Annotated in this window: 49 protein-coding genes and 1 pseudogene (2 of these 50 cut by a window edge); 24 read left to right on the top strand and 26 right to left on the bottom strand. The window is 72.3% G+C overall.

Translation table 11 applies throughout. The annotated features are described in order from the left end of the window. From ACFP1Z_RS19485 to ACFP1Z_RS19455, 7 genes are all read left to right on the top strand, one after another. Nucleotides 1-98 carry the 3' portion of an ABC transporter substrate-binding protein gene (locus tag ACFP1Z_RS19485; protein ID WP_390317741.1) on the top strand. 868 nt of this gene lie to the left of the window's left edge, so only the last 98 of its 966 coding nucleotides appear in the window; its start codon lies beyond the left edge, outside the window; it ends in the stop codon at nt 96-98. Nucleotides 99-101: 3 nt separating this feature from the next. Further along, the gene (locus ACFP1Z_RS19480; RefSeq protein WP_390317739.1) at nt 102-908 is read left to right on the top strand and encodes a 2,3-dihydro-2,3-dihydroxybenzoate dehydrogenase; all 807 of its coding nucleotides are present in this window, start codon (nt 102-104) and stop codon (nt 906-908) included. Between the two features lie 71 nt (nt 909-979). Next, nucleotides 980-2,176 carry an isochorismate synthase DhbC gene (gene dhbC, locus ACFP1Z_RS19475; RefSeq protein WP_390317737.1) on the top strand — a complete coding sequence of 399 codons (1,197 nt, stop codon included), beginning with the start codon at nt 980-982 and terminating at the stop codon, nt 2,174-2,176. Beyond that, on the top strand, nt 2,173-3,822 hold the full coding sequence (locus tag ACFP1Z_RS19470; protein ID WP_390317736.1) for a (2,3-dihydroxybenzoyl)adenylate synthase: 1,650 nt from the start codon (nt 2,173-2,175) through the stop codon (nt 3,820-3,822). The genes dhbC and ACFP1Z_RS19470 overlap by 4 nt, the downstream gene beginning before the upstream one ends. Nucleotides 3,823-3,838: 16 nt before the next feature. After that, entirely contained in the window at nt 3,839-4,471 is a 633-nt protein-coding gene (locus ACFP1Z_RS19465) for an isochorismatase family protein (protein ID WP_390317734.1), read from the top strand. 4 nt (nt 4,472-4,475) lie between these two features. Continuing rightward, on the top strand, nt 4,476-4,706 hold the full coding sequence (locus ACFP1Z_RS19460) for a phosphopantetheine-binding protein (RefSeq protein WP_390317732.1): 231 nt from the start codon (nt 4,476-4,478) through the stop codon (nt 4,704-4,706). A 26-nt stretch (nt 4,707-4,732) separates the two neighbouring features. Beyond that, a complete protein-coding gene (locus tag ACFP1Z_RS19455; RefSeq protein WP_390317730.1) occupies nt 4,733-8,650 on the top strand; it encodes an amino acid adenylation domain-containing protein in 3,918 nt (1,305 codons plus the stop codon). Nucleotides 8,651-8,677: 27 nt separating this feature from the next. On the opposite strand, the gene ACFP1Z_RS19450 is transcribed toward ACFP1Z_RS19455, so the two are convergent. The 15 genes and pseudogenes from ACFP1Z_RS19450 to ACFP1Z_RS19380 all read right to left on the bottom strand — a co-directional run bounded on the left by ACFP1Z_RS19450 (nt 8,678) and on the right by ACFP1Z_RS19380 (nt 27,113). Then, nucleotides 8,678-10,216 (bottom strand): FAD-binding oxidoreductase, encoded by a 1,539-nt coding sequence (locus ACFP1Z_RS19450; protein WP_390317729.1) that lies wholly within the window; start codon nt 10,214-10,216, stop codon nt 8,678-8,680. A 125-nt stretch (nt 10,217-10,341) separates the two neighbouring features. Next, entirely contained in the window at nt 10,342-11,181 is an 840-nt protein-coding gene (locus ACFP1Z_RS19445; RefSeq protein ID WP_390317728.1) for a class I SAM-dependent methyltransferase, read from the bottom strand. A 159-nt stretch (nt 11,182-11,340) separates the two neighbouring features. After that, on the bottom strand, nt 11,341-13,470 hold the full coding sequence (locus ACFP1Z_RS19440; protein WP_390317726.1) for a family 16 glycosylhydrolase: 2,130 nt from the start codon (nt 13,468-13,470) through the stop codon (nt 11,341-11,343). A 118-nt stretch (nt 13,471-13,588) separates the two neighbouring features. Then, a complete protein-coding gene (locus ACFP1Z_RS19435; protein WP_390317725.1) occupies nt 13,589-17,347 on the bottom strand; it encodes an nSTAND1 domain-containing NTPase in 3,759 nt (1,252 codons plus the stop codon). 157 nt (nt 17,348-17,504) lie between these two features. Then, a pseudogene (lepB, locus tag ACFP1Z_RS19430) lies at nt 17,505-18,245 on the bottom strand (signal peptidase I); the annotation flags it as partial. Nucleotides 18,246-18,324: 79 nt separating this feature from the next. After that, nucleotides 18,325-19,152: a methyltransferase domain-containing protein gene (locus ACFP1Z_RS19425; protein WP_390317724.1), complete on the bottom strand. Its 828-nt coding sequence runs from the start codon at nt 19,150-19,152 to the stop codon at nt 18,325-18,327. After that, a complete protein-coding gene (gene pcaDC, locus ACFP1Z_RS19420; protein WP_390317723.1) occupies nt 19,149-20,288 on the bottom strand; it encodes a bifunctional 3-oxoadipate enol-lactonase/4-carboxymuconolactone decarboxylase PcaDC in 1,140 nt (379 codons plus the stop codon). The genes ACFP1Z_RS19425 and pcaDC overlap by 4 nt, the downstream gene beginning before the upstream one ends. Nucleotides 20,289-20,345: 57 nt before the next feature. Next, nucleotides 20,346-20,912 (bottom strand): protocatechuate 3,4-dioxygenase subunit alpha, encoded by a 567-nt coding sequence (gene pcaG, locus ACFP1Z_RS19415; RefSeq protein WP_390317722.1) that lies wholly within the window; start codon nt 20,910-20,912, stop codon nt 20,346-20,348. Then, a complete protein-coding gene (gene pcaH, locus ACFP1Z_RS19410) occupies nt 20,909-21,631 on the bottom strand; it encodes a protocatechuate 3,4-dioxygenase subunit beta (RefSeq protein WP_390317882.1) in 723 nt (240 codons plus the stop codon). The genes pcaG and pcaH overlap by 4 nt, the downstream gene beginning before the upstream one ends. 154 nt (nt 21,632-21,785) lie before the next feature. Continuing rightward, the gene (locus tag ACFP1Z_RS19405) at nt 21,786-22,469 is read right to left on the bottom strand and encodes a CoA transferase subunit B (RefSeq protein WP_390317721.1); all 684 of its coding nucleotides are present in this window, start codon (nt 22,467-22,469) and stop codon (nt 21,786-21,788) included. Then, nucleotides 22,466-23,224 carry a CoA transferase subunit A gene (locus tag ACFP1Z_RS19400; protein WP_390317881.1) on the bottom strand — a complete coding sequence of 253 codons (759 nt, stop codon included), beginning with the start codon at nt 23,222-23,224 and terminating at the stop codon, nt 22,466-22,468. The genes ACFP1Z_RS19405 and ACFP1Z_RS19400 overlap by 4 nt, the downstream gene beginning before the upstream one ends. A gap of 61 nt (nt 23,225-23,285) precedes the next feature. Beyond that, nucleotides 23,286-23,741 carry a MaoC family dehydratase gene (locus tag ACFP1Z_RS19395; RefSeq protein WP_390317720.1) on the bottom strand — a complete coding sequence of 152 codons (456 nt, stop codon included), beginning with the start codon at nt 23,739-23,741 and terminating at the stop codon, nt 23,286-23,288. Between the two features lie 52 nt (nt 23,742-23,793). Further along, the gene (locus ACFP1Z_RS19390; protein WP_390317719.1) at nt 23,794-25,290 is read right to left on the bottom strand and encodes an acyl-CoA synthetase; all 1,497 of its coding nucleotides are present in this window, start codon (nt 25,288-25,290) and stop codon (nt 23,794-23,796) included. Nucleotides 25,291-25,323: 33 nt separating this feature from the next. After that, the gene (locus ACFP1Z_RS19385; protein ID WP_390317718.1) at nt 25,324-26,196 is read right to left on the bottom strand and encodes an amidohydrolase family protein; all 873 of its coding nucleotides are present in this window, start codon (nt 26,194-26,196) and stop codon (nt 25,324-25,326) included. Then, nucleotides 26,193-27,113 carry an SDR family NAD(P)-dependent oxidoreductase gene (locus ACFP1Z_RS19380; protein ID WP_390317717.1) on the bottom strand — a complete coding sequence of 307 codons (921 nt, stop codon included), beginning with the start codon at nt 27,111-27,113 and terminating at the stop codon, nt 26,193-26,195. The genes ACFP1Z_RS19385 and ACFP1Z_RS19380 overlap by 4 nt, the downstream gene beginning before the upstream one ends. A gap of 127 nt (nt 27,114-27,240) precedes the next feature. Between ACFP1Z_RS19380 and ACFP1Z_RS19375 the strand changes: the two genes are divergently transcribed. The 5 genes from ACFP1Z_RS19375 to ACFP1Z_RS19355 all read left to right on the top strand — a co-directional run bounded on the left by ACFP1Z_RS19375 (nt 27,241) and on the right by ACFP1Z_RS19355 (nt 31,836). Next, nucleotides 27,241-28,065, top strand: coding sequence for a PaaX family transcriptional regulator (locus tag ACFP1Z_RS19375; protein WP_390317716.1), 825 nt, complete (start codon nt 27,241-27,243; stop codon nt 28,063-28,065). A gap of 108 nt (nt 28,066-28,173) precedes the next feature. Beyond that, the gene (locus tag ACFP1Z_RS19370; RefSeq protein WP_390317715.1) at nt 28,174-28,821 is read left to right on the top strand and encodes a hypothetical protein; all 648 of its coding nucleotides are present in this window, start codon (nt 28,174-28,176) and stop codon (nt 28,819-28,821) included. Nucleotides 28,822-28,948: 127 nt separating this feature from the next. Then, nucleotides 28,949-29,491, top strand: coding sequence for a hypothetical protein (locus tag ACFP1Z_RS19365; RefSeq protein WP_390317714.1), 543 nt, complete (start codon nt 28,949-28,951; stop codon nt 29,489-29,491). Nucleotides 29,492-29,633: 142 nt separating this feature from the next. Beyond that, a complete protein-coding gene (locus tag ACFP1Z_RS19360) occupies nt 29,634-30,308 on the top strand; it encodes a response regulator transcription factor (protein ID WP_390317713.1) in 675 nt (224 codons plus the stop codon). Nucleotides 30,309-30,411: 103 nt separating this feature from the next. After that, complete coding sequence (locus ACFP1Z_RS19355) at nt 30,412-31,836, top strand: sensor histidine kinase (RefSeq protein ID WP_417801284.1); 1,425 nt, start codon at nt 30,412-30,414, stop codon at nt 31,834-31,836. Nucleotides 31,837-31,892: 56 nt separating this feature from the next. Here ACFP1Z_RS19355 and murJ read toward each other — a convergent pair whose 3' ends face one another. From murJ to ACFP1Z_RS19340, 3 genes are all read right to left on the bottom strand, one after another. Further along, nucleotides 31,893-33,425 (bottom strand): murein biosynthesis integral membrane protein MurJ, encoded by a 1,533-nt coding sequence (gene murJ, locus ACFP1Z_RS19350; protein ID WP_390317712.1) that lies wholly within the window; start codon nt 33,423-33,425, stop codon nt 31,893-31,895. An 83-nt stretch (nt 33,426-33,508) separates the two neighbouring features. Further along, nucleotides 33,509-34,702 (bottom strand): L,D-transpeptidase, encoded by a 1,194-nt coding sequence (locus ACFP1Z_RS19345; protein ID WP_390317710.1) that lies wholly within the window; start codon nt 34,700-34,702, stop codon nt 33,509-33,511. 54 nt (nt 34,703-34,756) lie between these two features. Further along, entirely contained in the window at nt 34,757-35,947 is a 1,191-nt protein-coding gene (locus ACFP1Z_RS19340; protein WP_390317709.1) for a lipid II:glycine glycyltransferase FemX, read from the bottom strand. Nucleotides 35,948-36,153: 206 nt separating this feature from the next. Between ACFP1Z_RS19340 and ACFP1Z_RS19335 the strand changes: the two genes are divergently transcribed. The 3 genes from ACFP1Z_RS19335 to ACFP1Z_RS19325 all read left to right on the top strand — a co-directional run bounded on the left by ACFP1Z_RS19335 (nt 36,154) and on the right by ACFP1Z_RS19325 (nt 40,335). Then, complete coding sequence (locus ACFP1Z_RS19335) at nt 36,154-38,415, top strand: transglycosylase domain-containing protein (RefSeq protein ID WP_390317707.1); 2,262 nt, start codon at nt 36,154-36,156, stop codon at nt 38,413-38,415. 134 nt (nt 38,416-38,549) lie between these two features. Then, nucleotides 38,550-39,023, top strand: coding sequence for a DUF6542 domain-containing protein (locus ACFP1Z_RS19330; protein WP_390317706.1), 474 nt, complete (start codon nt 38,550-38,552; stop codon nt 39,021-39,023). Between the two features lie 25 nt (nt 39,024-39,048). Then, nucleotides 39,049-40,335, top strand: a complete 1,287-nt coding sequence (locus tag ACFP1Z_RS19325) for an LCP family protein (protein WP_390317704.1) — start codon at nt 39,049-39,051, stop codon at nt 40,333-40,335. Between the two features lie 29 nt (nt 40,336-40,364). On the opposite strand, the gene ACFP1Z_RS19320 is transcribed toward ACFP1Z_RS19325, so the two are convergent. The 4 genes from ACFP1Z_RS19320 to ACFP1Z_RS19305 all read right to left on the bottom strand — a co-directional run bounded on the left by ACFP1Z_RS19320 (nt 40,365) and on the right by ACFP1Z_RS19305 (nt 45,592). Then, a complete protein-coding gene (locus ACFP1Z_RS19320) occupies nt 40,365-40,598 on the bottom strand; it encodes a hypothetical protein (protein WP_390317703.1) in 234 nt (77 codons plus the stop codon). Beyond that, a complete protein-coding gene (locus ACFP1Z_RS19315) occupies nt 40,552-41,739 on the bottom strand; it encodes a radical SAM protein (protein WP_390317702.1) in 1,188 nt (395 codons plus the stop codon). Before ACFP1Z_RS19315 ends, ACFP1Z_RS19320 begins: the two co-directional genes overlap by 47 nt. A 116-nt stretch (nt 41,740-41,855) precedes the next feature. Then, nucleotides 41,856-44,804, bottom strand: coding sequence for a hypothetical protein (locus ACFP1Z_RS19310; protein ID WP_390317701.1), 2,949 nt, complete (start codon nt 44,802-44,804; stop codon nt 41,856-41,858). A 209-nt stretch (nt 44,805-45,013) separates the two neighbouring features. Then, nucleotides 45,014-45,592, bottom strand: a complete 579-nt coding sequence (locus ACFP1Z_RS19305) for a TIGR03086 family metal-binding protein (RefSeq protein ID WP_390317700.1) — start codon at nt 45,590-45,592, stop codon at nt 45,014-45,016. 103 nt (nt 45,593-45,695) lie between these two features. Between ACFP1Z_RS19305 and ACFP1Z_RS19300 the strand changes: the two genes are divergently transcribed. Beyond that, entirely contained in the window at nt 45,696-46,676 is a 981-nt protein-coding gene (locus ACFP1Z_RS19300) for a helix-turn-helix transcriptional regulator (protein WP_390317699.1), read from the top strand. Between the two features lie 72 nt (nt 46,677-46,748). On the opposite strand, the gene ACFP1Z_RS19295 is transcribed toward ACFP1Z_RS19300, so the two are convergent. Then, nucleotides 46,749-47,591, bottom strand: coding sequence for a polyphosphate polymerase domain-containing protein (locus ACFP1Z_RS19295; RefSeq protein WP_390317698.1), 843 nt, complete (start codon nt 47,589-47,591; stop codon nt 46,749-46,751). An 8-nt stretch (nt 47,592-47,599) separates the two neighbouring features. Further along, nucleotides 47,600-48,268, bottom strand: a complete 669-nt coding sequence (locus ACFP1Z_RS19290; RefSeq protein ID WP_390317697.1) for a DUF4956 domain-containing protein — start codon at nt 48,266-48,268, stop codon at nt 47,600-47,602. 218 nt (nt 48,269-48,486) lie between these two features. On the opposite strand from ACFP1Z_RS19290, the gene ACFP1Z_RS19285 reads away from it, so the two are divergent. The 3 genes from ACFP1Z_RS19285 (at nt 48,487) to ACFP1Z_RS19275 (ending at nt 51,853) form a co-directional block, all read left to right on the top strand. Beyond that, nucleotides 48,487-49,689: a L,D-transpeptidase gene (locus tag ACFP1Z_RS19285; RefSeq protein ID WP_390317696.1), complete on the top strand. Its 1,203-nt coding sequence runs from the start codon at nt 48,487-48,489 to the stop codon at nt 49,687-49,689. A gap of 233 nt (nt 49,690-49,922) precedes the next feature. Then, the gene (locus ACFP1Z_RS19280; protein ID WP_390317695.1) at nt 49,923-51,089 is read left to right on the top strand and encodes a hypothetical protein; all 1,167 of its coding nucleotides are present in this window, start codon (nt 49,923-49,925) and stop codon (nt 51,087-51,089) included. Nucleotides 51,090-51,202: 113 nt separating this feature from the next. Continuing rightward, nucleotides 51,203-51,853 (top strand): phosphoribosylanthranilate isomerase, encoded by a 651-nt coding sequence (locus tag ACFP1Z_RS19275; protein WP_390317694.1) that lies wholly within the window; start codon nt 51,203-51,205, stop codon nt 51,851-51,853. Here ACFP1Z_RS19275 and ACFP1Z_RS19270 read toward each other — a convergent pair. Both ACFP1Z_RS19270 and ACFP1Z_RS19265 read right to left on the bottom strand, forming a co-directional pair. Then, on the bottom strand, nt 51,850-52,374 hold the full coding sequence (locus ACFP1Z_RS19270) for a DUF4232 domain-containing protein (RefSeq protein WP_390317693.1): 525 nt from the start codon (nt 52,372-52,374) through the stop codon (nt 51,850-51,852). The genes ACFP1Z_RS19275 and ACFP1Z_RS19270 overlap by 4 nt on opposite strands. A gap of 167 nt (nt 52,375-52,541) precedes the next feature. Next, nucleotides 52,542-53,816: an FAD-dependent oxidoreductase gene (locus ACFP1Z_RS19265; protein ID WP_390317692.1), complete on the bottom strand. Its 1,275-nt coding sequence runs from the start codon at nt 53,814-53,816 to the stop codon at nt 52,542-52,544. 131 nt (nt 53,817-53,947) lie between these two features. On the opposite strand from ACFP1Z_RS19265, the gene ACFP1Z_RS19260 reads away from it, so the two are divergent. The 5 genes from ACFP1Z_RS19260 to ACFP1Z_RS19240 form a co-directional block, all read left to right on the top strand. Beyond that, a complete protein-coding gene (locus ACFP1Z_RS19260) occupies nt 53,948-54,760 on the top strand; it encodes an ABC transporter ATP-binding protein (RefSeq protein ID WP_390317691.1) in 813 nt (270 codons plus the stop codon). Beyond that, a complete protein-coding gene (locus tag ACFP1Z_RS19255) occupies nt 54,757-55,680 on the top strand; it encodes an ABC transporter permease (protein WP_390317690.1) in 924 nt (307 codons plus the stop codon). Before ACFP1Z_RS19260 ends, ACFP1Z_RS19255 begins: the two co-directional genes overlap by 4 nt. A gap of 23 nt (nt 55,681-55,703) precedes the next feature. Continuing rightward, on the top strand, nt 55,704-56,678 hold the full coding sequence (locus ACFP1Z_RS19250; protein WP_390317689.1) for an ABC transporter substrate-binding protein: 975 nt from the start codon (nt 55,704-55,706) through the stop codon (nt 56,676-56,678). Between the two features lie 92 nt (nt 56,679-56,770). After that, nucleotides 56,771-57,601: an ABC transporter ATP-binding protein gene (locus ACFP1Z_RS19245; RefSeq protein WP_390317877.1), complete on the top strand. Its 831-nt coding sequence runs from the start codon at nt 56,771-56,773 to the stop codon at nt 57,599-57,601. Continuing rightward, on the top strand, nt 57,598-57,671 hold the 5' portion of the coding sequence (locus ACFP1Z_RS19240) for an ABC transporter permease (RefSeq protein ID WP_390317688.1). 706 nt of this gene lie beyond the right edge of the window; the window shows 74 of its 780 coding nt (coding positions 1-74); it begins with the start codon at nt 57,598-57,600; its stop codon lies off the right edge, out of view. The genes ACFP1Z_RS19245 and ACFP1Z_RS19240 overlap by 4 nt, the downstream gene beginning before the upstream one ends.

Below are 57,671 nucleotides of genomic sequence, written 5' to 3'. Positions count from 1 at the left end.
ACGTCGTGGTCGTCGAGGGCTCGGCCTGGAACAGCGCGGGCGGCCCGATCGCGGCCCGCACCGTCCTGGACGACGTCACCAGGGCGCTGGCCGGCTGACCCATGAGCACCGCACCAGTACCGCACAGCACCACCGAGCAGGACCTCGCCGGGCGCACCGCCCTGGTGACGGGCGCCGCCCGGGGCATCGGCCGGGCCGTGGCCCTGCTGCTCGCCCGGCGCGGCGCGCACGTCGTCGCCACCGATCTCAGGCCCGACGGGATCAAGGAGCTGGCGCGCGACCGCGCCGACGGCCGGATCTCCGCGAGCACGGTCGACGTCACCGACGCCGCCGCCGTCGACGCCCTCGTCGACGACGTCGAGCGCTCCCTCGGCCCGCTCGCCATCCTCGTCAACGTCGCCGGTGTCCTGCGGCCCGCTCCGGTCGTCGAACTCACCGACGCCGACTGGGCCGAGACCCTCGCGGTCAACACCACCGGCGTCTTCCACACCTCGCGCGCCGCGGCCCGCCGCATGGCCGCGCGCGGCTCCGGCTGCATCGTCACCGTCGGCTCCAACGCCGCCGGGGTACCGCGCACCCGCATGGCCGCGTACGCCGCGTCCAAGGCGGCGGCCACCATGTTCACCAAGTGCCTGGGCCTGGAACTCGCCCGCTCCGGCGTGCGCTGCAACGTCGTCTCGCCCGGCTCGACGGACACCGCGATGCAGCACCAGCTGTGGACCGACCCGTCCGCGCGGCGGCGGGTCCTCGACGGCGACCCGGCCGCCTACCGCGTCGGCATCCCGCTGGGCCGGATCGCCGAGGCCGACGACATCGCCGAGGCCGTGGGCTTCCTGGTCAGCGACCGGGCCCGGCACATCACGATGCACGACCTGTACGTCGACGGCGGCGCCACCCTGCGCGCCTGACCCGACGCCTCCCTTTTTTCCTTCCCCTCTTTTTTGACGGTGCGTCCGCACCGTGACGAACGGAGTTCCCGGTGACCACGGTTCACCATGCCCCGGCGCCGATACCCGGCCTCTCCCCCGGCGACGCCACCGCTCTCCTCGACGCCTACCGCCCGGGCGAGGACCGGTTCTTCGCCTCGCCCACCCGCACCCTCCTCGCGCACGGCGTCCGCGCCGAAGTCCCCGACGACGAGCGGCCGTTGCCGCAGCGGGTCGCCGCCACGCTGGAAGCGCACCGCCGTGCGGGCGGGCCGGCCCCGCTCGTCGTGGGCGCCGTCCCCTTCGCCCCCACGGCCCCCGCCCCGCCGCTCGTCGTGCCCGGGACGGTACGCCGGGCCCCCGCCCTGCGCGAGGACCCGCTCATCGCGCTCCCCGCACCGCCGCCGTCCGCCACGGACTGGACGGTACGCGCCGTGCCCGCGCCCGAGGAGTACGCCGCCGCCGTCGCCGAGGCCGTACGCCGCATGCGGGCGGGCGAGTTGAGCAAGGCCGTCCTCGCCCGCACCCTGGAACTCACGGCCCCCGGGCCGCTCGACATCCCCGCGATGCTCCAGCGGCTGGCGCGCCGTGACCCCGCCGGCTACACCTTCGCGATGCCCTCCGGGCCCGGCACTACCCTGCTGGGCGCGAGCCCCGAACTCCTCGTCAGCAGGCGGGGCGGGCGCCTGGTCGCCAACCCGCTCGCCGGATCCGCGCCCCGCAGCACCGACCTCGCCGAGGACGTGCGCCGGGCCGCCGCGCTCCTCGACTCCGCCAAGGACCTGCACGAGCACGCCGTCGTCGTCGACGCGGTCCGCGAGGCCCTCGCCCCGTACTGCGCCGAACTGGACGTGCCCGCCCGTCCCACGCTCGTCCGCACGGCCGCGATGTGGCACCTGTCCACCACCGTGACCGGCCGGCCGACCGATCCGGCCGTCTCCGCCCTGGAGCTGGCCTGCGCCCTGCACCCGACTCCGGCGGTGTGCGGCACCCCGGTGCGCACCGCGCGCGAGGTCATCGGCAAACTGGAGCCCTTCGAACGCGGCCTGTACACCGGCATGGTCGGCTGGGGCGACGCGGACGGCGACGGCGAATGGGTCGTCACCATCCGCTGCGCCGAGGCCGAGACGGACCGGCTGCGGCTGTACGCGGGCGCGGGCGTGGTCGCCGGCTCCTCGCCGGAGGCCGAGACCGCCGAGACCGGCGCCAAGTTCGCCACGTTCCTGCACGCCGTGGGGGCCGACCGGTGAAGCACCCCGACGCTCCCCTGTGGCCCGCGGAGTTCGCCGAACGGTACCGGGCCGCAGGCCACTGGCGGGGCGAGACCTTCGGCGGGATGCTCGCCGAGCGTGCCGCGCGCCACCCGGACCGGGTGGCGGTCCGCGATCCGGCGCGGGGTGCCCGCTGGACGTACCAGGAACTGGACGAGCGGGCCTGGCGGCTCGCCGCCGGATTCGCCGCGCGCGGCATCCGCGCGGGCGACCGGGTGGTGGTCCAACTCCCCAATGTCGCCGAGTTCTTCGAGGTGATCTTCGCGCTGTTCCGCGTCGGGGCGCTGCCGGTCTTCGCGCTGCCCGCGCACCGGGAGGCGGAGATCCGCTACTTCTGCGCGTTCACCGAGGCCGTCGCCTACGTGATCCCGGACACCGACGCGGGGTTCGACTTCCGCGCGCTGGCCTCCCGTGTCAAGGCCGACGTGCCCACGCTCCGGGACGTGTTCGTCGTGGGCGATCCGGGCGAGCACACCCCCCTGGACCGGGTGCCCCGCTATCCCGGCGAGTTCGACCCCATGACCGGTCCCGGGCCGTCCGACCTGGCGTTCCTGCAACTGTCCGGCGGCAGCACGGGGGTGCCGAAGCTGATCCCCCGCACGCACGACGACTACATCTGCTCGCTGCGCGGCTCGGTCGGCCCCTGCGGTCTGACCGAACGTTCGGTGTACCTCGTGGTGCTGCCCGCGGCCCACAACTTCCCGCTGTCCTCGCCCGGTTCGCTGGGCACGCTGTACGCGGGCGGGACCGTGGTGCTGTGCCCGAGGCCCGACCCGGCGACCGCGTTCGAGGTGATCGAGCGCGAGCGGGTCACGATCACCGGGCTCGTGCCGCCGCTCGCGCTGATGTGGACGGAGGCGGCGCAGAGCACCCCGTACGACCTGTCCAGCCTCCAGGTGTTCCAGGTCGGTGGCGCCAAGTTCGGCGAGGAGGCGGCCCGCCGGGTGCGGCCCGTGTTCGGCTGCACGCTCCAGCAGGTCTTCGGCATGGCCGAGGGGCTGGTCAACTACACGCGTCCGCAGGACGACGAGGAGACGATCGTCACCACCCAGGGCCGCCCCATCTCGCCCGACGACGAGATCCGCGTCGTCGACGACGCCGGCCGCGAGGTGCCGCCGGGCGAGCCGGGCCATCTCCTCACACGCGGCCCGTACACGATCCGCGGCTACTGGCGGGCCCCCGAGCACAACCGGCGCTCCTTCACCGAGGACGGCTTCTACCGCACCGGCGACATCGTCCGCCGGCTGCCCAGCGGCCATCTCGTCGTCGAGGGCCGGGCCAAGGACCAGATCAACCGGGGCGGTGAGAAGATCTCCCCCGAGGAGGTCGAGAACGTCCTCCTCGCGCATCCGTCCGTCCACGACGTGTCCGTGGTCGCCGTCCCCGACCCCTACCTGGGCGAGCGCGCCTGCGCGTACGTCGTCCTGCGCTCCGACGCGGCCCCCCTGCGGCCCGCGGCGCTCAAGAAGTTCGTCCGCGAACGGGGGCTGGCCGCCTACAAGGTCCCCGACCGCGTCGAGTTCGTCGACGCCTTCCCGCAGACCGGCGTCGGGAAGGTCTCCAGGAAGGACCTGCGCTCCGCCGCGCGGGCCGTCGAAGCCTCCCCCGCCACCGAGCACCACTGAAAGGCGCTGACCCACCATGGCCCTCCCCGCCATCACCCCCTACCCCATGCCGGCCGCCGACGCGCTGCCCGCCCACCGCGTCGAGTGGAGCGTCGACCCCGGCCGCGCCGTGCTGCTCGTGCACGACCTGCAGAACTACTTCCTGTCCGCCTTCACCGAAGGCGCCTCCCCTCTCACCGAACTCCTCGCCAACGTCGGCGCCCTGACCGGGGCGGCCCGCCGTCTGGGCATCCCCGTCGTCTACTCCGCGCAGCCCGGCGGCCAGAGCCCGGCCGAGCGCGGACTGCAACAGGACTTCTGGGGCCCCGGCCTGCCCGACGACGCGCGCGCGAAGGCGATCGCCGACGCGGTCGCGCCCGAGGCCGGCGACACCGTGCTGACCAAGTGGAAGTACAGCGCCTTCGTCCGCACGGATCTCGCGGAGCGGATGCGCGCTTCGGGCCGCGACCAGTTGATCGTCGTCGGCGTGTACGCCCACATCGGGGTGCTGATGACCGCGTGCGACGCGTGGATGCGCGACATCCAGGCCTTCGTCGTCGCCGACGCGGTCGCCGACTTCTCCCGCGACGACCACGACATGGCGCTGCGCTGGGCGGCCGGCAAGTGCGCGGTCGTGACCACCACCGGCCAGCTGCTGAAGGGGATCTGAGGCGATGTCACTCACTGTGCAGCGGATCCGCGAGGACGTCGCCGACGTCCTCGGCGAGGACCCCGCCGACGTCCCCGACGACGAGAACCTGATGGACCACGGCCTGGACTCGGTACGCGTCATGGCGCTCGTGGAGCGGTGGCGCCGGGAGCACGGCGCCGCCGTCTCCTTCGTCGACCTCGCCGAGGACCCCGTCATCGAGGTGTGGGCCGGGCTGCTGGGGGCCGCGTCGTGACGGCCCTCGCCCAGAGACCCCCCGCCGTGGCCGGGCTCCCGCTGACCTCCGCCCAGTCGGGCATGTGGTACGCGCAGGCCCTGGACCCCGGCAGTCCCGCGCTGAACACCGCGGAGTGCGTGGAGATCCACGGCACGCTGGTACCCGACCTCTTCGTACGGGCTCTGCGGAGGGTGGCGGACGAGGCGGACGCGCTGCGCGTGCGGATCGCGGAGACGGACGGGGGACCGCGTCAGGTGCCCCTGCGGTTCGGGGACTTGGAGCCCGTGGCGGCGTCCGGCTCCGTGCCCTTCCCCTGTCGTGTTCTCGATCTGCGCGGTGCCGCCTCCGGGGCGGGCGGTCCGGACGGGGCGGCGCGGCGGTGGATGCGTGACGATCTCGCCGTGCCCACCGACCTCGCTTCCGGCCCGCTGTTCGCGCACGCCCTCCTCCGCGTCGCGGACGACCGCTGGCTGTGGTACCAGCGCGTCCACCACATCGCCATGGACGGCTTCGGCCACTCCCTGCTGCTGCGCCGTACCGCCGAGGTCTACTCCGCGCTCGCCGCCGGCGCCGATCCCGGTCCCGGCCCCTTCGGCCCGTTCGCCGGTCTCGTGGCCGAGGACGCGGCCTACCGCGCCTCGGAAGAGCACGAGCGGGACCGCGCCCACTGGAACACCGCGTTCGCCGACCGGCCGGAGGCCCCCTCCCTCGCCTCCGGCACCGCGCTGCCCTCGCGTACCGTCCTGCGCCGCACCACCGAAGTCGGCGCCGAACTGACCGCACGCGTGGAGAAGTTGGCGGACTCGGTCCGGGCCACCTGGCCGGACGTGCTGATCGCCGCGCAGGCCCTGTACCTGTCGCGGGCCACCGACAGTGAGGAGGTCGTGCTCGGCCTGCCCCTGATGGGCCGCATGGGCTCGGCCGCCCTGCGCGTGCCCGGCATGGTCATGAACGTGCTGCCGCTGCGGCTGACCGTCACCCCGCGGGCCACGTTCGCCGAGCTGACCCGCCAGGTCGTCCTCGGCGTCCGTACCGCGCGGCGCCACCAGCGCTACCGCTACGAGGACATCCGCCGCGACCTCGGCCTCCTCGGCGGCGGCCGCCCGCTGGTGGGCCCGCTGGTCAACGTCATGCCGTTCGACCACGAGCTGTCCTTCGCCGGAGCCCGCGCCGAGGTGCGCAACCTGGGCGCCGGCCCCGTCGAGGACCTCACCGTCAACGTGCACCGCCACGCGGACGGCACCGGCCTGCGCATCGGCTACGACGGCAACCCCGCCCTGTACGGCGAGGACGAACTCGCCCTCCACCAGCGCCGCTTCGTCGACCTCCTCACCCGGCTCGCGGACGCCGACCCGCACACCCCGCTGTCCGGCCACGGCATCGCCACGGACGGGGAACGCGCGCTGGTGCTCGGCGAGTTCAACGCCACCGAGCACGCGGTGCCGCCCGCCACGCTCATCGGCCCGATCGAGGCCCAGGCCGTCCGTACCCCGGACGCGACGGCCGTCGTCTGCGGCGAGGAGTCCCTCACCTACGCCGGACTTTCCGCGCGCGCCAACCGGCTCGCCCGCCACCTGGCGACGCTGGGCGTACGGCCCGGGGCCCTGGCCGCCGTCGCCGTTCCCCGCTCCCTGGACCTGATGGTCGCGCTGCTCGCGGTCCTCAAGGCGGGCGGCGCCTATCTGCCGCTCGACCCCGACTATCCGGCAGAACGGCTCGGGTACATGCTGCGGGACGCCGCACCCGTCTGCGTGATCACCGATACGCGGGGCCGGGTCCCGGCCGGTGACACGCCCGCCGTCGTCCTGGACGAGACCGGCCTCGACGGCTATCTGACCGTCGACCCGGCCCGCCCGCTGACCCCGAAGCACCCGGCCTACGTCATCTACACCTCCGGCTCCACCGGCCGCCCCAAGGGTGTGGTCGTGCCGCACTCGGCGATCGACAACCGGCTGCGCTGGATGCAGGCCCAGTACCCGCTGCGGGCGGGCGACCGTGTGCTGCAGAAGACGCCTTCCGGCTTCGACGTGTCGGTCTGGGAGTTCTTCTGGGCGCTGCGCGTGGGCGCCACGGTCGTCGTCGCCGAGCCCGGCAGCCACAAGGACCCGGCCCGTCTGGCCCGTATCGTCCGCGAACAGGCCGTCACCGTCTGCCACTTCGTGCCCTCGATGCTTCAGGTCTTCCTCGCCGAGCCCGGCGCGGCCCGCTGCACCGGGCTGCGCCACGTCTTCTGTTCCGGCGAGGCGCTGCCCCGCGAGACCGTCACCGAGTTCGGCCGTACGCTGCCCGGTGTGCCGCTGCACAACCTGTACGGGCCGACCGAGGCCGCCGTCGACGTCACCCACCACACGTGCGACACCTCGGCCGGCGGGCCCGTGCCGATCGGCAGACCGGTGTGGAACACCCGCCTGTACGTCCTCGACGCGGCCCTGCAGCCGTGCCCGCCCGGTATCCCCGGCGAGCTCCATCTCGCGGGCGCGCAGCTCGCCACCGAGTACCTCGGCCGGCCCGGCCTCACCGCCTCACGGTTCGTCACCGACCCCTTCGGCCCGGCGGGTTCGCGCATGTACCGCACCGGCGATCTGGCGCGCTGGACGCCGGACGGGCAGGTGGAGTACCTCGGCCGCACCGACCACCAGGTCAAGCTGCGCGGCGTACGGATCGAACTCGGTGAGGTCGAGGCCGAGTTGGCGGCCTGTGACGGCGTCACCGGCTCGTGCGCGCTCGTCCGCGAGGACCGCCCCGGGGACCAGCGGCTCGTCGGCTACGTGACCGGCGACGGCGTGGACCCGCGCACGCTGCGGGCCCGGCTCGCCGAGCGGCTGCCCGACTCCATGGTGCCGTCCGCGATCCTCGTCCTCGACGCCTTCCCGCTGAGCCCCAACGGCAAGCTGGACCGTACGGCCCTGCCCGCGCCCGCCCCGGCCTCCGGCGGCGGCCGCGCCCCGCGCACCCCCGCCGAGGAGACCCTCGCGCGGCTCTTCGCCGAAGTACTCGGCGAGGACCACGTCGGCGTCGACGACGCCTTCTTCGACCTCGGCGGCACCTCGCTGCTCGCCGCCCGCCTCGTGGCCCGCGTCCGCGCGGCGACGGGTGCCGACGTGACGATCGGCACGCTGTTCCGGGCCCCGACCCCGGCGGCGCTCGCCGCCCGGCTGCACACCGGGAGGGCCGACGACGCGCTGGGCGTCCTGCTGCCGCTGCGCGCGGGCACGGAGCGCAGCCCGCTGTTCGTCTTCCATCCGGCGGGCGGCATCAGCTGGTGCTATTCGGGGCTGCTCTCGCGCCTCGACGCCCGGCAGCCGGTGTACGGGCTGCAGGCCCGCGGGCTGGCCGGTGACGGCGAGCGGCTCCCGGCCGGCATGGAGGAGATGGCCGCCGACTACGTCGAGCACATCCGGCGCGTCCGGCCGCACGGCCCCTACCGGCTGCTGGGCTGGTCCGTGGGCGGCGTCATCGCCCACACCGTGGCCGTGCGTCTTCAGGAGGCCGGGGAGCGGGTCGAGTTGCTCGCGCTCCTCGACGCCTACCCGTCCGACCAGTGGCAGCAGCAGGCGGGCCCGACCGAGGAGCAGGCGCTGACCGCGCTGCTGCGCATGGCGGGTTACGAGCGCACCGACGAGCTCGGCCGCGAGGACGTGCTGGCCACGCTGCGCCGCGAGGGCAGCGCGCTCGCCGGGCTGGGCGACCGTTCCCTGTCGGCGGTCGTCGACATCGTGATCAACAACGCCCGTCTGATGCGCGCCCACCGGCACCGTGTCTTCCACGGCGACGTGCTGTTCTTCACCGCGGCGGCGCCCCGTCCCGAGGACTGGCTCACCGTCGACGCGTGGCGCCCGTACGTCGACGGCGCCCTCGTCAACCACGATCTCGACTGTCTGCATCCGCATCTGACCCAGCCGGCGCAGCTCGACGGGATCGCGGCCCGGATCGTCGAGCGCCTGGAGGAGCTCGACGCGTGAGCGGCGCCCCCGCCGCACGTCATGTCGTCATGTCGGCGGGGGCTCGACCGCGAGCGCGTGCGTGAAGACGTTCCTGGGGTCCCATCGGGCCTTGACGGTCTGGAGGCGGGCGTAGTTGTCCTTGTAGTAGAGGGTGCTCCAGGGCGTGGCGGAGGTGTTCCAGCGGGGGTCGGCGAGGTCGGTGTCGGGGTAGTTGACGAACGAGCCGTCGCTGTTGCCCGTACCGGGTACGGGCACGCCGCCGGTGTCGGCGTACACGTCGCGGTAGAAGGAGCGGATCCAGGCCAGGTGCGTGTCGTCCTCGGCGGGGTCCTCCCAGGCCGCCACGTAGACGGCCTTGAGGACGGAGTCGCGCTGTGCGGTGGCGGTGGCCTCCGGGGCGACGGTGTTGACCTTGCCCCCGTAGGTGTAGAGGCCGAGCGCTCCACCGGGGTTGGGGTAGTCGGTACGGGTGAGCTGGTGGTAGGCGGCGGCGATCTGCTGGTCGGTGAGCCGCCGGCGCAGGTATCCCGCCTTCAGCTTGACCCGGTACGGGCTCGCGTCGACTCCCGGTCCGCGCAAGGCGGAGGTGAGCCAGGGCAGTTGCTGCTTCTGGAGGGTGAACGGGGTGCCGATGCCCTGGTTCAGGGCGGTGATGTAGGCGTCCAGCAGCCGCTCGGCCGCGGGTCCGGTGTCCGCGACCTGGCCGTCCATCACATGCCGGCCGGCGGGCAGTCGCAGAAGGTGCAGCTCGCTGTAGAGGGAGGTGAACGGGGAGTCGGGGGAGCTGTGCTGCTCGCTCCACTGTCCGTGGTTGCCGACGAGGCGGCCGAAGGCCGTCTCGTCCATGCCCTGCCAGTCCCACTCGGCGTGGAAGGAGAGGACGGACGCGGGCGGCGCGGGCAGCAGCCCGGCGGGGTCGTCGCCGTCGGCGTCGGGGGAACGGAACCAATAGCGGGTGACCGTCCCGAAGTTGCCGCCTCCGCCACCGGTGTGCGCCCACCACAGGTCGCGGTAGGGGTCCGAGGGCTCCCGGGTGGCCACGACGCTGCGCGCGGTGCCGTGGCGGTCCACGACGACGGCCTCCACCGCGTACAGGTGGTCGGTGCTCAGCCCGGCCGAGCGGCACAGCGGGCCGTAGGCGCCGCCGAGGATGTGGCCGCCGACGCCCACGTCGGGACACCAGCCGGCGGGAACGGTGACACCCCATCCGAGGAACAGGTCCCGGTACATCTCGCCCAGGGTGGCCCCGGCTTCGACGGCGAAGGCGTTGAGCAAGGGGTCGAAGGACACCTTCCTCATGCCCGACAGGTCGATGACCACCCGCACCGCCGGGTCGTCGACGAAGCCCTCGTAGCAGTGTCCGCCGCTGCGCACGGCCACGCGCATGTCGTGCCGCACGGCATGCTGGACCGCCTGGACGACGTGCTCGGTCGCTCCGGCCACCCACACCTCGTCGGGGCTGCCCCGGAACCTTCTGAGGCCCCGGCCGACCAGGGACGGATAGCGCACGTCCTGCTGTGTCACCCTGACCGGCCCCGGGAACGCGCAGGCGGGGCCGGGCGGTTGCGAGGCACGTCGTCGCATGGGCCACCACCTGGCGTTGGGCGAAGTAACTGGTCCATGCCCGTGGCCGCGTGCCGGTACCGGGACGCACCGGGTCGCGTTGGAGCGCGGAGGCGCGCGTGGACCCCGGCGTGCCCGGCCGGGGTTCACGGTGTCGGCCGGTCCGCCGTGACCGTGTAGTAGTCGAGGAGGCCCTCGTGGTACGCGCGCAGGAAGTTGCGGGGCCAGGTGCCGGGCTCCCAGCGGGCGGACAGCCAGCGGTCCCAGCCGGGCCATACGGACGCGCCGATCGCGGTGACGCGGATCCCGGTGAGTCCGGAGCGTTCGAGGCTCCCGGTCAGCTCCGGAACGCTGTGCGCGACGTCCAGGCCGCGCGCGAAACTGTCGAGCAGGTCGGCCAGTTGCCCGGTGCGGGCCGGATCGGCGTCGGGGACGAAGAAGCTGGTGACGACGGCACGGCCGCCGGGCCGCAGGACGCGGGCGGTCTCGCGCGCGAACGCGTCGAGGTCACGGAAGTGCTGGGCCGCCTCGACGCTGTACACCCGGTCGAACCCGGCGTCGTCGAACGGCATCTTCTCGGCCGCGCCGTGGACGAACCGCAGCCGCTCCGGGGAGTCCGCGAGCAGGCGGGACTGGGCCCGGCGGGCCCGTTCGAGCTGCTGCGGGTGGATGTCCATCCCGGTGACCCGGCCGAAACCGTACTCCTCCAGTGCTGCCGCGCAGCCCATGCCCAGCCCGCAGCCGACCTCCAGGGCGCTCAGCCCGACGGCGGGGGCCAGGGAGCCGAGGACGTGCCGGTACATCGCCCGCTGGCTGCGGATCCGGTCCTCCTCGGTCAGCGGCCGGTCGAGGTCGATGCCCTGCCAGTGGCCGAAGTTGATGAATCCGCCGGCGAACCCGGGCGTCGAGCTGAGGTCGTCCGGCCCGTACGTCTCCCGGACCGCCGGAGCCATCGGCAGTGGTGCCGGTCCCGTTTCCTGCGTCACGTGCGCACCTCCATGCTGTGCAGTGGTCGTCGATCAACGGCCGCACTGGGAGCCGTACCCTCGATCTCCAGTGCGGAACCGGGCCGACGAGGCACGGCTGTCCCTGGTTTCCCCCCTGGTTCCCCCTGGGGTGACACCAGGGGGAACCAGGGAACCGGGTCAGTTCATGAAGGCGGTGTTGGGCCCCCAGCAGGTGCTTTCCCAGGCGGTGACGGGTTTCTGCAGGGCGCCGGTGCCGTAGGGGTCGGCGAGGAGGGTGGAGACGGACTGGTGGGCGTTGCCCGCGCACGTCGCGCCGGTGGAGCCGTGGTCGATGAAGAGCGCGAGGTCACTCTTGCCGTCGGCGTTGTAGTCCCCGGCGGTCACGAACTTCGTGCCGGAACCCCAGTTCGTACCGTCCCACCGCGACACCACACCGCCAAAGCCACCGTCACCACTGGCATTCGCACTCAACGTGAACACCCGCACATGACCAGCACCGTAGTCGTACAACAACGCCAGATCACTCTTACCGTCACCATCGAAATCACCAGCCGTCATCGACTGCGTACCGCCACCCCAACACGTGCTCTCCCACACCGTCTTGGGGTCGCCGCCGTTGTTGAAGCCGCCGTCGCCGTTGGTGTCGGCGAGGAGGGTCGAGACGGACTGGTGGGCGTTGCCCGCGCACGTCGCGCCGGTGGAGCCGTGGTCGATGAAGAGCGCCAGATCGCTCTTGCCGTCACCGTTGAAGTCGCCGGCGGTCACGAACTTCGTACCGGAACCCCAGTCCACGCCGTCCCACCGCGACACCACACCACCAAAACCACCATCACCACTGGCATTCGCACTCAACGTGAACACCCGCACATGACCAGCACCGTAGTCGTACAACAACGCCAGATCACTCTTACCGTCACCATCGAAATCACCAGCCGTCATCGACTGGGTACCACCACCCCAACACGTGCTCTCCCACACCGTCTTGGGGGTTCGCGGGGCGCCTGCGGGGCCGGACGGCCATACGCGGACGGCCACGTGGTCGAGGCCCTGGCAGGTGGATCCTGTGGAGCCGTAGTTGTAGAAGGCGGCGGTGTCGCCCTTGCCGTCGCCGTCGAAGTCGCCGGAGACGACGAACTTCGGGGTGCCGGCCTCGCAGGGGCTGTTCCACTGGGGGGCGGGTCTGTCGAGGCGGCCGGACTGGTCGGGCCGGCCGGCCAGGCTGAACAGCGCGTTGCGCCGGCTGCCGTTCTGCGGGCAGTCGGCGGGCGTGGCCGGTCCGTAGTCGTAGAACAGGGAGATGTCGTCGACGCCGTCGCCGTTGTGGTCGCGGGCCCCGCTCCGGGGGAGGACGGTGTCGACGAAGTGGGTTCCGCTCGCGTAGTAGCCGTCGACGGCGGCGTCGATCTGTGCCGGGGTCAGGGCGGCGGAGTTGTTGTAGTAGACCCAGTTGGCCTTCATGTCCCAGCTGCGGGCCGGGCCGGTGGCGGTCAGCTCCGTGAACCACTCGTTGAAGTTGAGGGTCATGTTCTCGCGCGGGTAGTACTTCGAGGCCGCGCTGCCGGACAGGCGGTGGTACTCCTGCCCGTCGACGGAGAAGGTGACGGTGCCGTCCTTGGCGGTCATGGCCAGGGTGTGCCAGCCCCGCAGGGAGTTGACGGCGTCGTTCTTGTTGTAGGTCAGCTTGTCCTCGGGGGTGACGCTGTACCAGGCGGTCGTGTAGAGCGAGGGGCCCGGTGCGCCCCAGCCGCCGTTGGGCAGGTACTCGAAGTCGAGCTCGCTGTAGAGCTTGTTCTCCGGGGAGATGGCGTAGAAGGCCTGGACGGGGTGGTCACCGCCGGTGCCGGCCCCGGTGCCGGGGGCGTCGCTGAAGTAGACGCGTGCGGCGTAGGTGCCGGTCGCGAACTTGCGCTGGGTGGTGGTGATCTGGGCGTGAGTCGTGCCCGCCGCGGTGCCGTCGGTGGTGGCCCGCAGTCGCATCGCCCGGCCGCCCTTGGCGGAGTCGTCGGCCGGGAAGCTCACGGCGTTCGGGGACCAGGAGGCGTTCTTCACTCCGGGCCCGCCGGTTTCCGAGCGTATGTGCCAGCCGTGGTCGGCGAGGGCGGCGTCGTCCGGGCCGCTGTAGTGGAAGTCGTCGAAAAAGGTGCCGACGGGCGCCGATGTGGCCGGGGTCGGGCCGCCCCTCGGGGCGGATGGCGACGCGTCGGCCGTGGTGGGGACGGCCACGGCCGCCGCGCAGGTCAGTGCGGCCGTGGCGAGGAACCCGAGGCGCCTGCGGCCGGAGCGGCCTCGGGGTCGAGCGTGGTGCATGCGGTTTCTCCGTCGAGGAAAAGCGTGGGGCGTGTGGGGCCGCCGGTTTTCTTTACGCACGCCATACTCGCACCCCGTCCGGCAGGGCCTGACCTGCGCCTGCCGTGAGCGCCGCGCGTCAGCACGGCGGGCGGAAGGGGATTCCCGGGAAGTAGTGGTTCCATTCGGCGCGGGTGAGGGCGGGGTGGGCCGTGGCACAGACGCGGGCGGCGACGCGGGCGGGGTCGGACTCCCACAGCAGGACGGTCCGGTCGCGGCTGGTGGTGGCGAGGGTGTGGCCGTCGGGGCTGAAGGCCACGCGGTGGAGCCGGTCGGTGTGGCCGGTGAGGACGGCGAGTTGAGTGGGGTGCCGTGGGGTGGTGGTGTTCCACAGGCGGGCGGTGCGGTCGTCACCGGCCGAGGCGAGGGTGCGGCCGTCCGGGCTGAACGCGAGGTAGTAGACGGCGCTGGTGTGGCCGGTGAGGACGGCCAGCCGGTGGGGGTGGTCCGTAATGTCCCACAGGCGCACGGTGTGGTCGTCACCGGCGCTGGCCAGTGCCCGTCCGTCGGGGCTGAACGCCACCGCCCGTACGACGTCGGTGTGTTCGGCGAGTACGGCCGACTGACGGGGGCGGTCGGGGGCGCCGAGGTCCCACAGGCGCACGGAGTGGTCGTCACCGGCGGTGGCCAAGGTGCGGCCGTCGGGGCTGAAGGCGGCGGAGCGCACGGGGGCGGTGTGTTCGGTGAGGGTGGCCAGTGCGGTGGGGTGTTGGGGGTCGGTGAGGTTCCACAGGCGTACGGTGCGGTCCTGGCCGGTGGTGGCCAGGATGCGGCCGTCGGGGCTGAAGGCCACGCCTTCCGGGTTGCGGGTGTGGGCGGTGATCCGCGCCAGGGCGGAGGGGTGCGTGCGGTCCGTGAGGTCCCACAGGAGTACGGTCCGGTCCTCGCTCGTGGTGGCGAGCAGACGGCCGTCAGGGCTGAAGGCGGCGTTGTAGACGTTGTCGGTGTGGCCGGTGAGGACGGCCAGTTGGCTGGGGGCTGGGCGGTGGGTGAGGTCCCACAGGCGGGTGGTGCGGTCCTGGCCGGTGGTGACGAGGGTGCGGCCGTCGGGGCTGAAGGCCGCGCCGAAGACGTAGTCGGTGTGGCCGGTGAGCGCGGGCACGGGCAGGTCCCACAGGCGGGTGGTGTGGTCCTGGCCCGCGGTGGCGAGCGTACGGCCGTCGGGGCTGAAGGTGACGCCGTTGACGGCGTCGATGTGGCCCGGGAGCACGGCGAGTCGGTCGGGGCGGTGCGGGTCGGTGACGTCCCACAGGCGGGCGGTCCGGTCCCTGCTGCCGGTGGCGAGCGTACGGCCGTCGGGGCTGAACGCCGCCGCTCTGACTCCTTCGCTGTGGCCGGTGAGGGTGCTCGACTCCTCGGGGTGGCGCGGGTCGGTGACGTTCCACAGGCGCGTCGTGCCGTCGTCACCGCCGGTCGCCAGTGTGTGCCCGTCGGGGCTGAACGCCGCCGGCCACACTTTCCCGTGATGAGCGGTCAGGACGGCGGATTCGGCGGGCTGTCCGCGTTCGGTGACGTCCCACAGCCGTACGGTGCCGTCCTCGCTCGCCGTGACCAGCGTGTGCCCGTCCGGGCTGAACGCCGCCGACCACACCTTGTCCCGGTGGGCCGTCAACACCGCCGATCGGTCGGGGCGTTCGGGGTCACCGGCATCCCACAGTTCGACCCTGCCGTCCTCGCCCGCCGTGGCCAGCGTGCGCCCGTCCGGGCTGAACCCCAGGCCGCAGACGCTGCCGTCGCGGGCGGGCAACGCCGCCGACTGCCGTGGGCGGTGCGGGTCGGTGACGTCCCACAGCCGGACCGTACGGTCGTTGCTCGCCGTGGCCAGAGTGCGGCCGTCGGGTCCGAAGGCCACGCCGCAGACGGTGTCCGCGTGGGCGGCGAGGGTGGCCGACTCCCGTGGCCGGTGCGGGTCGGTGAGGTCCCACAGCCGGACCGTACGGTCGTCGGCGGCGCCGGCCGCGAGGTGGCCCCGGGGGCTGAACGCGAGGGCGGCGTCGCGGTCGGTACGGCCGGGCAGCCGGGTGGCGTACGGGGTGGAGAAGGCGCTCAGGAGGGCTCCTCGGGCCTCGACGGTGGGGACGAGGCGGTAGGCGGCCAGACCGAGCTGGACGGACAGGGCGGGGTCGCGCACGCGCAGGGCCTCCGCCTGGGCGGCCACTTTCTGGGACAGGGCGGTGTCGCGCTCGTGCGTGGCCGTGCGGTCGGCGCGGACCGCGAGGACGGTGGTGCCGAGGGCGACGACGGCCAACGCGGCGAGCAGGGCGACGAGTTGGCGCAGCCGGCGGGTGCGGCGGCGGGCGGCGGCCGCTTCGTGTTCCTCGGCCGCCGTGGAGGCGTCGAGGAAGGCGCGCTCGCTGCGGGACAGGGCGGTGGGGTGGGAGGCCGCCCAGTCGCGGGCCAGGGACAGGCGGGTCCCCCGGTGGAGCGCGCTCGGGTCGCGGCCGAGGCGCTCCCAGGCGTGTGCGGCGTCGGTGAGCTGGCGGTGGACGCGCAGTCCGGCCCGGTCGTCGTCGATCCATCGCCGCAGCCGGGGCCAGGCGCGGATGACGGCCTCGTGGGCCACTTCGACGGTGCCGTCCGCCAGGACGAGGAGGCGGGCGGCGGCGAGCCGGTGCAGCAGGTCGTCGAGGGTGCCGGGGTCGGTGAGGCCGGTGAGCTCGTCCAGGGGGACCCGGCGCCGGGTGTCCTCCGTGCCCTCGCCCAGGGCGGTCAGCCGGGTGAACAGGGCGTGCATGACGTCCCGTTGGGGTGCCGACGCGCCGGTGTAGACGTCCTCGGCGGTCCGGGCGACGGCCTCGTGGACGCCGCCCGCGGCCTCGTACGCCTCCAGGGTGAGCATGCGTCCCTTGCGGCGCCGCCAGGTCTCCAGCAGGGCGTGGGACAGCAGGGGCAGCCCGCCCGGTTCGCCCGACGCCTCGTCGACGAGACGGGCCGTCAACGCGCGTTCCACGACGAGCCCTTGGGCGGCGGCGGATTTGACGATCACTTCGCGGAGTGCGTCCGGGGTCATCGGGCCGACGGGCAGGCTCGCCCTCCTGACGGCCCGGGCCAGTCCCGGGTGTTCCAGGCAGCGGGCGTAGAAGTCCGCCCGTACTCCCACGACGACGCGGATGCGGCTGCCCGGGTTCTCGGCGGTCAGCACGCGGTCGATGAACGCGGCGCGTGCGTCGGGGTCCTGCCCCAGGGTGAAGACTTCCTCGAACTGGTCGACGATCAACCAGGTGTCCCCCGGCTTTCCTTGGCCCTTCCCCTCCGGCTTCTCCCCGGCGGGTGTGAACAGTTCCGCGTGCTCGTGGAGGAGTTGCGTGCCGGGGGTGAGGACCCGCACGGCGGCGGGGCGCGGTGCGTCGAGGGTCCGCAGCCGGGGGATCAGACCGGCGCGCAGGAGCGAGGACTTGCCGCTGCCGGACGGGCCGAGGACGACGGTCACCCGGTGCGCGCACGCCAGGCGCAGCAGCTCGTCGGTGAGTTCGGTACGGCCGAAGAAGCGGTCGCCGTCTCCGGTGTCGTAGCGGGCCAGCCCCCGGTACGGCGGGTCGGCCGGTTCGTCGTCCTCGGGGACCGGCCGGGCGGCGGCCGCGCGGGCGGCCTCGCGCCACCGCCGCTCCCATTCGGTGTCGTCGCCGTGACACGCCCTGACGTAGGCCAACGCCACGGGCAGGGACGGCAGTCTCTCGCCCGCGGCGGCCTGGGAGAGGGCCGTCGTGGAGTAGCCCGCCGTCCGTGACATGGCGCGGTACGTGGGGGCGCCCGCTTCCTGGCGCAGCTTGCGCAGCCCGAACGCGAAGTGTTCGACCGGACCGGCGGCCGGGTCCACCGGTCGTTCTGGACGTCCCACCGTGCTCCTCCCCCGGATGGACACCGCTGCCCAGCCCATCACGGCGTGCTCCGGAAACAACAGTGGTTCCTCGGCCACGCCCGCGAGCGGGTGCTCCAGGTCCGGTGGAGGTACGCACGGGACGGTGCGGGACCGCCGAAGTGACCGCGTCGGGTCAGAGGCCGTCCTTCCCGAAGGTGTCGGGCACGGACAGTACTGTCCATCGCTGGACCGGCCAGGCGACGGTGATCGCGCGCCCCACCACGTTCTCCACGGGCACGAAACCACCGCCCGGCTCGCGGACGTGTGCGCGGGAGTCACGGGAATCGTCACGGTGGTCGCCCATCACCCAGAGGTGGTTCTTCGGCACCTTGACCGTGCCGACGGGCTCGTCGTCGCACGGGGTGGCTCCGGGATGGAGGTACGGCTCGTCCAGGGCTGTGCCGTTGACCTTGACCGGCTCGCCGCTCCTGCATTCCACGGTGTCGCCTCCCACCGCGATCACGCGCTTGATCAGATGTTCCTCGTCCGCCGGCGGTGTCAGGCCGATGAAGGCCAGGGCCTTCTGGATCCCGCTGGGCTGCGGGGACGGCCCGGGGTGCCAGCCCCCGGGATCGCGGAAGACAACGACCTCCCCCCGCTGCGGTGTCGAGCCGAACCAGGGAGTGAGTTTGTCCACCAGGACCCGGTCGCCCTCGTGCAGCGTGTTCTCCATCGAGCCCGAAGGGATCGAGAACGGCTGCACGAGGAACGTCTTGATCAGCAGGGCCAGCGCCAGGGTGACGCCGACCAGGATCGGTATCTCCCTCCACTTGGAGCGCTTCTTTCTCACCCCTCGGCCGCGCTTCCGGCGTCGGGTGTCCGCCGGCGCTGCCGTGGCGTCGCCGCTCCCGCCGACGGGCGGCTTCTCGGTATGCATCACTGGACTCCTCGTCCGGCCGTGGCGGAGGCTGCTTCAGCGCCCGCTTCCAGACACTGAACGAACGAGGGTTCCCAACTCACCGCGCCGTACGGCCCCACGCCTGGACGAGCAGGGATTCCCGGACGGTGGTGTCCGGTCGGTCCAGGTGCCGGCGGAGGGTTTCGGTCAGGGAGTGGAGGGTGTCGGGGTGCGTGCCCTGTGCCGTGATGCGGTCGTGGAAGAGTCCCGCGAAGTGGAGCAGCAGCCTCTGGTAGAGGTCGCCCGGGCGCCAGTAGTAGACGTGGGCGGTGACGCCGATGTCGGTGGCGCCGACGCTCCGGAGCAGGGTGGGCAGCCGGGCGCCGATGTGCACGTCGCCGCCGAACACGGGAACGATCAGGGACTTGAGCTCGTCCCAGGCGGGGTGCGGGGGGTCGCACTGCCAGGTGGACCAGTCGAATTCCTGGGCGGCGATCCAGCCGCCGGGGCGTGCCGCCCCGGCCATCGCGCGGAGGATCTGCCGCGGGTCGGTGTTGTTGATCAGCAGGAGCCGGCAGTGGACGAAGTCGAAGGCCGCCTGGGGGATTTCGGGCGAGGGCAGGATGCCGTGGACCAGGGAGACATTGCTCAGGTGCCGGGAGGCGGCTGATTCCCGGGCCCATGCGATCATTTGCGGGTCGGCGTCGAGGCCGGTCACGTGTCCGCGCGGGCCGGTCGCGGCGCTGAGCAGGTCCGTGATGCCCAGGGGGCCGCAGCCGACGTCCAGTGCTCGCGCGCCGTCGGCGAGGGGGATGCGGTCGAGGAGGGCGCGGGCTGCGGGGCGGAGCAAGTCGCCCTGTGCGAGCAGGCGTTGTCTCTCGCGCTCGGAGGCGCCGAGGCGGTAGTCGGGGGCGGGCGGTTCGGTGCGTCCGCTGTCGTGTGTCACGTGGTCTCCTTCGCGCACTGTTCCAGTACTCGTCGGGCGATGGTGAACGCCGTGTTCGCCGCCGGTACGCCGCAGTAGATCGCGGTCTGGAGGAGTACCTCGCGGATGTCCTCGGCGGTGAGTCCGTTGCGCAGCGCGGCCCGGACGTGCAGGGCGAGTTCCTCGTGGTGGCCGCCGGCGACGAGGGCGGTGAGGGTGATACAGCTGCGGGTGCGGCGGTCGAGTCCGGGGCGGGTCCAGATCTCGCCCCAGGCGTAGCGGGTGATCAGCTCCTGGAACGGCGCGGTGAAGGGTGTCGTGGCGGCGGTCGCCCGGTCGACGTGGTCGTCGCCGAGGACGGCGCGCCGTACGGCGGTCCCGTCCGTTGCCGTCGCGGCGAGGTGGTGGCGCAGGGCGTCCAGGACGGGCCGTGGGCGTTCGACGTTGGCCAGGTGGGCGGCGCGCGGGATGCCGAGGAGGGTGGCGTCGGGGATGCCGTCGGCGAGTTCGCGGGTACGGGCCGGGGGGACGGCCCGGTCCTCGCGGCCCGCGAGGACGAGGGTGGGGGCGGAGACGCGGGGCAGGTCCGCCCGCAGGTCGAGGCCGGCCAGGAGGTGGCAGCAGGCGGCGTAGCCGGCCGGGTCGACGGTCCGGTGGTCCGTCACCAGGGCCCGGGCGGCGGGGAGTTGTGCGGTGTCCCGGGTGAACCAGCGTGCGGGTGCGGAGTCGGCGGCCGCGGCGATGCCGTGTTCCTGGACGAGCCGTCGGCGCTCGTGCCACGCCCGCGGGGTGCCGAAGCGGGCCGCGGAGCAGATCAGGGCGAGGGAGGTGACGCGTTCGGGGTGGTGTGCGGCCAGGTGCGTGCCGACCGCGCCGCCGAGGGAGATTCCGGCGCACGCGAAGCGTTCGGCGCCGAGGGCGTCGGCGAGGTCGAGGACGAGGCGGGCGAGGTCGCGCACGGTGGCGTCGGGGCGGAGGAGGGAGGCGGGCGATCCGCCGTGTCCGGGCAGGTCCCAGCGTACGGTGCGGTGGTGGCGGGCCAGTTCGGGGAGCTGCGGGTCCCAGACGGCCGACGAGGTGCCGAGGGACGGGCCGAGCAGGAGGACGGGGGCGTCGTCCGGGCCGTCGACGCGGTGGTGGAGCAGGGGGCGGTTCACGGCTGTCCCCGGTCGTGGGACGGTCGACGGGTGCGCGGGGTCATCCAAGGCGCTGGGTCAGTCGAAGGCAAGGAAGACCGTCTCCTTCGCTCCTTGCAGGTGGATGTCGAAGCGGTGGACGCCCGGGCCTTCCGGCCGGGTCCGGAGCGTCTCCCGGCGCTCGGGCGGCAGGGCGGCCAGTAAGGGGTCGTCGCCCTCATTCTCCTGACCCCACGTCATATAGGCGCGGGTGTAGAGGTGGTGGAGGAGTCCCCGGGCGAAGACGCACACCGAGAGGTAGGGCACGCCGCCGGGCGGCAGGGTGCGCAGGGTGTAGTGGCCGTCGGCGTCGGTGGCGGCGCGGCCGAAGCCGGTGAAGGTCACGCCGTCGCGTCCCGCGTGGCCGCCCGTGGCGGGGTCGCGGCGCAGTGAGCCGGGTGCGCCGGTGCGGCTGCCGTCCGGGGCGGGCTGCCAGAACTCCAGCAGCGCGTCGGGGACGGGTTCGCCGGCGCCGTCGTGGACGTACCCGTGGACGGTGAGCGCGTCCGGGTGCCCGGCGGGGGCGATCGCGTGCCCGTCGGGGGTGGGCAGGGCCTGCCCGAAGTACGGGCCGACGGTCTGGGAGGGGGTGGGGAGGCGCTTCATCGGCGGCCTCCGTCGGTACGGGTCGCGGCGGGCCCGTCGAGGACGATGTCCCAGCGGTAGCCGAGCGCGTGGTCGGGCGTGGACAGGTCGGGGTCGTGGGCGGCGATCAGGCGGGAGCGGGCGGAGAAGTCGGTGACGGACTGCAGGATGGGGTCGTAGGGCAGGAGCGGGTCGCCGGGGAAGTACATCTGGGTGACGAGGCGTTGGGTGAACGCGGTGCCGAAGAGCGAGAAGTGGAGGTGTGCGGGCCGCCAGGCGCCGGTGTGGTTGTGCCAGGGGTAGGCGCCGGGCTTGATGGTGGTGAAGCGGTAGCGTCCTTGACGGCCGGTCAGGCAGCGTCCGGTGCCGGTGAAGTTGGGGTCGAGCGGGGCGGGGTGGCGGTCGCGGTGGTGGGCGTACCGTCCGGCGGCGTTGGCCTGCCAGATCTCGACGAGCTGTCCGGTGACGGGGCGCCCGTCGCGGTCGAGGAGGCGGCCGGTGACGGTGATGCGTTCCCCGAGGGGTTCGCCGGGGTGGCCCTGGGTGAGGTCGGCGTCGGAGTCGGTGACGTCGGCGGGGCCGAAGACCGGGCCGGAGAGTTCGGCGGCTTCGGGGTCGTGGACGGCGACGAGGGGGTGGCGGGGGTGGCGGAGGCGGCTGCTGCGGTAGGGGGCGTAGTCGCGTGGGGGGTGGTGGCGGGTGAGGCCGGAGGCGGCGTAGTCGCGGGCGAGCCGGTCCATTTCGTGGGAGATGTGGTGCTGGGTGGGTGTGGTCGAGGGCAAGGGGTTCGCCTTTCGGGTGCGGCGTGGATGCGGCATGGATACGGACGGGATCTGCTGTCGGGGCGCGAAGGGCCGGCGTCGGGGGCGGTTACGCCCCGAGTCGCGTCCCGAGTCACGTCCCGAGTGGTGTCCCGAGGGGAGTCCCGGGTTGCGTTCCGAGGGGAGAAGCCCTCCGCACCGGGGCCCCCGTCCGTCGGGCGATCTCCTCGAACTCCACCCCCGGCGCCGTCTCGGTCACCACCAGCCCCTCCTCCGTCACGTCGAGCACCCCCAGATCCGTGATGATCCGGTGCACGCATGCCCGTCCCGTGAGCGGCAGGGAGCATTCCCGGACGATCTTCGGTGTGCCGTCCTTCGCGGTGTGTTCCGTGAGGGCGATGACGCGGCGGGCGCCGTGCACGAGGTCCATGGCGCCGCCCATGCCCTTGACCGTCCTGCCGGGGACGGTCCAGTTGGCCAGGTCGCCCCGGGCCGAGACCTGCATGGCGCCCAGGACCGCGGTGTCGAGGTGGCCGCCGCGGATCATGCCGAAGGAGAGTGCCGAGTCGCAGCAGGCCGCGCCCGGGAGGGCGGTGACGGTCTCCTTCCCGGCGTTGACGAGGTCCGGGTCGACCTCGTGCTCGTACGGGTAGGGGCCGACGCCGAGCAGTCCGTTCTCCGAGTGCAGGACGACTCCGGCGTCCGGGGGCAGGAAGTCGGCGACGAGGGTGGGCAGTCCGATGCCGAGGTTCACGTACGTACCGGGTCGCAGTTCGCGGGCGGCGCGGGCCGCCATGTGGTGTCGGGTCCAGCTCATGCGGTGCGTACCGTCCTGCGTTCGATGGGTTTGCCGGCCGCCTGCCGTGGTGTGAGGGCGACGACGCGCTGGACGAAGACGCCGGGCAGGTGGATGTGGTCGGGGTCCAACTCGCCGGGTTCCACGAGGCGTTCGACTTCGGCGATGGTGACGTGTCCGGCCATGGCGGCGAGGGGGTTGAAGTTGCGGGCGGTCCGGTGGAAGACGAGGTTGCCGTGGCGGTCGCCGAGGGCGGCGTGGACGAGGGCGAAGTCGGTGGTGATGCCGTGTTCCAGGACGTGGGGGCGGCCGTCGAACTCTCGGATCTCCTTGGGTGGTGCGGCCTTGGCGACGCGGCCGTCGGGGGTGTGGCGGCGGGGCAGTCCGCCGTCGGCGACCTGGGTGCCGATGCCGGCCGGGGTGTAGAAGGCGGGGATGCCGCAGCCGCCGGCGCGCAGGCGTTCGGCGAGGCTTCCCTGCGGGGTGAGTTCCACTTCCACTTCGCCGCTCAGGTAACGGCGCGCGAATTCCTTGTTGTTGCCGAGGTAGGAGGCCGTCACGCGGCGGATCCGGCCGGCGGCGAGGAGGGTGCCCAGGCCGCCGCCGTCCACGCCGCAGTTGTTGGAGACGACGCTCAGTGCGGTGGCGCCCTGCTCGTGCAGTGCCCGGATGAGGGTGTCGGGTACGCCGGTGAGGCCGAAGCCGCCGACGGCGAGCGAGGCGCCGTCCGCGATGTCGGCGACGGCCTGAGCGGCGGAGGCCACCGCTTTGTCCATGGTGTTCATGTGGCCACTCCCCTGCGGTGCGACGGGCATTCTCGCGTCCAGGGTCGGCCGGTCATGCGGAGTAGCGGTAGACGGCCTGGGCGACGGCGGCGGGTTTCGGCTGGCCGTCGATCTCCACGGTGAGGTCGACGGTGAGCTGTGCGCCGCCCTGGACCTCGGTGGCGTCGGCGACGACGGCGTGGGCGCGGATCCTCGATCCGACGGGGACGGGTGCGGGGAAACGGACCTTGTTGAGGCCGTAGTTGACGGCCATGCCGATGCCCTGGATGTCCAGCAGCCGGTTCCACAGGGGGATGAGCAGGGAGAGGGTGAGGTAGCCGTGGGCGATGGTGGTGCCGAAGGGGCCGTTCTTCGCGCGGTCGGGGTCGACGTGGATCCACTGGTGGTCGTCGGTGGCGTCGGCGAAGGTGTCGACGCGTTCCTGGGTGATCTCCAGCCAGTCACTGCGGCCGAGGTCGGTGCCGGTGAGGTCGAGGAGTCGGGCGATGCCGTGGACGGTACGGGGCACGGTGGGTGCGGCCTCTCTGTGAAAGTGACGAAGTGACACGCGAGCACAGGGGTCAGGGCTGCCGCCGATAGGCCTCCCGGAGCGGTCCCTTGAGCAGCTTGCCCGCGCCGTTGCGCGGGAGGCTGTCGGTGAAGACGACCGATTTGGGGATCTTGTAGCGGGCGAGGCGGCCGTCCAGGTGCGCGGTGAGTTCGCCGGCGCTCGCGCTGTGCCCGGGGCGCAGGACGACGACGGCGCGGCCGACCTCGCCCCAGGTCGTGTCGGGGACGCCGAAGACGGCGCACTCGGCGACGGCCGGGTGGTCGAGCAGGGCTGTCTCGACCTCGGCGGGGCAGACGTTCTCGCCGCCGGAGATGAAGATGTCCTTGAGCCGGTCGACGAGGTGGTACCAGCCGTCGGCGTCCACGGTGGCGAGGTCCCCGGAGCGGAACCAGCGGCCGTCGCGGAAGGCGTCGGCACTGTCCTGGGGGCGGCCCCAGTAGCCGGGGGTGACGTTGGGTCCGGCGACCAGGACCTCGCCCGCCTCCCCCGGTGCGACGGGTTCGCCGTCGGGGCGAAGGAGCCGTACGTCGGTGAAGAAGTGGGGGACGCCCGCGGATCCGGCGTGGGTGGCCACGTCGTGCCGGTCGAGGAGCAGGACGCCGGGGGCGGCCTCGGTCATGCCGTAGCCCTGGACGAAGGTGAGTCCCCGGTCGAGGTAGCGGCGGATGGTGCGGTCGGGGACGGGGGCGCCGCCGCACATGAGGGTGCGCAGGCTGCTGAGGTCGGCATCGTCCCAGCCGGGTGCGGCGGCGATCGCGTCGTACATGGCGGGGACGCCGAACAGGCAGGTGATCCGGTGCCGTTGGACGAGTTCGAGGGTGCGTGCGGGGTCGAAGGCGGACTCCAGGACGGCGGTGCCGCCCTTGAGGAGGGTGGGCAGGCAGGTCATGTTGAGCGCGGCGGTGTGGAAGAGGGGCGCGCTGACCAGGGTGGTCTCGTCGGTGGTGAGGTCGGCGTCGACGAGGACGTTGAGGCTGTTCCAGAGGATGTTGCCGTGGGTGAGGACGGCGCCCTTGGGGCGGCCGCCGGTCCCCGAGGTGTACATGATCATGCACAGGTCGTCGGGGCCGACGGGCTGGTCGAGCTGTTCGGTGCGGGATCCGGCCAGCAGGGTCTCGTAGGTGTCTCCCTCGGCCTCCAACACCTCTGTCTGTGCGTCGAGTTCGGCCGCTGCCGGATGGCGTACGGTCAGCAGGATCCGGGCGCCGGAGTCCCGCAGTTGGTGGCGGAGCTCCGCCGTGGCGAGGCGGGTGTTGAGCGGGACGAAGACGGCGCCGAGGGTTCCGGCGGCGAACAGGGTCTCCAGGTGGGCGGGGTGGTTGGGGCCGAGGAAGGCCACCCGGTCGCCCTGCCGTACGCCGTGCGCGCGCAGCAGGTGGGCGAGGCGGGTGACGCGGTCGTGGAGCCGGGCGTAGGTGGTGGGCTGCTCCTCGTGGAGCAGGGCGGTGCGGTGCGGGGTCTTGCGGGCCCGGCGGGCGGGCCAGGAACCGATGCCGTGGTTGTGCAACGCTCACTCCCTGGTCGGCGGCACTGCGGTGCGTCACTGCGGCGTGCCCAGGCCCAGCAGCCGGGCGGCGTTCTCCTTGAGGATCTTGGGGCGGACGGTGTCCTTGAGCGGGAGCGCGGCGAAGTCGGCGAGCCAGCGGTCGGGGCTGATGAGCGGGTAGTCGGAGCCGAAGAGCACCTTGTCCTGGAGCAGGCTGTTGGCGTAGTGGACGAGCTGGGGCGGGAAGTACTTGGGGGACCAGCCGGAGAGGTCGATGTGGACCTGGGGTTTGTGGGTGGCGACCGCGAGGGCCTCGTCCTGCCAGGGGAAGGAGGGGTGGGCGAGGACGATGCGCATGCCGGGGAAGTCGGCGGCGACGTCGTCGACGTCCATGGGGTTGGCGTACTTCAGGCGGATGCCGCCGCCTCCGGGGGCGCCGGCGCCGATGCCGGTCTGGCCGGTGTGGAAGAGGGCGATGGTGCCGGTCTCCTCGATCGCCTCGTACAGGGGGTAGGCGAGGCGGTCGTTGGGGTGGAAGGCCTGGAGGCTGGGGTGGAACTTGAAGCCCCTGACGCCGAACTCCCCGGCCAGGCGGCGGATCTCGCGCGCTCCGAGCCTTCCCTTGTACGGGTCGACGCTGGCGAAGGGGATGAGGACGTCCGGGTGCTCCCGGGCGGCTTCGGCGACTTCCTCGTTGGGGACGGCCGGGGTGCCGGTGGCGGCCTCGGCGTCCACGGGGAAGACGACGCAGGCCATGCTGCGTTCGCGGTAGTGGGCGGCGATCTCGGGGAGGGTGGGGCGGCGGTGTTCGGTCCCGAAGTAGGCCCCGGCGGCGGCGTCGAGTTCGTCGGGGAGGGAGGTGTGGCCGCGGGAGGAGATCTCGGCGTGGGTGTGCATGTCGATGGCGACGAGTTCACCGACGTTCACCGGGCGGTCTCCTCCTGGGTGCGGGGCGCGGGGATGCCGTAGGTCTCGGGGGTGCGTCCGACGCTGACGGGCCAGGCGGCCGCGATGGTCTCCGCGCTCCAGCCGCCGTCGGCGTAGGCGACGGCGATCTCCTGCGGGTGGGACCACAGGGCGAGTCTGTCGCCGCCGATGCCGATGCACTGGCCGGTGATGCCGGCGGCGGCGTCGGAGGCGAGGAAGGCGACGAGGGGGGCGACGTCCTCGGGGGTGCCGAAGCCCTCTGCTTTGCGCAGGGAGTCGGGCAGGGGGGTGCCGTGCTGTTCCAGGGCCTCGATGTGGGGGGCGAAGGCGGGGATGGTGCGGGTCATCGCGGTGGCGGCGACGGGGATGACGGCGTTGGCGGTGATCCCGGCGCGCTCCAGTTCCATGGCCCAGGTGCGCACCATGGCCGCGATGCCGGCCTTGGCCGCGGCGTAGTTGGTCTGGCCGAAGTTGCCGCGCTGTCCGGCGGGCGAGCCGGCGACGATGACGCGGCCGCCGTCGCCCTGTTCGCGCATGTGCTGGACGGCCGCCCGGACGCAGGTGAAGGTGCCGCGCAGATGGACACGAACGACGGTGTCGAAGTCGTCGTCCGTCATCTTCCACAGCACCCGGTCGCGCAGGACGCCCGCGTTGGTGACCATGATGTCCAGCCGTCCGAAGGCGTCCACGGCGCGGTCGACGAGGGTCTGCGCGGCCTGTGCGGTGCCGACTTCGGCGGGTTGGGCGACGGCGCGGCCGCCCGCGTCCTCGATCTCCTTGACCGCGGCGGCCGCCGTGCCGGCGTCCACGTCGTTGACGACGACGGCCGCGCCGGCGGCCGCGAGGGCCTTGGCGTAGGCGAGTCCGAGTCCGCGTCCGCTGCCGGTGACGACGGCCACCTTCCCGTTCAGTTGCATGGGAGTTGCTCCTCTGCTGGGGTGGAGGGACCCGTTCAACTTAGGCAGCTCCATGTCGGCCGTCAATGGAGTGCCGAGTATTTCGGCTTGTTCCGTACGGCGCCGGTCCGCCGCCTACGCTGTGCGCGTGACCATCCTCGAAATCGCCCCGCGCCCCCAGTCGTTGATGCTGAACTTCTTCGGCATCCATGTGCTCGGCCGGGACGTCGCCCTGTCCTCCGGCTGCGTGATCGAGGTGTTCGCCCGGGTCGGCGTCACCGAGGAAGCGGTCCGCTCGACCCTGACCCGCATGGTCGCCCGGGGACTGCTGCGACGGCAGCGCAGGGGACGCAGGATGTACTTCGCCCTCACCCCGCGCGCGGTGGCGGTCCTGCGGGACGGGCGCGAGCGCGTCTGGCGCACCGGCGCCGTCAACCGCGACTGGGACGGGCAGTGGACCCTCGTCGGCTTCTCCCTGCCGGAGTCCTGGCGGCGTGAACGGCACGATCTGCGCACGCGGTTGACCTGGGGCGGTTTCGGGCCGCTGCAGAACGGGCTGTGGGTGGCGCCCGGCGTCGTGGACGTGGCCGAGCTCCTCGGTGACCTGGCGTTCCAGGACCGGCTGCGGGTCTTCCGGGGCACGGTGCTCGCTCCCACGGAGGTGACGCGGGTCCTGGAGTCCGCCTTCGACATCGCCGCGATCGCCGCCCGGTACCACGCCTTCCTCGACCGCTGGAGCCGGCCGGGCGCCCTCGGATCCGACGCCCTGGGCGGCCAGTTGCTGCTGCACACGGACTGGCTGGAATGCGTCCGCGACGACCCCCGGCTGCCCGCCGAGCACCTGCCCGCCGACTGGCCCGCGATCCGCGCCGAGAAGCTGTTCCACTCCCTGGCCCGGCGCTGCGCGGCCGCCGCCCGCGCCGAGGCGGGACGCGTCCTCGACTGCGTCCCCGCACTCCCGGCAGACTCTTGACCGCCGTAGGAGCGGCGCCCTAGATTCGACGCCCTCTCGACGGCGCCGGCGGCTCGCCGGTATCCGCACGCTCCTCCCCTGCCCGCCCGCACCCGGGAGCACTCCACCATGCGCTCACGCCTCGCCCGACGCGTCGCTGTCGTCTGCACCGCCCTGGCGTTGACCGCCGGTCCGGCGGTCGGCGCGCGCGCCGCGACCACCACCGAGCACCGCACCGGCACCCTCGCCGACGGCGCCACCTGGGTCGCCGACGTCCCGCCGCACTGGAACGGCACGCTGCTGCTGTTCGCCCACGGTTTCGGACCCGCCCGCGCCCAGGACGCGCCCGACGCGGCCACCGCCTCCGCGCTGCTCGCCGAGGGCTACGCGCTCGCGGGCTCCTCCTACGACCCCGACGGCCCGCAGTGGGCCCTGGCCGGCGCGGAACGCGACCAGTTCGCCACCCTCGACGCCTTCACCACGGCCGTCGGCCGCCCTCAACGCACCATATCCGTAGGCCAGTCCATGGGCGGCCTGGTCAACGCCCGGATGGCGCGCGACGCACACGGGCGGCTCGACGGCGCGCTCGGCCTGTGCGGCCTGGTCGCCGGTGGCCTCGATCTGAACAACTATCAGCTCGCCGGGGAGACCGCCCTCGCCGCGCTGCTCGCCCCGGACGAGGGGATCGCCCTCACCGGCTACCCGAGCGCCGAGGCGGCCGGCGCGGCCGCCGGACTCCCTGACCGCGGCGGTCGACAGCGCCCAGAACACCCCTGAGGGCCGCGCCCGGATCGCGCTCGCGGCGGCCTACCTCAATCTGCCCGCCCGGTCCCCGGACCAGGACCCGGCCGGGGCGGAAGCGCGGCAGTACCAGTGGCTGACCACCGGGCAGCTGCGTTTCATCATGACCGGCCGCTACTCCGTCGAGCAGGCCGCGGGCGGGGACAGCGGCTCCACCGAGGGGCTGAACTGGGCGGCCCTGCTGGCCCGTTCGCCGCATCAGCGTGAGGTGCGCGCGCTGTACCGGGCAGCCGGTCTCGACCTGGACGACGATCTCGCGGTACTCTCCCGGGCGCCGGCGCACCGCGCCGACCCGGCCGCGACCCGCCGGCTGGCCCGTACCTCCACGGCCGGCGGACATCTGGACGTACCGCTGCTCGGCCTGCACACCATCGCCGATCCCCTCGTCCCGGCCGAGCAGGAGACAGTCTTCGCCGCGCGCGTCCGCGCCGCCGGTGACGCCCCCCTGCTGCGGCAGGCCTACGTCGCCCGCGAGGGCCACTGCACGTTCACGCCGCAGGAGATCCTCGCGGGCCTGCACGCGCTCGTCCGCCGTCTCGACACCGGCCACTGGACCGGCACCGGTGCCGCCGCCCTGACCGCCGACCAGCCGGCCGGCACGACGGCCTTCACCGACCGCCGGCCCGGACCCCTGGTCACGCCCTGACCCCCGCCGCCCCGTTCTCCCTCTACTCACCCCTGTCCCATTTGCACCTTTGTGGCCTTCCTGGCCGAAAGACTGATGCGCGCCCGCCGGCCCCTCGCTAGCTTTCGGGAGAAAAGACCGCACAAGTGGATCATTGGGGCCCGTGGACATTCTGGTGATAGAGGACGACCCCCATGTCGCGGCCGCGCTCCGGCGCGGCCTGGAGGCCGAGGGGTACAGCGTGGAGCACGCAGCCGACGGCCTCCACGGCCTGCAACTGGCGCTGCGCCACACCTACATGGCCATCGTCCTCGACATCATGCTGCCGGGCGTCCACGGCTACCGGATCTGCGCCGAGCTGCGCAGGGCGGGCGTGCACACCCCCATCCTCATGCTCACCGCCAAGGACGGCGAGTACGACCAGGCCGAGGGGCTCGACACCGGTGCCGACGACTACCTGTGCAAGCCTTTCTCCTACGTCGTCTTCCTGGCCCGGCTGCGTGCCCTGATCCGCCGCGGCGGCACCAGGGACACCGTCCTGCGCGCCGACGACCTGTGGCTGGACCAGTCGGCCCGCCGCTGCGGGCGCGGCGAGACCGAGATCCGCCTCACCGGCCAGGAGTTCGCCGTCCTGCACTGTCTGCTCCGCTCCGCCGGACAGGTCCTGTCCAAGCTGGAGATCCTCGACGACGCGTGGGACATGGCCTACGACGGCGACCCCGGCATCGTCCAGGTCTACATCAGCCTGCTGCGGCGCAAGGTCGACCAGCCCTTCGGCCGGCGCAGCATCCAGACCGTCCGCAGGGCCGGCTACCGGCTGACGGCCGACGGTGCCTGAGCGCTCCGGCGGCGGCCCGGGACGTCAACCGCGGCCGCGACATGGCCGGTTGCGGCCGGGAGTGCCCCTTCGCGGGGGACGGCCCGGGCGTCTGACGACGCGGGTGCGCACCGCTCTGGCCGCCTGGCTCGCCGCGCTCCTCGTCGCCGGCGCCGGGGCCTGGTGGCTGCGCCAGCACCTGTACGACTCCCGGATGGAAGCGAGCCGCAGACAGGCCTTCTTCCAGGCCAAGGCCATCGCCGGCGAGAACTCGGTCGACCAGGGCGGCACGACCGTCGTGCACGCCAACACCCTCTCCCTGCCCTACGTCGTCATCGACCCGGAGGGCACTCCCGTCCTCCAGGGCGCGCCCCTGAAGGGCCAGACGCTCCACCGCGAACAGCTCACGCCCGCACCCTCGGAGGCGCTCCCGAGCTGGAGCGTCGAGCGCGAGGTCCGCCTGGACCCCCGTCCCGCGCGGGCCAAGAACCGCTACTCGGGACGCACGTTCACCGCCGTCGGCGTCTGGAGTTACGTCCCGGAACCGGATCCGAAGAGGGGCTCCACCTACTTCACCGCCGGGGCCGGGCAGTACACCGTCTACGTGCTGGTGACGCCCTTCGAGGCGGAGGACACCGTCGCCGACATCGACCCCGCCCTGTGCGCCGGGGTGCCCGGTGCCGCTTTCCTCGTCGCCGCCTTCGTCTGGCTGACGACCGGCAGCGCCCTGCGTCCCGTGGAGGCCATCCGCGCCGAGCTCGCCGAGATCGGCGAACAAGGGCTGGACCGCCGGGTCCCGGTGCCGCGCGGCCGGGACGAGATCCACCGCATGGCCGTCACCACCAATGACACCCTGGACCGGCTGCAGCGCTCGGCCGAGGAGCAGAGCCGGTTCGTCGCCGACGCCTCGCACGAGCTGCGCAGTCCCCTCGCCGCTCTGCGCACCACTTTGGAGGTGTCGCTCGCCCATCAGGAGAGCACCGACTGGCCGCGTGCCACCGCCACGGCGGTGGAGTCCGTGCGGCGGCTGCAGCAGCTCACCGACGACCTGCTCTTCCTCGCCCGCCCCGACGGCCCGGCCCGTGACGCGGAGCGCTTCGACCTCGCCGACACCGTCCGTGATCTCGTCACGGAGCTCCGCCATCTGCACGCGGACCGGGCCGAGTTGGCGTCCTCCCTCCCGGGGACAGCCGCTGTCCACGGCCACCCCCTCCAGCTGCGCCGGCTGTTGCGCAACCTTGTGGACAACGCCGTCCGCCATGCCCGTACGGCCATCACGGTCACGATGACCGCCGACGGGGAGACCGTCCGGGTCGAGGTGCACAACGACGGCTCCGACATCGCGCCGGCCGACCGCGAGCGGATCTTCGAGCGTTTCACCCGGCTCGACGAGTCCCGCAGCCGCGACGCGGGCGGCAGCGGTCTGGGCCTGGCCATCGCCCGGGAGATCGCCGTCCGCCACGGCGGTACCCTCACCGTCGCCGACACCCCGCCCGGTACCGGGGCCACGTTCGTCCTGGAGGTCCCCACCGGGGAGACCCCCTCGTAGAGGCCCGTGAGGAAGGAGCGGCGCGGGCGGGGGCCCGCGCCGCTTCCGTCGGCGCCTCAGCCCTTCCGCGCCCGCGCGAGGACGGCCACCGCGGCCAACGGCACGGCGCCGGCGGCCAGTCCGGTCAGGGCGCCGGGCAGTCCGCCCCCCACGGCGCGCTCGCACACCCCGGCGAGCACGTAGGACAGGCCCGCCGCCGCCGCGGAGGCGAGCACCAGCAGGGCGTGGGCCCGCAGCACCCGCCGGCCGTCCAGTCCGCCGGTCCGCCGGCGCAGCACCGCGGCGGTGACCACGAGGCTGACGCCGAAGGACAGTCCGAAGCAGCCCGCCATGCCGGTCACCGCCCACCGGGTGGGCAGCCACAGGTAACAGGCCGCAGCGCCGGGGGCGTTGACGGCGAAGACCACGAGGTTGAGCAGGAAGGGGGTGCGGCTGTCGTGGAGCGCGTAGAAGGCGCGGGAGAGCACGTAGTGGGCCGAGTAGCAGATCAGTCCCGGTGCGAAGGCCATCAGGGTCCACGCGATGGCCCGCACGTCCTGCGCGCCGGTCCGGCCGTGCCCGAAGGCCAGTGCCGCCAGTTGCGGGGCCAGCGCGAGGAAGCCGAAGGCGGCCGGAACCGTGAAGACGGCGCTGCCGCGCAGCGCCGCGGACAGTTGCTCGCGCAGGCGTGGCATGTCGCCGTCGGCCGCGGCGGCGCTCATGCGGGGCATGGCGGCCGTCATCAGCGAGACGGTGATCACACCGTGCGGGACGATCCACAGCAGGTAGGCGTTGCTGTAGGCGGTGTATCCGACGCCGTGGTCCAGGCCCGCCGCCGCCGCGTCCTGCCCGGCCTGGGTGGACAGCCGGGTCACCACCCAGTAGCCGAGCTGGTCGGTGAGGACCATCAGGACGGTCCAGCCGGCCATGCGCAGCGGAGCTCCCAGGCGGGCGCCGCGCCAGTCGAAGCGGGGCCGCCAGCGCACTCCGGCCCCGCGCAGGCACGGCAGCAGGACCAGGGCCTGGACCGCGATGCCCGCGGTGGTGCCCCCGCCCAGCAACAGGATCTGACCGTCGGTCAGGTCACGTGCGCCGTCGGCCCGGCCGGCGGCCATGTACGTGCCGAAGACGGCGATGACGACGAGGTTGCTGAGCACGGGCGCCCAGGCCATGGGGCCGAACCTGCCCCGGGCGTTGAGGACTTGGCCCACGACCGTGAACAGGCCGTAGAAGAGGATCTGCGGCAGGCACAGGAACGCGAGCGCCACGGTCACCGAGCGCTGGGCCCCGTCGTAGCCGGTGTAGGCGTCGACGATCCACGGCGCGCTCACGGTGGCGGCCGCGGTGAGCGCCAGCAGGGCGGTGGTGAGCGCGGTGAGGAGCCTGTCGGTGTGGGCCGCTCCGCCGTCGGCGTCGCGCTGGGCCGCCGCGACGAGGTCGGGGACGAGCACCGTGTTGAGGGCACCGCCGACGAGCAGGATGAACAGGATATTGGGGACGGTGTTGGCCACGTTGTAGCCGTCGGCCAGGAGTCCGGTGCCCAGGGCCGCCAGGACGACGGCCGCGCGCAGGAATCCGGTGGCGCGCGAGACCACGGAGCCGGAGGCCATCAACAGGCCTGCCGAGCGCCCTCGTCGACGGCGGTGCGCCCCGCCGGACGGGCGGGGCGGGGCCTGTCGCGTACGGGTGCGGGTCACCGGGCCGCCCGGTGGAGAGCCGACCTGGCCTGCCAGTCCTCCCAGGACAGGTTCCACTCGGCGAAGCCGTTGCCGGCCTCGACGGTCTCCTTGCCGCCGGACACCTCGAAGACGTCGCCGGCCTGGGCCCGGTCGTAGAACCAGGTGGCGTCCGCGGTCGTCATGCCGAGGCAGCCGTGGCTGGTGTTGGTCCTGCCGATAGTGGATTCGGCCCACTCGGCCTGGTGGGCGTAGGTACCCGAGATCGTCAGCCGCATCGAGCGCTGGACCCACTGGCCGTACGCGTTGCCCAGGCCCACGGTCTGGGAGTCCATCCAGATGGTGCCCTCCTTGGACATGATCGTCATCTTGCCGCTCCATGTGCGGTTCTGAGCGTCTCCACCGGTCACCGGGATGGTTCTGGCCGTCTTGCCGTCCTGGACGAACGTCAGCCGGTGGGTGTCCAGGTCGACCTTGGCGATCTGGCTACGGCCCACGGTGAAGGCGGTGTTGTAGGAGCGCACCAGGTAGCGGCCGTCGCCGGTGTCCACGCCGTTGAGGTCGGCCTCCAGCGTGACCTTGGTGCCGGGCTTCCAGTACTCCTTGGGCCGCCAGTCGACGCGGTCGCGTTCGGTGAGGGGTTCCTTGACCCAGCCCCACGAGCCCTCGGTGTTGTTGTCGGTGGTCACCTTCAGGCGGCGCTCGACGGCGGCCTTGTCCTTGACGGGGTGGTCGAAGGCCAGGGAGACGGGCTGGCCCACGCCGACGGTCGTGTCCTTGCCGGGCAGTACTTCCACCTTGTTGACCTGCTTCGGGGTCAAGGTGTGGAAGGTGCTGTGCTGTTCGTGGGTCCTGCCGTCGGCACCCTCGGTCCTGACGACGACCTGGAAGCCGGTGCCCGTGGCCAGCGGGGCCTCCGGGGTGAAGGTGGAGTCCTTGAGGGTGCCGGGCCAGGCCTTGCCGCCCCCGACGACGGCGACCTCGGCGAGGGTGCCGTCCTCCACCTTCACGGTGACCGGGTCGCCGGGCCTGACGTCCTGGGCGCCGTCGGCAGGGCTGACGGTGACGCGTGGTTCCTTCTGCGGGCTGCTCTTCGCCTTGTTGCCGCCGTTGTCGCCGCCGCATGCCGCGAGCACGGGCAGCAGCAGGCACAGCAGCCCGGCGAGGACGCGGGGCAGGACAGGGGTGCGGTGGGTGGTGTGCGTGTTCATGGGAGGGCTGCGTCTGCTCCTCGGTAGCGGGGATGTGTCGTGTTCGGCGTGCGGTCAGCGCGAACGGGCTGCCATGTAGGTGCGGAAGGCGAGGTGGAGGGAGCGGCTGAGGACGAGTTCCCACTCGCCGAGGGTCTCGGCGACGTGCCCGCCGGTGCCGAGCTTCCAGCGCAGCAGCCCGTAGTCGGACCCCTCCGGGTCCAGGCAGTCCTTGACCCCGCGCATGTCGTACACGCTCGCGCCCTGCCCGTAGGCGTGCCGGATCATGGCCCACTGAAGGGCGTTGCTGGGCCGTACGGTGCGGTGGTGGTCGGCGTTGGCGCCGTACAGGTACCACGCCTGGGTGCCCACCGAGGCCAGCGTGTGCGCGGCCAGCACCTCGCCGTCGTGGCGGGCGAGGAACAGCCGCATCCGGCCGGGGCGTTCGTTGTTCATCTCGCGGTACTGGCGCTGGAAGTAGGGCAGTTGGCGTCCCAGGTCGAATCCGCCCCGTTCCTGGGTGGCGCACAACAGCCGGTAGAACTCGGGGAGGTGCCCCATGTCGCCCGTGCCGAGTTCGACGCCGCAGGACCGGGCCTTCTTGATGTTGCGTCTCCACTGCGGGTTCAGTCCGCTCCACAGGTCGTCCAGGCTCCGGCCGGCCAGCGGCAGGCGGAAGACGAAGCGGGGCTGGGCGTCCTCCGCCGCGGGCCGCCAGCCCTGGCCGCGCAGCCTGCCGACGACGGTGGCGCCCACCGGGTCCACCTCGTCGGGTATCACGTCGCGCAGTCTGCGGGCCGCCGCCGAACGGACCGTGTCCCGCACGGTTTTCGCCTGCCAGCGGCGCAGCAGCAGCGGCGGCCCCATCCGTACGGCGAACGCGCCCCGTTCCCTCAGGTGGTGGACCATCGGGCCCAGCCAGCGGTCCAGGTGCGGGTCGCCCCAGTCGATGACCGGGCCCTCCGGCAGGTAGCACAGGCGCCGCCCGAGCCGGGGCACGGACCGGGACAGCACCAGGGCCGCGCCCACCAGGCGTCCGCCGGCGTCCCGCCAGCCGAGGTGCTCGGCCTGCCAGCCGTCCTTGACGCGTCCCCAGGAGGGGCACTGCATGAAGCTGACGCCGCCGAGTGCCGCGGCCGCCGGGCTCTCGGTCCACGCCAGATGTTCCGCCTCGGTCAGCGGGACCAGCTGGAGGCGGCGGTCCTCGGTGGGACAGTCGGCCTCCGCGACCAGGCCGGGAAGGAAGGTGAGTTCGTCGTGGTGCACCGGCGCTCCCAGGGAGTTCAGTAGCGGTGATCACCACACATGGTGCGTATTTCGCCTGAACCGTCCCTGAAGACCTTTAAATTCTCTTATGCATCTTCAATGGGTATTCCTGGCATGCTGCGAGGCACGGCCCCGCGGTCGCGGGCCACCGGCGGTGACGCCCCACGAGCGGGCCGGGCGGGACGGAACGACAGGAGACACCACAGATGGGCCGAGCGGACATACGCCGGACTACCCGGCACCGGGGACGCGACAAGCGGCGCAGGAACGGCCGCCGACGGACCGCGGACCCCGGGGCCAGGCCCCGCAAGCGCGGCCTGCGCCGCTTCCTGACCTGGCGCAAGGTCCTGGGCACGGTCCTGACCGGGTGCGTTCTGGGCGTGGGCGCCTTCCTCGCCCTCTACTTCTCCATCAGCATCCCCGAGGGCAACGCCGCGGCCCGGGTGCAGAGCAATATCTACAAGCTTCCCGACGGCACCGTCCTGGCCCGCACGGGCCAGGTCAACCGCGAGCACATATCCCTGTCCAGGATCCCCCGCGAGGTCCAGCAGGCGTTCGTCGCGGCGGAGAACAAGACCTTCTACGAGGACGCCGGCGTCGACGTCGGCGGTATCGCCCGCGCCGCCCTCAGCACCCTGACCGGCAGGGGCAGACAGGGCGGTTCCACGATCACCCAGCAGTACGTCAAGAACTACTACCTCGACCAGGACCAGACCCTCACCCGCAAGGTGAAGGAACTGATCATCGCGCTGAAGGTCGACCAGCGGCAGACCAAGCAGGAGATCCTGGAGGGGTACCTCAACACCAGCTACTTCGGCCGCGGCGCCTACGGCATCCAGGCCGCCGCCCGCGCCTACTACGGCAAGGACGCGGACCGGCTCACGGTGGCCGAGGGCGCCTACCTGGCCACGCTGCTCCAGGCTCCCAGCCAGTACGACTGGGCCGTCGCCCAGCCCGCGACGAAGAAGCTCGTCGAGGCCCGCTGGAACTACGTCCTGGACAACATGACCGGGATGAAGTGGCTGGACGAAGGAGCCCGGCGGTCCCTGACCTTCCCGGTGCCCGCCGACCGCCGGCCCGACCCCGGCCTCGGCGGCCAGACCGGCTACATCGTCAAGACGGCCGACCAGGAACTCCTCAGGGCCGGCGTCGACGAGCGCTCGCTGGCGGCCGGCGGCTGGACCGTCACCGTCACCATCGATCCCGCCAAGCAGAAGGCACTTGAGGCAGCGGTCAAGGACAGGCTCACCAGTGAGCTGGACCCGAAGAAGCGCTCCGTGGACGCCGCCGTCCAGGCGGGTGCCGCCTCGGTGGACCCCGCGACCGGGGCGGTCCTCGCCCTGTACGGCGGGGAGGACTACACCCGGCACTACCTCAACAACGCGAGCCGCCGCGACTACCAGCCCGCCTCGACCTTCAAGCCGGTGATCCTCGCCTCCGCGCTGCAGCACGGCTCGACCACCCAGGACGGCAAGCCGATCACCGCCGCCACCGTCTACGACGGCAACAGCAGGACGCCCGTCAAGGGCAGCGCCGTCCCCTTCGCCCCGCCCAACGAGGACAACCAGGACTACGGACAGACCGACGTCCAGAGGGCGATGAACAACTCCGTCAACACCGTCTTCGCGCAGATGGCCGTCGACGTCGGTCTCGGCGCGGTCAAGAAGACCGCCATCGACCTCGGCATCAGCGAGAAGGCGGGCGGTTTCGACGAGAAGCCCGCGATGTCCCTCGGGGTCATGGGCGCCAGCCCGCTCGACATGGCCGGCGTCTACGCCACCTTCGACAACCACGGCAAGCGCGTGACCCCTTCCCTGGTGAAGTCCGCCGTGCGCAACGGCCACAAGACCGAACTGCCCGATCCTGTCGGCGGCCAGGTCCTCAGCCGGAAGACGGCCGACGCGGTCACCTCCGTGCTCACCGGAGTCGTCAACGACGGCTCGGGCGCGGCCGTACGCAGCGACAAGTACGCGACGGCCGGCAAGACGGGCACGTCCGACGACGACAAGTCCGCGTGGTTCGTGGGCTACACCCCGCATCTGGTCACCGCCGTCGGCCTGTTCGGCGAAGGCCAGGGCGGCACCCAGGTGAGCCTGTACGGGGCCGCCGGCAGCGGCAAGCGCGTCGGCGGCGGCGGCTACCCGGCCCGGATCTGGTCCGCGTACACCGAGGCCGCGCTCAGCGGGGAGCCGTCGTCCTCCTTCGACCTCCAGGCCACGGCACCGCCCCCGCCGAGCGACCCGCCCCGCACGTCGGCCCCGCCGCCGCCGAGCGTCTCCCCTCGTACCACTCCGGCGACGCCGCCGACGTCCCCGCCGTCTCGGCACACCACCCCCACACCCCGGCTCACCCCGGATCCCAGCAGCAGTGCCAACCGGAGCGGCGACCGCGGTCACTCCTCGCCGCCGCCGCAGCCGGGAGGGTCCGCCAGCGGCAGCGCGGACCCCGGCCTCGCCCACGACGGCTGACCGCGGCGAGCGGACCGGCCGACGCGGCGCCGGCAGGCCGCAGGCTTGCCTCTTTGCGCAAGCGAGCAACCGAAAACCCTTTTCGGTCATCTTGTCCAGTGTCTATGACACGGATGCTTTAAGGGTGTATGAGCGTGGTGAACACGACGAGGCCGCTCGCAGAGGTGGTGCTGCCGGACCAGCGGCACACTCCGCCCCGTGGAACGCGGCGGCGGACCGCTTCGCCGCAGCCGCCGAGACGCCGCGGGCGCCCCGGTGCGGCGGCCCTGCTGCTGGTCGGCGGGCCGCTGCTCGGCGCGGTGGTCACCGGTGGCGGCCTGGGGCCGGTGTTCGGAGTCTGCTCGCTGCTGGGCGCGGCCGCCGCGAGCTGGCTGTGTTCGCGCCCGGGCCTGTGGTGGACGGTCACCACGGCCCCCGTCGTGGTCCTGCTGGTCGCTCTGGGGGCGCGGGCGGCGACCGATTCCGACACCTCGAACGGCGCCGCCCTGGCCACGCACGCCCTCGGCTGGGTCGCGCAGGCCTTCGTCGTCATGGTGGTCACGCTCGCCGCGACGCTGGCCGTGACCGCTGTCCGCATGCTGAGGGAAAGAGGAGAGAGCCGTGGGTAGGCGGCGAGCCGAGAAGAGCCGGGCCGTGCGACGCCGAGCGGGCGCGGGCCCGTCCCGTGCGACGGTCGTCGCGCGGGCGGCGGCGGTCACGGTGTGCAGCCTGTCCCTCATGGGCGCCGGGGTCTCGTGGTACGCGTACCACGAGCTGGAGACGGGCGCGACGACCTCGGACGCCCTGTCCTCCATACAGAAGAACGCCCCGGCCAAGCTCGACAACTCCGTCAACCTGCTGCTGATCGGCCTGGACAGCCGCAAGGACATGGACGGCAAGGACCTGCCGCCCGAGGTCGTCCGCGACGAGCTGCACGCCGGCGCCTCCAGCGACGTGGGCGGCTACAACACCAACAGCCTGATCCTGATCCACATCCCGGCGGGCGGGAAGGCCAAGGCGCAGGCGGTCTCCATCCCGCGGGACGACTACGTCATGACGTACAACGGCGACGGCTCCCAGCAGGGCATGCACAAGATCAAGGAGGCGTACGGACGGGCCAAGTCCGCGGCGGAGCCCGCGCTGAAGGCCAAGGGCCTGAGCGACGCGGAGCTGGAGCGGCAGAGCCGGGAAGCCGGCCGCAAGGCCACCCTGGTCACGGTGCAGAAGTTCCTCGACGTGCACATCGACCACTTCGCCGAGGTCAACCTGATCGGCTTCTACGACGTGGCCAAGGCCATCGGCCCGATCGATGTGTGTCTCAAACGCGCCACCAAGGACCCGGCGATGAAGGGCCAGGGGTCGGGAGCGGACTTCCACAAGGGGATCAACACCCTGTCCACCCCGTCCCAGGCCCTGGCCTTCGTGCGCCAGCGCCACAACCTCAACGACCCCGACGGCACCGGCAACAGCGGTGACTTCGCCCGCACCCACCGCCAGCAGGCGTTCATCACCTCCGCCATGATCGCCCTGAAGAAGAAGGGCATCATCGGCAACCTCGGCAAGATGCAGAGCCTGCTGGACGTGGTGAAGAAGGACATCGTCATCGACAACCGGTGGAACCTGCTGGACTTCGCCCAGCAGGCGCCCAACCTCACCGGCGGCAACGTCGTCTTCAACACCCTGCCCGTCAAGGCCCTGTCCGACGTGAACATCCCCGGCGAGGGCAAGCAGTCCGTCAACGAGGTCGACGTCGCACAGGTCCGCAAGACCGTCCGCACACTGTTCACCCAGGAGTCCCAGCCGGACCCGAAGCCGTCCGCCTCCTCCCCCGCGCCCTCGCGCACCCCGGACGCCAAGCCGTCCCCGTCGTCCAGTTCCAGTCCGCGCCTGACCTTCCAGGGCCCGGAGGTCGACGGCGGCGACATCCCCTGCGTCGACTGAGCCGCGCTCCGCCGCCGAGGAGGACCGGGTCAGAAGCCGACGCCCCGGTCCTTCTTGCGGTGGACGGGCTGCATACCGCCGCCCGTCTGCCCGAAGTTCTGGTTCCACTTCTGGAAGGTGCTGTTCGCCCTGTTGATGGCCTGCGAGACGGCCGTGCGGCCCTCCTCGCGCTGCTTCTGCCGCTCCAGGAGCTCGGCGACCGAGCCGACCGTCGCCTCACGGACCGACAGCACTCGACTGTCGTCCTCGTCCCACCACGCCATGCTTCTTCCCTCCTGCTCGCTCCGGGTCCAGCTTCGACAGCGCCCGCGCCTGCGGGCTCGTGGTGTCGCCGTCCAGCAGGTCGATCAGCGCGCGGGCGAGTTCGATCCTGCTGCCGGTGCACCAGTCCGTACGGGCCGTGTCGAAACGGCCGTGCTCCGCCCACCGGTTGCACGCGTAGCCGCCGCCGCACATCTGCCAGAACGAGCACGTCGCCGCGCACTTCGCCAGCCCCTGGTGGTACTCGGCGACGTACGGGACGCGCGGCGCGCGGGCGACGATGTCCGACAGGGACTCGGTGAGCAGGTGCCCGGCGACGAAGTCGTGGTACCGCGCCGACTTCAGCCCGGCCAGTTCGGGCGAGGCGAGCACGACGGAGCCGTCCCGCATGACCGTGGGCATCGGCTCGCGTTCCCACGTCTCGCCGTCGACGTACGCCTGCACCGCCAGCAGCTCCCGCACGACCGGAACGTCCTCGGCGCCGATGTGCTCCCGGCCGTAGGTGATCACGCCGGTCCAGAAGCGGCGCGCCTGTTCGTTCGTGGGCTGCTCCCGGACGGTGTTGACGCCCTCGCGTCCTTCGAGGTTGAAGGCCACGCTGTCGAAGCCGTTCTCGTGGAAGAACCGCATCAACTCGTAGCCGCGGCCGGTGTTCTGGGGCGGGACGACACAGATCGCGTACGGGTTCAGGCCGTACGCGCGCAGCCGGCGCACTCCGCGCAGGGCGCGCCCGGTGATCTGGTGGCCCGCCCAGTCCACCCGGGCCGACGCCAGCTGGACGGGGCCGTCGAGGGAGACGCCGATGCTGAAGCCGTACTCGCCCAGCAGCTCGCACCAGCCGTCGTCGACGAGCGTCGCGTTCGTCTGGATCGCGTGCCGGACGAGCCCCTTCGTCCGGGCTTCCGCGAAGGGGGCCAGGAGGCGGCGCATGGCCGGCACGCCGATCGCGGTGGGCTCGCCGGAGTGCCAGATCACCTCCACCTCGTGCCCTTGGCGGAGGATGTCGGCGGCGACGCGCTCGGCGATGCCCGGCGGCATCGTGGCCGTGTTCCTGCGGCCGGGCAGGTAGCAGTACGAGCAGTTGGCGTTGCAGTAGTTCGTCGGCTGGACGACCACCATGCCGTAGCCGGCCCTGAGTTCCACGGGCCCACCCCCCTCTGGCCCGATTGTGCTGCAGGGGGGTGGGTGAGGGCCAGCGATCGGGCCGAACCGTCACCGTGAAGGGGGTGTGCGCCACGAACGGGCGGCACACCCCGGCTTCATGTGCGGGCCGCGCTCTTGGCGGTGCGGTACCAGTCGGGGGTGTTGAGGAGGGTGCTGTCGGGCATGTAGTCGAGGGGGTCGAGGCCGGTGACGGAGCCGAACTCGCCCGTCGCCCCGCTCGCGGTCCGGAAGTCCTGGTACTTGATGAGCTTGCGCGTGGTGCTGTCCGCGTATTTCTTGGCCCAGTTCACCTCCAGGTCGACGATGGGGCCGTCGAGGCCGCGCATGCCCTTGTTGCCGAACTGTCCGGCGGACAGGTCGAATACCCAGCGCTGCCCGTTGCGCTCGCCGAGGACGACGTAGTGGTTGGCGTAGGTGCGCTGGTCGACGTTGTCCCAGATGCCCATGCCCCGGAACTTGATGTTGGTGTAGCCGTTGTTGCGCATGTAGGAGGCGACGGGGTTCATCAGCGCCTCGCACTTGCCGGCCGGATTCTGGACCAGCTGGCCGATGGTCTTGCCGGTGATGCCCGAGTCGTAGTTCAGGGCTCCTGTCAGGGCGTTGTTGCGCAGGGCGGTCTCCTCGGCGTTCAGGGTGGTGGAGGCGAGGCCCGAACGTCCTGTCTCGATACGGAACTCCGGCGCGCTCGTGTCCGCGTACACCTTCACGCGCCGGCCGTCGGAGAGCCGGATGCCGTCGTCCGCGAAGTTCAGGACGTCGTCGCCGACCATGTTCACCTTGGTGAACCCCGGTGACAGGGAGCCCTTCAGGCCGGCGTTGTTGATGCCCGCCATCTGTCCGTCGCCCACGCTCAGCATCGCGTGGATCATTTTGCGCTGCCCGCCTTCCCGCACGACGAAGGCGACCCGGTGGCCCGGCCCGAGGCGGGCCAGGCTCTCGGCGTTCTTGATCTCCTTGCCCGCGCCACCGAGGTAAGCGCGGAAATTCGTCGCCCGGGTGGCGCTCAGCGCCGCCCGTTCCTGCTTGGTGATGATCCCGGCCATTTCCTGGAGCTTGATGACGGCGTCCCAGCACACGGCCCCGTTCTTGCTCATGGTGCGGGTGAACGCCGCGCTGTCGGCACCGGCCGCGGCGATCCTGGCGGCCCGGGCCCGGGGCGGCAGTTTCAGCAGTGCGACCTTGTTGCGTGCCACCCGCATGGTGTTGCGGACGGTTTGCGCGGCGGCGTGGGCACTGTGCCGGTGGACGGGCAGGCCCCTCAATGCCTTTCCCGCGAAGCCGAGATCGAGGACGGCGCCGCCCACGGCCAGCATTCTGCCGAGTTCGGCGTCCTCCATCGCCTGGCGGTAGACATCGCCGCGGTCGGCGTTGTTGGCGATGGTCTCGTCGTAGTGGGCCGAGGCGAATCCGAAACCCACTCCGGCGCCCAGGGAGACCGCGGCCCCGACGCCGCCCGCCGCTCCCACGGTCACGGGGATGGTGACCAGGCTCAGCGCGATCATCAAGTCGCGTTTGAACATGGCGTCGTGGTCCTGCTCGTGCTCGGCCGCCGTGTAGACCAGACCGTCGAGATTGGACATGACCCGGGTCTTGGCGGCCTGCCACAGTTCCTGGTGGGTGGTGTCGGACTGTCGGAAGGAGATCCGGGGAACGGGTTCCAGAGGCTGCGTGTAGGTCCACGGCGCCTGGTACGTCCGTGCGGGCCACAGCGGTTTGAAGTCCGACGACCGCGCGGCGTCGTTCTCGAATCGCGACAGATGCTTGCGGATGAAGTTCTCGTACGCGCTGGACCCGTCGTCGGTCTTCCAGAGATAGTGCTCGCCCGTCTCGACCGATACGAGCAGCTGGTGCTTGCCGTGGCCGACGGCGACCACGCCGGGCACCACCTTGTCCCGGAACACCACGAGGCTTTCCTTGCGTTCCCCGGAGAGCCACGCCGCCGCGAGCAGCTTGGTGAGGTGTGCCGAATCGGCGAAGATCCGGGCCATGGCACCTTTGAGCCGGGACTGCGAGAATTCCGTGAACGACTTCTTGAACTCCTCGCCGCCGAGGAGGCGTTCGGCGTCCGCCGCCGCCCGCGCGGCGATGCCGGCCCGGACCTGCTTGCCCTTGAGGGCGTCCGCGAGGGACTGCGGCATGCCCTCCGGGGGGATGAGGTCGACGGCGCCGCGCGTCCCCATCACCTGGGGGTTCTTGCGATGCGGCTCACCGAGTGCGAGCTCCCGGGTGGTGACCGTCCACCGGATGTCGAAATTGCCGCCGTTCATCAGGAGGGTGTCGGGCCGTATGGCGGGCTTGGCCACGGCGGTCCACAGGCCGTCGAGGTCCACGGTCTTCGCATCGGCCGAGCCGCTGACGCTTTCGAGGACTTCTCTGGTGACGGTGTCCAGGTACTCCTGCCGTGTGGCCTCCCGCTGTTCCAGGGTGTCGGCGCCGCGTGCGAGCCCGTTGAAGACCGTGTCGGTGCCGCCGGTCCAGTCCTCGGCCTGGGCATCGGTCAAGGAGCTCAGCGAGCTGTCGCCGCCCCCGGGGGCGGAGCGCCGCTGCCGGGACCGTACGGGTGCCGCGTCGGCGCCCGGCACCCGCAGGGGGTCCCAGTCGGGCGTCCAGTCCCACACGGCCTGCGCGGAGTCGGCGAGCCAGGTGCCCAGGCCCTGCGCGGACGGGCCTGCCGCCGGCTGGAGCTGCGCGTCCGTTCCCGGTGCGGACACGCTCGTGGTGGCCGGCTGCGCCGGGCCGGTCAGCGCTGTTCTCCCGTCGCGGCCCGGGAACACCGGACGCTCCGGGCCGGTGATTCTGGGTGGCCGGGCGTCGGGCGCCGTCAACTGGCCCGGGTTGCCGATGCCGTTGCCCTGCGCCCACAGGATCATCAGCAGCTGCTGTGCGTACGTCAGCTCGCGCTCGCGGGTGGGCCGGGCGTTCCTCATCATCTGCCGGGTGAAGCGTTTGTCCTGCTTGTGCCCCGCGCGCTTGCCGCCCAGCGGACCGCCGGGGTGTCCCTTCAGACTCTGGTACTGGGCCCGGTGGTCGTAGTGCTGTGGCATGCGTGTCCCCACGTGCGTAGCCAGGGCCGCCCCCGGCGGGGGGCGGCCCTGAGAGCGTCATCGATCCAGGGGAGGCTATCGACCGTACGTCGGGGGCGGTTGTCCACCGTTCGTCGACGACGACGTGACGAACGTTGATATTTCGACTCTCACTATGGCCCACAGCCCCGGGTGGTCCCGCCGGTCGTCGCGGCCCGGGCGGGCCCGATTCACACCTTCCGTCCCAGCCAGGCCGTCAGCCGCCCGTAGGCGTCCGCGCCCTCGGGGGCCGGGCGGACCGGGGCGAACGGTACGCCCTCGCCCCGGCGGTCGGCGGCCAGGGCGCGGCGGGCCCACTCCAGCGCGTACTCCCCCAACTCCTGGTCCAGCGGCAGCGGTTCGCCCAGGGCGCGGGAGAGGTCCCAGGCGTGGGCGGCCATCTCCAGCACGCACCCCGACGCCAGATAGGCGCTGCCCGGCATCTCGCCCCACGGCACCGTGATCGGCATGTCCAGCTTCGCGTCGTCCGCCCAGGCCGCCGCCAGCCGCGCCCGGGCCCGGGCGAACTCCGCGCCCCAGCCGCCGTCCGGTACGCCCGTGGCCGGTATCAGCGCGACGTCCTCGCCGTGCTCGCCGACGGCGGCGCCCGCGTCCGCCCCGCCGACCAGGTGGGCGATCAGGGCGCGGACGTCCATCTCCTCGCACGGGGTGGGCGCGTCGAGGGCGTCCGCGGGCACGGCGGCGATGAGCCGCTCCAACTGGCCTGCGGCGCGGGCGAGAAGAGGGCGCGGGTCGGTCACGGTGTGCATGGCGAAGGGTCCTTCCGTGGGTGGTCGAGCAGGTGCGACACGGCAGAGGATCACGGCATAACCTGACACCTGCCGTCATGTTTTCCCGGAGGCCCCGAAACCCGTGAAGTCCGACCGTCTGCTGTCGATCCTGCTGCTCCTGCAGACCCGTGGCCGGGTGCCGGCCGCGGAACTCGCCCGGCGCCTGGAGGTCTCCGTGCGCACCGTCTACCGCGACGTCGAGTCCCTGTCGGCCTCCGGCGTCCCCGTCTACGCCGAACGCGGCCGGCACGGCGGCATCGCCCTGCTGCCCGGCTTCCGCACGGACGTCACCGGGCTGACGGCCGACGAGGCCCGCGCCCTGTTCGTCGTCGCCGCGCAGGGCACCCACACCGCCCTCGGCCTCGACGGGGCGCTCGGCTCCGCGCTGCGCAAGGTCATGGCCGCCTTGCCGGCCCCGCACCGCCCGGTGGCCGAGGCCACCAGCCGCCGTATCCTCGTCGACCCCGTGCGCTGGATGCCCGCTCCGGCTCCCGCCGCGGACCTGGGCGAGCTGCACGCGGCCGTGTTCACCGACCGGCGGCTGCGGCTGCGTTACCGGCACAGCGGGACGACGGACCCGCGTACGTACACCGTCGACCCTTACGGACTCGTCGCCAAGGCGGGCACGTGGTATCTCGTCGCCGACCGGCGCGGCCGCCCGCAGCTGTTCCGGGCCGACCGGATCGCTGTGGTCACGGTGACCGGCCAGGAGGTGCGCCGGCGGGCCGGGGTGGAGCTCGCGGACGTGTGGGACGTGCTGCGCCGCGAGGTCGAACAGCGCCCGGCGGACGTCCTGGTGACGGCCACGGTGCGCCGCTCCCGCCTGGACATGTTCCTGCGCCTCCTCGGAGCGCAGCTGGCCGGCCCGCCGACCGGGGGTGATCCGGCCACGGTGCGTCTCGCCCTGCCCGAGATCCGCGCGGCCCGCGCGCTGCTCTCCTTCGGCCCCGACGTGGAAGTCCTCTCGCCCCGGGAAGTGCGCGAGGATCTCGCAGGGGTGGCGGAGCGGACGGCGCGGCTGTACGGCGGGGACGGCGCGTCCGGGGCGTCGGGGGCCCACTGACCGGTTGCGCTATGGCCGGTTGCGCTGTGGCCGGTTGCGCTGTGATCAGGTCCTCAATAGCCCTGCCCGGCTTCACCGTTCACCCCCGAAGACCCGGTGCGCCGCGCGCCGCCAGCGGTTCGCGGGGAGGGCGGGGTGGAGGGCCCCGAGGGCTCCGCAGTACTTGGTGAAGACGGCGGGCCGGATCCCGTGGGCATGCAACAGCCGGTCGGCGGCGCCGATATGGCCGGCGGTCTTGGTCTCGACCAGGACGAGCGCGGGGTCTCCGCGCACGGCGCGCCCGGTGCCCGGTTCCGCGCAGAGCAGGTCCGCGTCGCAGGTGACGCGTTCTCCGTCGGCCACCAGCGTCGTGCGCCGGTAGTCCGTGCCGAGGGAGGGCCGCAGGACGGTGGGGGCGTCGATGCCGTGGGCCGCGCGCAGCGTCCCGGTGAGCCAGTCGCGCTGCCGGGCGTCCAGCGGGCTGTCCGTGCCGGTCAGCGGGCGCCGGTGTTTGACCGTGACGCCCCGGCGCCCTTTGACCTTGAGCTCGAACTGCCGCTCCCCCGAGTCCTGGTAGACCCGCTCACGGATCTTGAAGCGGAGCCGGCGGCCCTGGCGGTGCTCGTGGAAGGAGCGCAAACAGGGGGTGTCGTAGTAGAGCGAGTGGTAGCGGAAGGCCCTTCGGCCGTCGATGGTCAGCACCCGGAACGGGCCGCCAGGTCTGCGGGGGTGTGTCAGCGCGGCGGCCACGCTCAGGAAGACCGGTGCCGGGACGAGGTAGCTGCGGTCGAACCGCGTGAGCAGCGCGGCCCGTTCATTGAGCTCGGTGAGGGACACGGGGCCGGCGGACGCGGCCACCTCCTCGGTGGCCCGCACGGCCGTCAGGCCGAGGGGCGTGGCTGCGGTCGTCGTGCCGGTCGCCATACCAGCCGTCATGCCGGTCGTCATGCCGGCTCGCAGACAGCGGCGGTGCGAGGGGCGGTACCGGTCTTCGCCGCCGGGCGCGTGCCCAGGCGGGTGCCCGGGTGTGCCTCCGGGTGTGCGTCCGGCTCGTGCCGGGGGTCGAGGTAGCGCACGTCGACGACCATCAGGTCACGGACGTAGTCCACTTCCATGACGGTCCAGTGCAGGGGTTCGCCGAGTCGCCGGGCGAGATCGGCGCGGAGCGCGGCGGGGTCGCGGTGCACGGTGTCGAGGGTCACGACGGTGCGGCGGGAACGAGTCGGCAGGCTGCGGCTGTCGGCGGCCCAGAGGACGAGGAGCAGGACGGCGCTCAGCCCGGCCTTGACGGTGATCGCCAGCGAGGGGAGGCCGCAGACGAGGCCGAGGACGAGCGTGGTGAAGTAGTACGCGACCTCTTCCTGCTGCACGGCGTCGGACCGGAGCCGGACGATCGACAACACTCCGAAGAGTCCGAAGCCCAGGGCCGTGGCGCCCGTGCCGCCCACGGCCGCGAGGGCCGTGACGACGGCGAACAGGCCGGTGTTCAGGGCGAGGCAGGCCGGTACGAGATCGCGGCGGCGGTGCCGCGGATAGTACAGCGCGAAGGTCAGCAGGCCGACGGCGACGAGGTCCAGCGCGAGTTGGGCGGTCATGTGACGTAGAGCTTCCACGGCGTCACTCCCTGTGCGAGTCGATGGGAGCACTGACGATAGAGATCTCTGATTCGAACTGGGGTTCCCCTGTGGAGAAACGATGCGCCCGGCACACCTCATCAACCGGTGCACCTCGTCAACCGGCACATCTCATCAAACCGTGACACACCAGCTGCAACCACAATCACAGAAGTTGCCTCTTTGACCACGAAACACGCCCTTCTGGAGGTCCTTTCGTGAGCAGCACCCCTCGCACCCCCCTGGCCCGCCACCGGTTCCGCGGCCCCGCGCTCGTCGGCACCGCCCTCCTGGCGGCCGCGCTCACCGCGTGCTCCGGGGGGAACTCCGCCGGCGGCGGCACCGACGCCAAGACCCCGCCTCCGGCGCAGATATCGGTGAACCTGACCGGCAAGGACGCCAAGGCCGGTGAGCCGGTGCAGGTGACTCTGGCCGAGGGCAGACTGCAGGAGGTCACGGTCACCGACAGCAAGGGCGGCACGCTGGACGGGAAGATATCCGACGACGGCAAGAGCTGGACCTCCGAGCGCAAGGTCGCACCCGGCACCACGTACAAGGTGCAGGCCAAGGACGACAAGGGCCGTACCGCCACGGCCGACTTCGGCACCGCCGCCCCGGAGAAGGTCAACAAGGTCGACTGGAAGCCCGGCGACAAGTCCACCGTCGGGATCGCCCAGCCGATTTCCCTCGTCTTCGACCACCCGGTGAAGAACAAGGCCGAGGTCGAGAAGCACCTGAAGGTCACCACGGACAACAACACCGAGGGTTCGTGGGGCTGGATGGAGGACTACGACGGCAAGACCCGGGTCGACTGGCGCCCCAAGGAATACTGGAAGCCCGGCACCAAGGTGACCCTCAAGGCCGACCTCAACGGCGTGGACTCGGGCGGCTCCGGCGGCTGGTTCGTCCGCGACTACGAGACCAGCATGACCATCGGCAAGAAGCAGGTCGTCAAGGTCGACCTCGACAACCACCGGCTGAAGCTCTACCGCGACGACGAGTTGGTCAAGGATATCGCGATGTCGGCCGGCACCCCCGGCGGCGACAAGGCCTCCTGGAGCGGCAAGACCGTCCTGATGGCGAAGGAGGGCACCATCAACATGAACTCCGAGACCGTCGGTCTCGGCAGCAGCTACAACAAGATGGTCGACTACTCGATGCGCCTGACGTGGTCCGGGATGTACGCGCACGCGGCACCCTGGAACGCCGCCTACTTCGGGAACACCAACCACAGTTCGGGCTGTATCGGCATGAGCGACTCCGACGCCAAGTTCGTCTACGACCAGGTGCAGATCGGCGACCCGTTCGAGGTCACCGGCAAGGACGCCAAGGGGACCCAGGCGCTGAACAACGGCTACGGCGAGTGGAATCTGTCGTACGACGACTGGAAGGCGAAGAGCGCCCTCAACGGACAGCAGTGACACTTGCCGGCGGAACTCCGGCGCAGCATGTAACGACGGAACCAACAGAATTACATATACCGGAAACGGGAGTTATGACGGGCACGTCCGGATTCATGGAAGGATTCCGGTGAAGGCAGCGGCGACCGACCGGTTCCGCCGCTGACCGTGCGATCCCTGGAGGACCCATGACGACGATCCGTCGTGCCCGCCAAACCGCCCGTCTCCTCATTGTCCTCAGTTCTCTGGCCCCCTTGGTATGGGCAGGAGCGTCCACCGAGGCCGCCGCGGCCGACAACTGCGGCGGCAAGTGCCAGGTGCTGCCCACGCCGCACGGCGACAAGGTTCTGCCCTTCCGCGAGTTGCCCGCCGACACCTCGTTCAAGGGAATCCCCAAGGACGGGGAGGGAACGGACGCCATCGCCTGGAAGGAGGCGCTGGCGAAGAACAACGCGGCGGGATCCGACCCCTTGGACTACATCAAGAACAAGCTCTTCCCCCGCTTGCGGTCGCAGGTCCCGGACCTGATCTCCGAGAACTCCGCCAAGAACCCGAACAACCTCGACATCGTCGTCCACTCCGACTGGAACGACCCGAGCCTCTACTTCCGTGCGGGCAAGGGCGGCCTGCACGACTACTGCGCCGAGGACGAGAACCGCTGCGGTTTCGTCGGCAATCTCGTGCAGGTCGCCCCTTATCTCGAGCGCGGCATCATGGTGCAGGGCCCGAAGACGGTCAAGCTCGCCAAGAGCGTCACCACGACGGACACCCGGACCACCACGCGCGGCTGGTCCGCGGGCGGATCCATCATTGTGATGCCGCCGGGCAGCGAGAATATGGTTTCGTTCCAGTACACCACCAGCACCTCCGACGCCCACGCGTTCGGGAAGACTTCCAGCGCGGAAGTCACCAGCACAGTCCCTGCCGGTCACTGGGGTTACTCGGACCTGCGGTTCACGGGCGGCCAGTACACCGGTTTCCTTGTGGTCAGGACTCCCCAGGGAGCCCTCGACTTCAAGCCCAAGACCCGCCACAAGGGCATCCCGGAATACCCCTCGGAGGTCAAAGCGCTCAAGAACGCGGGCGTGAGGATGGGCGAGGACTTCAACCACGCCTACAACACCCGGGAAGTCGTCGAGGTGTACCCGGTGCGCACGCTCGTCAAGGCGCCCGGCCCGGACGGCGAACTCCCGCCCAGCTTCACCCTGGACGTCACCTGGCGTGACGGCAATGCCTCGGACGTCGTCAAAGCGCTGTGGGCCAAGCGGGACGAATTGACAGCCAAGTGGCAGAAGACCAAGGGTGAGGAGAAGGACCGGCTTCTGGAGCAGTTGCAGGAGTTGGACAAGAAGATCGCCGAGCAGTTGAAGACCGAGGGCCTGGGAGGCGGCATGTATTCCTCCGTGCGGCCGGTGAAGTAGCCGGTCGTCGTACCCGGGCGCCTCGCCCCCGCGCGGCGCCCGGGTACGGGACCCGCCCGCGCCCCATCAGGATCGAGGACGCCGAGAACATGACGACATGGCACGATGAACCGGTGACAGACACGGTACGGGCGGTGGCGGAACCGTTGTTCGTCAAGATCTGCGGGCTGCGGACGCACGAGGACGTGGCGGCCGCGGTCGCGGCGGGCGCCGACGCGGTCGGCTTCGTCTTCGCGGAGAGCCCGCGCCGCATGGAGGCGTCCGTCGCCCGCGAGTTGGCGCGGGCCGTGCCGGAGCACGTGCTGACGGTGGGGGTGTTCCGGCGGCAGCCGCTGGAGGACGTACGGGCGCTCGCGGAGGCGAGCGGGGTACGGGCCGTACAGCTGCACGGCGACGAGGGCGAGGAGTACTACGCCGCGCTGCGGCGCCCCGGGCGCACCCTGCTCCGCGCGGTCGCCGCCCGGGAGGGCCGGCGGGAGCGCTGCGGCGGGCTCGGTGAGGATCTGCTGCTGCTCGACGCCCCGGCTCCCGGCGCGGGCAGGCCGTGGGACTGGTCCGCGCCCGGTTTCGTCCCGCCGGAGGGGCGGTGGCTGCTGGCGGGCGGGCTGACCGTGGGCAACGTCGGCGAGGCCGTACGGGCCACGGGGGCGTGGGGGGTGGATGTCTCCAGCGGCGTGGAGCGTGAACGCGGCGTCAAGGATGCCGAGTTGATCGCCTCGTTCGTCAGGGCGGCCCGCACCGTCGCCCAGGGGAGCGACCGCTAGACGTCGATCCGGTACGCCAGGGCCGTCACGCTCAAGTCCCCGTTGGTCACGATCTGTTGGAACGGGACGGTCAGGTGGCTGGTGGACGCCGGCGGGGTGATCTCCAGGTACGTGGCCTCGACCATGACCGGGGCGTCCGCGTGGGCCCAGACCAGGTCGGCCTCCACGGAGCGGCCGGGGCCGAGTATGAGGGTTTTCTTGCCCGGGTCGGGCGCGAAGTAGGTGCTGCCCCAGTGGGTGTTGGTCGTCAAGGGCCGGTGGCCGGCGTCCTCCAGCTGGAGGCCGGGGTAGCCGCGCAGGGCGCAGCTGTGGCTGGAAGCGTTGGTCAGCCGGAGCAGGGTGCCCTGGTGGGACATGCCGATCTGGTGGCCGGAATCGGTGAGGGAGGCCCGGAGGTCCTGGGTCCGGCAGGTCGGGGTGGCCGCGGTGGCGGCCGAGGCGTCGTGGGTCGCGGTGGCGACGGTGGCCGCCGCGAGCGCGGCGGCGGTCACCGTGGCCGCCTTGCGGAGTGCGGTGCGCATGAGCGGGTGGCTCCTTCCGTGCGGGAAGGGTTCCGGACGTTCCGGAACCGCACGTGTTTTCCCGCCGGTTGCCTACCCGTCATCCTGTGGAAACACTGCGGTTTCCGGCCATTTCGCGTCCCCTGCCCCGGGGCACCTCACACGAAAGCTCTCTACACGAAGGCGCCCTACACGAAGGCTCCCTGCCGCAGCAGTTCGGTCCGGATCGCCGGCACCACGTGCTCGGTGCCGCGCGCGTACAGCGCGGCCGCGACGCCCGCCGCGTGGCCGGTGGCGAAGGCGGTGCCCATGACCCGCAGGGAGGCGAAGGCGTCGTCGTCGGAGCCGGTGAGGCGGCCGGCGGCCCACAGGTTGTCCAGGTCGGCCGAGCAGATCGCCCCGTAGGGGATGTCGTACCAGCCCTTGCCCTCGATGGGGACGTAGCGGGTGACGCCCGGTCCCGCGTGGTCCTCGACGGGCCAGCCGCAGCGGGCGATGGACTCGCCGGGCCGTTTGCGGGCGGCCAGGACGTCGCTGCCGCGCACCTCCTCGCGGGCGCGCAGCCGCCGGGACTCGCGGATGCCCAGCTGGGGGCCGGTGGCGAGGAGATACGCGCCCTCCCAGCCGGGCAGGTGGGCGCGGAAGGCGTCGAGGTAGTCCCGGGCCTGCCGGCGGGCGTTGATCTCGGCGGCCGTGAGGGCGGCCGCGTCGAGGGTGTCGGCGTGCTCGTCGGCGAGGAGGGCGATGATCTCCCCGGTGACCGGGAGGCGGGCGAGAACGCCCTGTTCGCGGGGGAGGGGCCGGGACGAGCGTCTGTTGTGGGCGGTGACGGCGGCCCGTACGCCCTCGCGGGAGAGGTCCGCGTCGGGCGCCACCCCGCCGTAGCGGGAGACGAGCGTACTGGTCTGCCGGTCGGCGAGCGGGGCGATCCGTACGCCCGCGCCGGACAGGGCGCACAGCGCGCCGTCGCCGCTCGCGTCGACGAAGGCCCGCGCGCGGACGCGGTGCCGGCCGCCGGGGCCGGCGATCTCGATCTCCCGCAGGCGGCCGTCCTCCTGCCGGGCGCCGACGAGCGTGCTGTGCAGGCGGACGTCGACGCCGGCCGCCGCGGTCTCCTCGTCGAGGACGGCCTTGGTGGTCTCCACGTCCAGCAGGACGAAGTGGTTGCCGCTCCAGGAGAAGGAGCCCTCCTGGTAGACGCCGCGCTGGTGGAGCCTGCGCAGTACGCGGCCGCCGACGCCGTCGACGACGCGACGCCGGCTCTGGTCGAAGAAGCCGCAGTAGATGGACACGGAGGAGGCCGTGGCCGCGCCGCCCAGGAACGCGTACTTCTCGATCAGCCGGGTGCGGCAGCCCGTGCGGGCCGCGCCCGCGGCGGCGGCCACGCCCGCCGAGCCGCCACCCACCACGACGACGTCGAATTCCTCGACGGCTTGCGGCTGCTTTTCCTCGGGACTGTGCATTCGGGCAGCCTAAGCAGAATCCCGCCACCGATTCATAGGGCAAAAGGACGAGATCGTATCGGCCGTTCAGCCATGTTTTTGTAGCCGAACGGAGACTGCCGTCGCGGGAACTCCGCGGATAGCTTCTTCACGTGAATGCCCCACCCAGCGAAGATCATCATCCGGTACTGCCCGCAGTGCTGTCCGCGGAAGGAATAGACCACTTTTTCGTCTCTCCCGAGGGGACGGTCCTACAGGCCCTGGACCAGGTGTCGCTGTCGGTGGCGGACGGGGAATTCGTCTGTGTCGTCGGCCCGTCCGGCTGCGGCAAATCGACGCTGCTGCGCATTCTCGGCGGGCTCGACGCGCCCTCGGCGGGCGAGGTGCGGCTGCGGCCGGAGCTGTCGGTGGTCCCACCGGTCGCCTTCGTCTTCCAGGACTGCGGAGTCCTGCCGTGGCTCACGGTGCGCGCGAACGCGGCGTTCGGGCTGCGCATGTCCGGCGTCGGGAGAAAACTCTCCGACGGGGTCGCGGACCGCTGGCTGGCCCGCGTGGGCCTGTCGGAATTCGCCGACAGCTATCCCGACCGCCTCTCGGGCGGAATGCGGCAACGCCTCGCGCTGGCCCGGGCGTTCGCTTCCGGCAGCCCGGTCCTGCTCATGGACGAGCCGCTGGGCGCCCTCGATCCGCAGAACCGGCTGCTGATGCAGGAGCACCTGCTGCGGCTGTGGGAGCAGGAGCACAAGACAGTGGTCCTGGTGACGCACTCCATCGACGAGGCCCTGCTGCTGGGCGACCGGGTCCTGGTGATGTCCGACCGTCCCGGACGGATCACGGACACCTTCACCGTGCCCTTCCCCCGCCCGCGCACCGCCGCCGTCCAGGACACCACGGCCTTCGCCCGCCTGCGGGTCCGCGTACGGCAGGCGCTGCGCGCGCACCGGCCCGAGGAGGCGGCGCGATGAGCACGCATACCGCTGCCGCCCGCGAGCAGGCGGTCCGTACGGCCGTCGCGCAGGCGCGCAAGGACGCCGCCCGGTCGCTGATACCGGCCGTCGCGCTGCCCCTGCTGCTGCTCGGCGGCTGGGAGGCCGCGGCCCGTACGGGCGTGGTGGACGCTCTGCTGTTCCCGCCGCCCACGCGCATCGTCGGCCGTCTGGCCGCGATGGCCGCCGACGGCGAACTGGGCGAGCACGTGGCGGCCACACTGGGCCGACTGCTGCCCGGTTACGCGCTGGGCACGCTGGGCGGGGCCGCCGCCGGTTTCGCGATGGGGGTGTCGCGGACCGTACGGGCCGCGCTGGGGCCGCTGTTCGCCGCCCTGTACTGCGTGCCGAAGACCGCGACCCTGCCGCTGCTGCTGCTCGTCTTCGGGCTCACCGAGACGCCCAGGGTGCTCTCCGTCGCCATCACGGTGTTCTTCGTGATGCAGATCAACACCCTGGCCGGGGTGCGGCAGATCGATCCGCGCATGCTGCAGACGGCGCGCTCCTACGGGGCGTCGGGGCTGCGGCTGCTGCGGTTCGTGCTGCTGCCCGGGGCCCTGCCCGCCATGCTGACGGGACTGCGCACCGCGATCGGGCTGGGTGTCGTGGTCGTGGTGGCCGTGGAGTTCGTGGCCTCCGAGCGCGGCCTGGGCTTTCTGATCTGGAATTCCTGGACGCTGTTCCAGCCGGACCGGATGTACGTGGGGCTGCTGACCGTCGCCCTGCTGGGGGCGGTACTGGCCGCGGCCGTGACGGTCGCCGAACGGTGGCTCGTGCCGTGGCGGGCCGTCCGTCCCCCGCTCCTCGCCCGCTGGCGTGTGCTGCTGCGGGCCGGTACGTCCCGCCCCCTCAAGAACGTCAACCCGACTGCCGTGACCGGCATCGACCCATTGCCGTGACCGGCATCGAAAGGAAACACCCCGTGCGTCGTCGTCCCCTCCCGCTGCTCGCTCTGCTGTCGGGCCTCGCGCTGCTCGCCACCGCCTGTGGCGGAGGCGGCAGTTCGGGCAAGGAGTCCGCCAAGGCGTCCGGCGGGACCACCGTGAAAGTGGCGCACGTGCCCTCCACGCTGTTCGCTCCGCTGTATCTCGCCGACGCCAAGGGCTACTTCAAGGAGCAGGGCCTGAACGTCGATCTCCAGAAGGTCAAGGCGGGGCAGGACGCGGTGCCGCTCGCGGGCACCGGGAAGGTGGACGCGGTCGTCGCCGGGTTCTCCGCCGGGCTGTTCAACGGTCTCGCCCAGGGCCTGAAGGTGAAGGTCGTCGCCTCCATGGGCGCCTCGACCGGGGAGCAGCCCTCCCCCACCGCCCTGGAGGTCGCCCAGCGGCTGCTGGACTCCAAGGAGGTCGGCAAGCCCGCCGATCTGCGCGGCCGCAAGGTCGCGGTGGCCGGCGGCGCCGGAGCGGCCGGCGGCTACCAACTGGCCGCCACCCTGCGCGAGTCGGGCCTGACCCTCAAGGACGTGACGGTCGTCAACGTGCCGATCCCCGACATGGCGAACGCGCTCGCGGACGGCGGTGTCGACGCGGCCCTGGCGCCCGCGCCGTTCACGACGGCCATGGAGGAGCGGGGCGTGGCGAAGCCGGTGGCCGTTCCGCCGCGCGGCACCACGGCCACCGGTGTGGTCTTCGGCAACGACTTCGCCGACAAGCCCGCTGCGGAGAAGTTCCTGACCGCGCTGCGCAAGGGTGCCGCCGATCTGCAGGGTCAGGGCGCCCGGGCCGAGGAGAACCTGACCATCCTCGCGAAGGCCACCGGCCAGAAGCTCGACGTGCTCCGCAAGACCCCGCCCTACCAGTGGGACCCGCAGCTCGCCGCCGACCAGGGGCAGTTGAAGGCCATGCGGCAGGCGTACCGCGACGCGGGCCTGCTGAAGGGGAAGGCGGCGGAGGAGTAATGGGCGCCGCGGGGAGAAGGCCGGACAGCGGGCCCGGGGTGCGTCCGGCAGCGGGCGCACCGGCCGCTGCGGAGCCGGATCACGAGCCCGCGCTGCCCGCCGTCCGCCGCGCCGCGGACAGCGGTACGGCCACGGGCGTCCCCGCCGCCGTCGCCCTGCGCGGGGTCGGCTTCTCCTACGGGCCGGAGCGGTCCGTCCTGCGCGGCGTGGACCTGAGCGTGCCGCCCGGCCGTTTCGTGTCCGTCGTGGGCCCGTCCGGCTGCGGCAAGTCCTCGCTGCTGCACCTGGTCGCCGGTCTGGCGGCCCCGGACGCGGGGACGGTCGAGCTGCTGGGCCGGCCCGTGAACGGGCCGCGCCGCGAGGTCGGTTACGTCTTCCAGCGGGACGTACTGCTGCCCTGGCGCACCCTGGAGCAGAACGTCGCGCTGGGTCCGCAGCTGGCCGGTACCGGGCGGGCGGCGCGGCTGCGGGAGGCCCGTGAGTGGCTGGCCCGGGTGGGCCTGGCCGGTTTCGAGGACTCCTTTCCGCACCAGGTCTCCGGCGGTATGCGCCGGCGGGCCGCCATCGCGCAGACGTGGATCACCGGTCCTGAGGTGCTGCTGATGGACGAGCCGTTCAGCGCGGTGGATGTGCAGATGCGGATGATCCTCGGCAACGAACTGCTGGACCTGTGGGGCGAGTCGGGCCGCACGGTCGTGTTCGTCACCCACGACCTGGAGGAGGCCGTGGCCCTGTCCGACGAGGTGGTCGTGCTGTCGTCGGGTCCGGCGAGCACGGTCGTGGGCCGCTTCCCGGTGCCGTTGGAACGGCCGCGGGACCTGCTGGACATCCGTACCCGCCCGGCCTTCCGCGAGGTGTGCGACCGGGTCTGGCAGTCCCTGCGCGACGAGGTGGCGGCGGCGTACGGGGAGGCCGGGCGATGAGCCTTCGGCTGCTGCACGGACGCCGCCTCGTACGCCTGCTGGTGCACGTGGTGCTGGCGGTGCTGCTGAT

Source organism: Streptomyces gamaensis, assembly GCF_042656465.1.
GTDB classification, from domain to species: Bacteria; Actinomycetota; Actinomycetes; order Streptomycetales; family Streptomycetaceae; genus Streptomyces; species Streptomyces gamaensis.
This window is presented reverse-complemented; position numbering and strand designations above follow the sequence as displayed.

What these genes read in the sequence shown, in the direction of transcription:
- ACFP1Z_RS19405 (WP_390317721.1), bottom strand. Translation starts at nt 22,469, where the DNA reads ATGAGCTGGACCCGACACCACATGGCGGCCCGCGCCGCCCGCGAACTG.
- ACFP1Z_RS19450 (WP_390317729.1), bottom strand. Translation starts at nt 10,216, where the DNA reads ATGCGACGACGTGCCTCGCAACCGCCCGGCCCCGCCTGCGCGTTCCCG.
- ACFP1Z_RS19255 (WP_390317690.1), top strand. Translation starts at nt 54,757, where the DNA reads ATGAGCACGCATACCGCTGCCGCCCGCGAGCAGGCGGTCCGTACGGCC.
- murJ (WP_390317712.1), bottom strand. Translation starts at nt 33,425, where the DNA reads ATGGCCTCCGGCTCCGTGGTCTCGCGCGCCACCGGATTCCTGCGCGCG.
- ACFP1Z_RS19305 (WP_390317700.1), bottom strand. Translation starts at nt 45,592, where the DNA reads ATGCACACCGTGACCGACCCGCGCCCTCTTCTCGCCCGCGCCGCAGGC.
- ACFP1Z_RS19400 (WP_390317881.1), bottom strand. Translation starts at nt 23,224, where the DNA reads ATGGACAAAGCGGTGGCCTCCGCCGCTCAGGCCGTCGCCGACATCGCG.
- ACFP1Z_RS19370 (WP_390317715.1), top strand. Translation starts at nt 28,174, where the DNA reads ATGCGCTCACGCCTCGCCCGACGCGTCGCTGTCGTCTGCACCGCCCTG.
- ACFP1Z_RS19380 (WP_390317717.1), bottom strand. Translation starts at nt 27,113, where the DNA reads ATGCAACTGAACGGGAAGGTGGCCGTCGTCACCGGCAGCGGACGCGGA.
- ACFP1Z_RS19465 (WP_390317734.1), top strand. Translation starts at nt 3,839, where the DNA reads ATGGCCCTCCCCGCCATCACCCCCTACCCCATGCCGGCCGCCGACGCG.
- pcaH (WP_390317882.1), bottom strand. Translation starts at nt 21,631, where the DNA reads ATGGACCGGCTCGCCCGCGACTACGCCGCCTCCGGCCTCACCCGCCAC.
- ACFP1Z_RS19365 (WP_390317714.1), top strand. Translation starts at nt 28,949, where the DNA reads ATGACCGGCCGCTACTCCGTCGAGCAGGCCGCGGGCGGGGACAGCGGC.
- ACFP1Z_RS19270 (WP_390317693.1), bottom strand. Translation starts at nt 52,374, where the DNA reads ATGCGCACCGCACTCCGCAAGGCGGCCACGGTGACCGCCGCCGCGCTC.
- ACFP1Z_RS19320 (WP_390317703.1), bottom strand. Translation starts at nt 40,598, where the DNA reads ATGGCGTGGTGGGACGAGGACGACAGTCGAGTGCTGTCGGTCCGTGAG.
- ACFP1Z_RS19335 (WP_390317707.1), top strand. Translation starts at nt 36,154, where the DNA reads ATGGGCCGAGCGGACATACGCCGGACTACCCGGCACCGGGGACGCGAC.
- pcaG (WP_390317722.1), bottom strand. Translation starts at nt 20,912, where the DNA reads ATGAAGCGCCTCCCCACCCCCTCCCAGACCGTCGGCCCGTACTTCGGG.
- ACFP1Z_RS19440 (WP_390317726.1), bottom strand. Translation starts at nt 13,470, where the DNA reads ATGCACCACGCTCGACCCCGAGGCCGCTCCGGCCGCAGGCGCCTCGGG.
- ACFP1Z_RS19480 (WP_390317739.1), top strand. Translation starts at nt 102, where the DNA reads ATGAGCACCGCACCAGTACCGCACAGCACCACCGAGCAGGACCTCGCC.
- ACFP1Z_RS19295 (WP_390317698.1), bottom strand. Translation starts at nt 47,591, where the DNA reads ATGACGGCTGGTATGGCGACCGGCACGACGACCGCAGCCACGCCCCTC.
- ACFP1Z_RS19460 (WP_390317732.1), top strand. Translation starts at nt 4,476, where the DNA reads ATGTCACTCACTGTGCAGCGGATCCGCGAGGACGTCGCCGACGTCCTC.
- ACFP1Z_RS19345 (WP_390317710.1), bottom strand. Translation starts at nt 34,702, where the DNA reads ATGAACACGCACACCACCCACCGCACCCCTGTCCTGCCCCGCGTCCTC.
- ACFP1Z_RS19265 (WP_390317692.1), bottom strand. Translation starts at nt 53,816, where the DNA reads ATGCACAGTCCCGAGGAAAAGCAGCCGCAAGCCGTCGAGGAATTCGAC.
- ACFP1Z_RS19310 (WP_390317701.1), bottom strand. Translation starts at nt 44,804, where the DNA reads ATGCCACAGCACTACGACCACCGGGCCCAGTACCAGAGTCTGAAGGGA.